Origin of the sequence: Candidatus Palauibacter scopulicola (genome assembly GCF_947581915.1) — a bacterium.
Lineage (GTDB): Bacteria > Gemmatimonadota > Gemmatimonadetes > Palauibacterales > Palauibacteraceae > Palauibacter > Palauibacter scopulicola.
The window spans coordinates 1-56,764 of record NZ_CANPWG010000046.1 but is presented as its reverse complement, the minus strand read 5'-3'; the positions used below and the strand labels follow the sequence as shown (position 1 = coordinate 56,764).

Genomic DNA, 56,764 nt, shown 5'->3' with positions numbered 1-56,764 from the left:
GTTCGGCTCCGGCGTCGTCGTCCCGGGGACGGGGTTCGTGCTGCAAAACCGGGGGGCCGGGTTCACGCTGGAGGACGGACACCCGAACCAGGTCGCGCCCGGCAAGCGGCCCTTCCACACGCTCATCCCCGGGTTCGTGACGCGGGACGGCGAGCCGCTGATGGCGTTCGGCGTCATGGGCGGGTCGATGCAGCCGCAGGGACACACGCAGGTCGTGCTCAACATGATCGAGTTCGGGATGGACCCGCAGCAGGCGATCGACGCGGCCCGCTTCCGCCACATGGGCGGGCTCCGGGTGGCGGTCGAGCGGCTGACCGACGGACTCGAAGCCGGCATGAGCGCACTCGGCCACGAACTCGTGGACTGGGAGGGCGCCTCGTTCGGCGGCGGTCAGCTCGTCATGAAGCTGGAGCGCGGCTGGGCCGGCGCGTCGGACCCCCGCAAGGACGGCCTCGCCATCGGCCACTGACGACGCGCAATCGTGACGTTGGGCTATCCGGCCGCGCGGGGCATTTCCGCTGGTAGGGGGAGGTCCCTCGCCATGTCCAGATCGTAACCTGTCTGGAGATTGAGCCAGAATCGCGCCGATGTTCCAAAGTAGTGGGACAACCGCAGGGCGGTGTTGGCGGTGACCGCACGCCTTCCATGCACAATCTGGTTGATTCGGCCCGGAGCCACGTCGATGTCCTTTGCCAGACGGTACTGACTGATTCCCATCGGCTCCAGAAACTCTTCCAGCAGCACCTCGCCGGGATGAACCGGCGCGAGCGTTTTTTCAGGCATTGCACTCACCTAATGGTAGTCGACGATCTCGACGTCGTACGCGTTTCCGGAGCGCCAGAGGAAACAGATCCGCCACTGCTTGTTGATGCGAATGCTGTACTGATCGGCCCGATCGCCCTTCAGTTTCTTCAACCGATTGCCCGGCGGCACCCGGAGATCCGCAAGATCAACGGCCGCGTCGAGCATCCTGAGCTTTCGGAGCGCGCTTCGCTGAACGTCCGGCGCCAGTCGCGGAACGGTACGGCGCTGGAAGAGGCGCTCGGCATCACGGTCGCGGAATCTCTTGATCACCTGGAATAGTAACGCGACGCGTTATTGACGTCCAGCGTTATTAGTTGCGAGCAGACCCAGGTAGCGGCTGGGCCGGCGCGTCGGACCCCCGCAAGGACGGCCTCGCCATCGGCCACTGACGACCGACGGCGAGGCCCCGGCGGCCAGCCGGGGAGGCAGCTAGCCGGGGAGGCGGCGGCCGGGGGTCCAGGGTGCGCCGGCGGCTTCGAGCGCGCTTTCGGCGTTGGCGAAGGCGCCGTCCATGAAGTTCCGGAACTCCGACATCCACACGCCGAAGTCCGTCTCGGCGATCTCCAGGTTGCGGCGGTGGGTGGCCGTCGGCGTCTGGCGCGTGTCCCAGTGGCCGCCGATCACCCGTCCCACGCGGTTCGAGATCGAGGGCACGGTGGGCTCGTTGAGGCGCTGCCGGGCGGGGTCGCCGAAGAGACGGATCGAGAAGTCCTGCAGGCCGGCGCCCAGCGCATCGAGGTCTCCGAACAGTTCCAGCGGTGCGGCGGGCGCCTCGAGGAGCGCGGCCCGCATGTGGCGGAGCCGGTCGCGGGCGCGGCCGACCTCTTCGCCCGCCGAGGCGATGCGGCGGCTCAACTCCGACGTTTCGTGCTGGAAGGCGACGACGGCGACGAAGTCCGTGCCGGGCTCGGCCGTGGGCACCGGCTTCACCTCAAACGTCTGCGCCTGACCGACTTCCCGCGCGCCCTCGGTCGTGACGACGACGAGTTGCGCGGAGTATTCGCCCGGGGCGACGAGGGGTCCCTGGGGCGGTCCCACCCACGGCGGCGTGAAGCCGGGGACCGTGAGGTCGATGGGATCGGGCGCGGGAGCCCGCAGGTCCCAGCTCACGCGGTGCAGCCCCTGGCTGGCGGGGCCGGTCACCCAGCGCACGGTTCGACCGTCCCCATCGGCGATCGCGATTAGCGCCCGGGGGCCGCTCTCCGTCGCCTCCTCGTTCAGCACGTCGTAGCCGGGGAACGCCACGTCTCCCCCGGCCGCTCGCACCTCCGCTTCGGCGGCGCGGCGCGCCGCCGCCATCGTCGTCGATGTCTCGGGCAGGTAGTAGGAGATCACGGCGCCGAAGTCCGGGTTCGGCGCCGTGTAGTCATCCGACCCCAGCGTCGGCTTGCCGCGCGCCTGCATCGGGACCGAGGGGATGTACCACCACGCGTCGCGAACCGGGAACAGCGCCCCGCCGTCCGCGGCGGCCACGGCGGCGTTCTCCCCGCCCGCCAGTTCGCGCAGCGGCGTGTAGTCGTCCAGCACCTGGAAGCCGCGGCCGAAGGTCGACCCGACCACGTCGTTGTCGCGGCGCTGGACCTCGATATCCCGGTGCGGGATCGTGGGCCCGGGGAGCATGTGCCAGTTCTCGCCGCCGTTCACGCTCGCGTACATCCCGAACTCGGCCCCGAGGAAGAGAAGGTTCGGGTTCAGGTGGTCCTGCTCGATCGCCCACAGGATGGTCCCGTTCGGCAGATCTCCCGCGATCGAGCGCCACGTCCGGCCCCCGTCGTTGCTCTCGAACACGAGCGGCCGGAAGTCGCCCTCCTTGTGGTTGTCCGCCACGGCAAAGACCGTCGCCGCGTCGAACTGCGACGCTTCCACGTCGTTGATGAACGCCCGTTCGGGCACCCCGGGGAGGGCGTTCGCGAGCCGCCAGTTCGCCCCGCCGTCCTCCGTCGCGTGAATGAGTCCGTCGTCGCTGCCCGTGTAGATGACGCCCGCCGTCACCGGCGACTCGGAGATCCCGGTGAGGGTCGCGTACTTGGACATGGCGCCGTTGTCGATGAGGTCGTCGACGCTCCATACGCGGCCCATGAACTCCAGCTCGTAGCGGTTCACGTCCGTCGTCAGATCGCCGCTGATCGCCGTCCAGGAGTTGCCGCGGTCGTCGCTCGCCCACACGCGCTGCGAGCCGTGGTAGATGCGGTCGGCGTTGTGCGGGCTGATGAGGACCGGCGCGTCCCAGTTCCAGCGTTCGGGCGGGTCGCCGGGCGCGGGCTGCGCCTGGATGTCGAGCGCTTCCTCGCTCTCCCGGTCGTAGCGGTAGAGGTTCCCCTGCTGCGTTTGCAGGTAGAGGATGTCGGGGTCCCTCGGATCGATCTGGACCGCGTAGCCGTCCGCCCCCATGGGCACGTACCAGTCCCGGTTCCGCACGCCCTCGATGTTCGTGGTGCGGGCGGGGCCCCACAGGGTGCCGAGGTCCTGCGCGCCGCCGAGCACGTTGTAGAACGGCTCCGCGTTGTCGAGCGTCAGCTTGTAGAACTGCGAGATGGGCATGTTCGGGAAGTGCCGGAAGGTGCGGCCGTCGTCGAAGCTCTCGTACAGCCCGGCGTCCGTGCCGACGATCAGGTGCTGCGCGTCCTCCGGGTCGATCCAGAGCGCGTGGTTGTCGCTGTGCTTGTCGCGCGCCGTCTCGAGGTTGCCGAAGGTCGCGCCCCCGTCCCGCGTGACCTGGATGAAGACGTCCATCTGGTACACGACGTCCGCGTCGTGCGGCGAGGCCTCGATCTCCTGGTAGTAGTGGGGGCCGGTGCCGCCGGAGATGTAGGAGTTCCGCCGCTCCCAGCTCTCCCCCTTGTCGAGGGACCGGTAGAAGCCGCGCTCCTCGTCGTTCGCCTCCATGGTCGCGTACACGACCTCGGGGTTCGCCGGCGTGACGGCGAGTCCGATCTTGCCCACGTCGCCGCTCGGGAGCCCGGCCGTGATCCGGCGCCAGCTCTCGCCGCCGTCGGTGGATTTGTAGATGCCCGAGTTCGGACCGCCGGCGAGGTGTCCCCAGATCTTGCGGCGCCGCTCATACGCCGCTGCGTAGACCATGTCCGGGTTGCCGGGCGCGAACTCGATGTCGGTGACGCCCGTGTTCTCGTCGATCTCCAGCACGAGCCGCCACGAGTCGCCGCCGTCGGTGGACTTGTACACGCCCCGGTCGCCGCCCGCGGCCCAGAGGGAGCCCTCGGCCGCCACCAGGATCACGTCGGTGTCGCGCGGATCGATGAGGATCTTCCCGATGTGCTGCGAGTCCCGGAGGCCGACGTTCTCCCACGTCTCCCCGCCGTTGCGGCTGCGGTAGAGGCCGTCCCCCCAGCCGACGTGGCGCCCGCTCACGTTCTCCCCGGTCCCCACCCACATCACGTCGGGGTTGTCGGGATCGATCGCGACGTCGCCGATCGAGTACACGGACTGGTCCTCGAAGATCGCGTCCCACGTCACGCCCGCGTTCGTCGTCTTCCACACCCCGCCGGAGCCGACCGCGATGTACCAGGTGCTGCTCCGGTGCGGGTGCACGGCGATGTCCGCGATCCGGCCGCCCATCAGCGCGGGACCGATCTCGCGCAGGGGGAGGCCGGCGACGACTTCCGCCACCAGCGCCTGATCGACCTCCTGCGCCCGAACTTCCGGCGCCCGGGAGAGTGAGGCTCCGGTAAGCCCCATCAGGACGCCCAAACCGACCATCAACCGCACGCGCAACGCCTGCCGCCTCGACGAATCCGTCATCTCGCTGCTCTCCTTGTTGTCACGGCTACCGGGGCGACCGGGAACGCCAGGCCGCGGCCAGCGCCCGGTCGAACGTCATGAGGTCGTCGGGCTCCCGCCGGATGCAGGAGGAAAGATGAACGAGGTCTCGCGCCCCAAGTTCCGGGTGCTGGACCAACAGATTGCGGGCTAGCTCGACATCTGCTCTCTCGACCGGCCACACGTCGGCCAGACAGCTCTGCGCCAAGGTGAACGCGTCCGCGAGGTTGGGCTCTGTCTTCCCAGAGCGCATGTAGACGTGGATCAACTCCTGGAGCACCTCCGCGGAGGTCACGAGCCTCTGGGAACGCTGCAACGATCGAGCGACGAGCTCCCGCGCCTCGTCGCGCAGTGGGTGCTCGCCTCCGACGTGATACATGAAGACGTTCGTGTCTACGAAGATCACTCGATCTCCTGCCGACAAGACCGGGTCTCCGCGAGCATTTGCTTGATCTCGGGCCAATCCAGTTCCCGCGCGCCCGGCGGGTGCCGCGCATCGCACGCCGCTTCGAACTCCTGCAGTTCCTCGACGGTGAAGCGACCTCGGCCGATCATGTCACTTCCAATCCATCGACCTTGGACTCCTCGATGAGGCGCTTGTATTCGGGCCAGTCGAGTTCCTTCCGACCGGCTTGGCGTACGTCGCACGCGGCGTTGAACTCACGCAGTTCCTCCAGAGTGAAGAGGCGTGGGCGTGCGGCGTGCAGCCTCTCGTCGGCCGCGTCGCGCAGCCACTGCCCGAGGGACTTGCCCTCGCGCTCCGCTTGGGCCTGGTAGCGGATCTTCGCGGTCTCCTTAACGACGAAGTGAATGCGTGACATGACAAACTCCTTCCTCATGCACAACTCGATTGCACAATCACATTGTGCAGGTGCAACACATCGATGTCAACGATCGAGGGGCGGGGCGGGGGGCGGCGGGCGGCGGTGGTTTGTCGCCTGCTCGTAGGCGTAGCCGAAGCCGAGGAGCATCGCCTCCGTGAAGGGGCGGCCGAGAAACTCGAGACCCACCGGGAGGCCGTCGTCCGTGAATCCGGCGGGCACCGTGAGCGCCGGGAAGCCGGTCAGCGGGCTCAGCGAGCGGTTGTCGCCGAGGGCGTAGCGGTCGTTCGGGGCGGGATTCGTCTCCACATCGTCGGCGATCGGGGCCGGCGGATGGTCGAAGGTGGCGTAGACGAAGGCGTCGAGATCGTGCTCCGCCATCGTCGCGATGACATCCTCCCGGACCTGGTCACGCGCGAGCAGGTATTCGAGATAACCGGGGTCGCGGGTCGTCTTCCCCAGGAGATCGGCCATGCCGGCGGCCCGCCACGGGTTGACGCGCCCGGAGAGGAGAATCGAGGCCAGCGTGCGGTACGGCGGGTCGCGGAGTTCGGCGAGGTAGGCGTCCGTCACCTCCTCGGTCTCGTAGGAGTTGGCGCCGAAGATGGTGCTTACCCGCTCGATCCCGGGGATGGCGACGTCGAATACTTCGGCCCCCAGGTCGCGGAGAGCGCCGATCGCCACCTCCATCCGGGCGCGCACCTGCCGGAACCCTTCCGATGATGTGTCCACGGAGCGGTCCATCGGCTCGCGGATGACGCCGATCCGGGCGTCCGCCAGCGCCCCCGCGTCGAGTCCGGCCGCGTAGGAGTCCGGGACCTGTCCCACGGAGTACGCGGTCACCGGGTCGTTGGGGTCGTAGCCGGCGATGACGTCGAGGAGGATGGCCGCGTCCATCACGGTGCGGGTCATCGGACCCATCGTGTCGGTCGTGGGGTTGGCGGGCATCATCCCGAACCGGCTCACGAGCGGAAGCGTGGGACGGAGGCCGACGAGCGAGGCGACGGCCGCCGGACCCCGGATGGAGCCTCCCGTGTCTTCGCCGATGCCGATGAGGCCGAGATTCGCCGCCACGCCGGAGCCGGTGCCGCCGGAGGAACCGCTCGGGTTCCGCCCCGTGTCGTACGCGTTGCGGATGATCCCGAACCCGGACCCCACGTAGCGCGAGGCGAACTCCCCCATGTTCGTCTTCGCGATGATGAGGGCGCCCGCCTCCTTCATCCGCGTGACGATGGTGCCGTCCCGCTCCGACATGTAGCCCGCGAAGAGCGCCGACCCGTAGGTCGTCGGCATGTCGGTCGTCTCGACCTGATCCTTGAGGAGGACGGGGATGCAGTGCAGCGGCCCGGTGAGGCCGCCGGAGGCGAAGGCGGCGTCGAGGGTCCGGGCTTCCTCGACGGCTCGCGGGTTGACGACGGCGATCGCGTTGAGCCGCGGCCCCTGTTTGTCGTAGGCCTCGATGCGCGCCAGGTAGCTCGCAACCAGGCCCTCGCACGTGAGATCGCCCGATTGGAAGGCCGCGTGGACCTCCGCGACCGTGGTCTCTTCGACCGCGAATGCCTGCGCGTGGAGCGGGAGGGGGGCCGCCGCGAACGCGAGGGCGAACGCGAGGGCGAATGAGAGGGCCAACCGGATTGCGATCGACGTTCGAGCAGACATGGCAGCACCTGTCCTCGGGGGAAACTCGATGAGTCGCCGTTGATATGGATCCGTAGCCTCAACTTTAGCGAGACGTGATCCGACCGGAAGGCGTATCTGGTTTCTTGATCCCAACCGTGGTGCATGCATATCTTGACAGCGAATGCAGTCATATGATGCCATCAACGGAGATGACCGGTGAAGACGTTGACGGTGCGAGGCGTGCCAGCCGAGTTGGGGCAGGCGCTGAACGATGAGAAGCGGCGGCGCGGGACATCCCTCAACCAGACCGTGCTGGACCTTCTCAAGCAGAGTCTGGGTGTCGGAACGCCTCGATCGAACGGACTGCGACGCTTCTCCGGGGGTTGGACCGACGCGGAATTCCGCGAGTTCGAGACTGCCACCCGCGATTTCGGAAAGATCGACCCGGAAATGTGGGAATGAGCCGCTACTGCCTGGACACCTCGGCCTACAGCCGCCTGCGGAGGGGTAACGAGCGAATCGCGCATCTCCTGGATGCGGCCATCTGGGTGGGCGTGCCGACCGTAACGCTCGGGGAACTCCGGTTCGGTTTCCTGGGTGGCGCTCACAGGACGCGCAACGAGACCGAGTTGTCGGAGTTTCTCGGGGCGCCACCGGTCGAGGTGGTGGCGGTCGACGACGCGGTAGCCCGTTGTTACGCCGAGATCGTGGCCGACCTGAAGCGGGCGGGGACACCGATCCCGACCAACGACGCGTGGATCGCGGCCTGCGCGGCCCACACGGGGTCCACCGTATTGACCAGCGATGGACACTTCGAGCAGATCGCCAGGATCGGCACGTTGCTCGTGGCCTGAGAGTACGAGGCCGCGTCAGCCCGCTCCGGTCCGGCAGAAGCGGATGGCGGTGACGGCGAGGATGCGGGCGAGTTCGACGAGGTCGGCGGCGCGGATGCTCTCGTCGGGGCGGTGGGCCTCGCGGACATCGCCGGGGCCGAAGAGCACGGTGGGCACTTGGCCGTGGTTGACGAGGAGCCGCATGTCCGCGCCGTAACGCACGCCCCCGACGCGAGGCGCCGGGCCGCCGAACGCCCGCGCGGCGCCGGCCAGCGTGCTCACGACAGGGTCGCGCGCGTCCGTCCGGGCGGGGGCGAACTGCGCCCCGACCCACTCGACAGTGGGCGGGTGGTCGCGCAGCCAGGCGTCACCGGACGCGGCCTCGGCCACGGCGTCCTCCAGCGCGCGGCGCGCCCTGGCCAGGTCCTCCCCGGGCGCGACGCCGTAGCGCCCCTCCACGACGAGGCTCTCGGCCACGGTCGAGGGCCAGATGCCCGCCCGGAGCCGTCCCATGGTGAGGGCGTACGGCAGCGCTTCCCCGCGGAACAGCGGCTCGGCCACGTCGCGGTTCCGATCCGCTTCGAGGGCCCGGAGCCGCTGGAAGATCGGGATGAACTTCTCGACCGGGTCCACACCCTCTTCCCGCAACGCCCCGTGCGCCGCGAGCCCGGGGACGGTGAGCCGGAAGCTGAGCGCGCCGGCCTGCGCGGGCGCGATGACGAACTCCGTCGGCTCGACGACGATCGCTCCGTCGCCGCTGTGCCCGCGCTCGATCGTCGCCAGCGTCCCGGCGCCCCCGTCCTCCTCGCCGATCACGCTCTGGATCTGCAGGGCGCCGTCCAGTTCGATGTCGGCGTCGCGCAGCGCCCGCGCCGCCGCCAGCGCGCCGCAAAGCTGCCCCTTCATGTCCACGACCCCGCGCCCGAACAGGCGCCCGTCGCGCTTCGTGAGTTCGAAGGGCGGGTGCGTCCAGCGCTCGAGCTCGCCGGCGGGGACGACATCGACGTGGCCGTTCAGGATCAGCGTGCGGCCCTCGCCGCGTCCCATGGTCCCGACCACGCCAAGGCCTTCGTGCCGCTGCACGTCGGCGGTATAGGCGGGGTGCCGGCGCAGGCGCTCGAAGTCGATCTCCCACACGTCCGTCTCGAGACCGATGGCACGCATCTCGGCGGCGACCCGCTCCTGGGCAGGCGTCTCGCAGTTCGCGACGCTCTCGATCGCGATCAGGTCGGCAAGGAGCGCGAAGAGCCGGCCCGCGTCCACCGCCTCCGCGGCGCGGCGTTCCTCGCGCTTCAGCACGCCGCCGTCAGCGCGCACCGCGTTCCCGCGGGAACGTCCTGTCGCCTGCCCTTTCCGATCACCCGGCATCGTCTCCCTCTCGCCTGCGTGGATCGCGGAGTATGTCACCGATCCGGCCCTGCGGGCGACCCGGCCCGGGTGGTCTCGTCCCCGCGTTCCGCAACGGCTACCGTACCGGCTGGAGCGGGACCCAGCTCAAACGAACCACGGAGTATGATCGATGCGCGTCCGGACACGACATTCGTTCACGAGACTTGCCGCGACGACGTTGGCCATCGGGATTCTGGCCACCGTCCCGCTCGCGGCGCAGTCCGTCACGCCCGAGGGGGACCCAGGCCTCGGCCGTCTCCTGGCGGAGATCGAACGCCTGGCGCCGAGCAGCGGTGGCACGGTGGGCGTGGGCGCCGTCCACATCGAGACGGGCCGCGCGGTGTGGTTCAACGAGGACGAGCGCTTCCCCATGGCCTCGACCTACAAGGTCCCGATTGCGGTGCAACTCCTGTCCCGGGTCGACCGCGGCGAGATCTCGCTGGCGGACATGGTCGAACTCGAACCCGCGGACATCCATCCGGGCAGCGGCACGATCTCGAACCTGTTCGACGACCCCGGCGTGGCGCTCTCGCTCCGGAACCTGATGGAACTGATGCTCCTCATCTCCGACAACAGCGCGACGGACCTCACCCTCACGGCAGCCGGCGGACCCGACGCGGTGAACGCGCGCATGGCGGAACTGCAGGTCGACGGGCTGAGCGTGGACCGGCCGACCTCGTCGCTGATCGGAGACTATTCCGGCGTCGACACGCCCGCGGACGGCCGCATCTCGATGTCGGAGTTCCGGGGACGGGCCGCCGACGTGTCGGCAGCCGAGCGCGCGGCGGCGCGGGAGGCCTTCTCGACCGATGCGCGCGACACGTCCACGCCCCGCGCGATGGCACACTTGCTGGCCATGACCTGGGCGGGGAAGGCGCTGGGCTCGAAGAACACGGAGGTCTTCAAAGACGTCATGCTGCGGGTCCAGACGGGCACCGGCCGCATCAAGGGCGTGCTGCCGCCCGGCACGCCGGTCGGCCATAAGACGGGGACGATCGGCGGGACCACCAACGACGTCGGGTACATCTACCTTCCGGACGGGGCCGGGCACGTCATCACGGTCGTGTTCGTCAAGGACTCGGAGCGTTCGGTCCCGGCGCGCGAGGCGACGATCGCCCAGATCTCGCGCGCGATCTACGACTACTTCCTGTTCAACCCGGGGACCCCGGCGGATCCGGCCGCGGACCGCGCCAACCCCCGCTACGGCGTGTGGAAGCTGCGCTCCAACGCGCCGGCCCCGGCGATCAACGTCATGACGTACGAGCCGTGGGGAGACGGGGGGATGAAGATCACCGTGGAGTCGACGAACGCCCGCGGCGGCGAAGCGAAGTGGAGCTACGATACCATGTTCGATGGCGAATTCCGGCCCGTGACGGGACGGGACGGGGTCGAGACGGCGGTGGAGGTCGTCGACCGTTACACGAACCGGATCACGAGCCGGCGGGACGGCCAGGTCACGCAGGTCATCATCAACGTCCTGTCCGAGGACGGGAACCGGATCGACAACGAGTACCGGAGCACGGACGCGGACGGGAACGAGCGCGTCTCGCACGCGGTGTACGAGCGCATCGGCGGCTGAGACGGGTGGGAACGGCAATGTCCAGGGACTACGACGCGATCATCATCGGCGCCGGCGTCATCGGCGTCTGCACGGGGTTCGAGCTGGCCAAGCGCGGGTTCCGGACGCTCAACGTCGACAAGCTCCCCGCCGCCGGGTACGGCTCGACCTCGAACACCTGCGCCATCATCCGGCTCCACTATTCGACGCCAGACGGCGTCGCCATGGCGCGCGAGTCCTACTTCTACTGGCTCGACTGGGGGAAATACGTCGGCGTGCCGGACCCCTCCGGGCTCGCGCGCTACGTAAACACCGGCTGCCTCGTCACGAAGACGGAGAAGAACCACTACCTGCAGCGGGTGAAGGAGAGTCTCGGCGAACTCCACGTCGCTTACGAGGACCTGGACGCGGAGGGGATGCGCGAGAAGCTCTCTGTCCTCGACACGCGGCAGTTCGGCCCTCCCGTGACGGAGGAGGACCCGGCGTTCGGCCGGCCGACGGGCGGGAACGTGGCCGGGGCCGTCTACATCCCGGAATCCGGCTACATCAACGACCCGCAACTCTGCTGCCACAACGTTCAACTCGGGTGCGAGGCGCACGGAGGCGAGTTCCGCTTCAACACGGAGGTGACTGAGATCCTCCGGGAGAACGGGAGGGTCGCGGGCGTCCGCCTGAAGGACGGGTCCGAGGTGCGGGCGCCGGTCGTGGTGAACGTGGGCGGGCCTCACTCCTTCGTCATCAACCGCATGGCGGGGGTCGAGGAGGGGATGAACATCAAGACGCGCGCCCTGAAGCAGGAGGTCTGTCACGTACCCGCGCCGGAGGGCGTCGACTATAACGTCGTCGGGATGCTGATCTCGGACAGCGATATCGGGTGCTATTCGCGGCCGGAAGTGGGGAACCACATCCTGATCGGTTCGGAGGACCCGCCCTGCGACGATCTGGAGTGGGTGGAAGACCCGGACGACTATGACAATACGTTCAGTTATCAGTGGAGGACGCAGGTCCTGCGCGAGGCCCAGCGGGTGAAGGGACTCCCCGTGCCGGAGGCGCGGCAGGGGCTCGTCGACCTCTATGATGTTTCCGATGACTGGATCCCGATTTATGACAAGTCGGACCTGCCCGGCTTCTACATGGCGGTGGGGACGTCGGGGAACCAGTTCAAGAACGCGCCGGTCGCGGGGCAGCTCATGGCGGAACTCATCGAGCAGGTCGAGGGCGGGCGCGACCACGACGCCGATCCGGTCCGGTTTCATATGAAGTATACGAGACGGGACTGTGACCTCGGGTTCTTCAGCCGGCTGCGGACGATGAACCCGGATTCGTCCTACTCGGTCATCGGCTGACCCTCCACGCGTCGACCCGCGTGCCGTGAGCCCTGGAGCGCTGGGGAGGCTGGGGAGACTGAAGTCCGCGCTCGGGGAGGGCGTGTTCCGGCCGGGCCGCCTGTGGGAGGAGAGGCCGCTCCGCCGCCGTTACGACGTGGTGATCATCGGGGGCGGCATCCACGGGCTCGCCACGGCCTACTACCTCGCGAAAGACCACGGCGTCCGGGATATCGCCGTGCTCGAGAGCCAGTACATCGGCTTCGGGGGCTCCGGGCGGAACACCGCGATCGTGCGGGCGAACCAGCGCACGCAGGAGAACGTCCCGCTCTATGACGAGGGGCTGAAGCTGTGGCCCATCCTCACGGACGAACTCGACTTCAACCTCATGTTCCACAACTGCGGCAACCTCAACCTCGCGCACAGCGAGGCGGCGGTGGCCGCGTTCCGGCTCTCCATCAACACGGCGAACTTCTGCGGCGTGCGCTCGGAACTGCTCGATCCGCCGCAGTGCAAGGAACTGGTCCCGGCGCTGGACGTGTCGGACCGGCCCGCGCACCCGATCCAGGCCGGCATGTACCACCCGCCCGGGGGCGTCGTGCGCCACGACGCGGTGGTGTGGGGACTCGCCCGGGGCGCCAGCCTGCACGGAGCCTCGATCCACCAGGGCGTGGAGGTTCAGGGGATCGACACGGAGGGCGGGCGCGTGACGGGCGTGCGGACGAGCGCGGGGCCGATCGGCTGCCGGAAGCTGGGGATCATGGCCGGCGGGTACGGACCGGCGGTCGCGGCCATGCTCGACATCGAACTGCCGGTGAACCCGCTCACGATCCAGGCGATGGTCACGCAGCCGCTGAAGCCCTTCCTGCACCACGTCGTGAGTTCGGGGGCGTACCACGTCTACGCGAATCAGACGCTGAAGGGGGAGATCGCGACGGGCGCGCACATGGACCCGCAGGTGAACTACACGACGGACGTCACGGCGGGCTACTTCAAGCACCAGGCCGAGGCGCTGACGGACTTCATGCCGTGTCTGAAGGGGGTGCGCTTTCTGCGCGTGTGGGCGGGGCTGGCGGACATGACGCCGGACATGGCACCCATCCTCGACGGCAACTTCGCCCATGAGGGGCTCTACCTCGACGTGGGATGGGGATACTTCGGCTTCAAGTCCGGCCCGGTGGCGGGGAAGTACATGGCCGAGTTCATGGCGCGCGAGGAGGCGCCTGAGATCCTGCGCCCGTTCGCGCTGCGCCGCTTCCTCGAGAACCGGCACATGGGGGAGACGGCCACGACCATGAAGTACGGACAGTGGGACTGACGACGCCGTGACGTTCCGGTTGATGTGCCCGGTGTGCGGGAAGCGCGACGTGTACGAGTTCACGTACGGAGGGCCGGAGCGGGGACCGAGGCCAGCCGAGGCAGATGCCGCCGAGGCGCACTTCCGCTGGGCGCAGTTCCGCATGAACCGCCCGGAGCCGCAGGAGGAGTGGTGGCACCACGCGGCAGGCTGCGGCGTCTGGTTCTCGACGTGGCGCGACCCGGCCACGAACCGGGAGACGCGGCCCGGCGGCGGGGCGGGCGAGGATGAGGCGAGCCTGGGAGACTCGTCGTGAGCCGGCTGCCGCCGTCCCCAACGGAGCGGATCGACCGCTCCCGGCCGCTCGGCTTCCGCTGGTGCGGGCGCACGCTCGAAGGATTCGAGGGAGATACGGTGGCGTCGGCGCTCTGGGGCGCGGGGGTCCGCACCTTCGGCCGGAGCTTCGAGTATCACCGGCCCCGGGGGCTGTACGACCTGGAGGGGGAAGGGTCGAGCCAGCTCGTCTCGATCGACGGTGTGCCGAACCAGTCGGCGGGGACGACGCCGCTGCGCGCGGGGATGGAGGTCGGCGCGCAGAACGTGCGCGGCGACCCGCGGTTCGACGCCTTCGGCCTTCTCGACCGGCTCGACCGGTTCATGCCGGCGGGCTTCTACTACCGGGTCTTCCACCGCCCCGCGTGGGCGGCCCGGTTCTTTCAGGAGCGGATGCGGACGCTGGCCGGCCTGGGCGTGCTGCGGCTTGACGCCGTGGAGCGGGCGGACGGGGGAGTGCGGGCGGGCGCGATCAAGCGTGTGGAGCGCTACCTGCACGCGGACGTGGCGGTGGTCGGCGGCGGCCCGGCGGGGCTGTCGGCGGCGTTCGAGGCCGGACGGCGCGGCCTGCGGGTGTGCCTGTTCGAGCGCCGGCCGTGGCTGGGCGGACATCTCGACTGGCGGGTGCGGCAGGGTCGCCCGCTCGCCGATGACGTGTCGGCCCTCGTCGAGCAGGTCGAAGGGATGGGCTCGATCCGCGTGTTCCGGCACGCCCCGGTCACGGGCATCTGGGGCGAGAACCTGCTCACGGGCTTCCAGCTTGCCGGATCGGACGCGTCCGAAGGGGGGCGGGGGGAATCGCACTGGGAGTGCCGCGCGCGAGCGATCGTGGTCGCGACGGGCTCGATCGAGCGGCCGCTCGTGTTCGAGCACAACGACCGTCCGGGCGTGATGCAGGTCGACACGGCGATCCGGCTCGCGCGGACTTACGGCGTCCGGCCGGGCGCGGCCGCCGCCTTTAGCGTGGGCGACGACCTCGGGCTCGAGGCGGCGGCGGATCTGGTCGCGCTCGGCATGGACGTGCGCGTCGTCGCCGACGCCCGGCGCGGGGGGCACGACCCGGAGCTGGTGGACGCCCTGTCGGCCGCGGGGATCGACTTCCGGCCGGGATGGGCCGCGGCGCGCGTGCGCGGGCGGGGCCGGGTGCGGGGCGTCGAGGTGGCGGCCCGGGCGGGGAGCGGCTCGGCGGATAGCGGCGCGGGCGACTCGCTGCGCGTGGCGTGCGACGTGCTGGTGGCGAGCGCGGGGCGGCAGCCGGACATCGGGGTCCTCTCGTGCGCCGGGGCGCGGTTCCGCCACGGCGAGCGCACCCGGACCTTCGAGCTCGAGCGCCTCCCGCCCGACGTGTTCGCCGCGGGCGGCATCCTTCGGCTCACCGATCTCGAGGCGCTCACCTGTTCAGGGCGGATCGCGGGGCTCGAGGCCGCCGCGGCGTGCGGCGCGAGCGTCGCGGGGGTGCTGACCCGGGAGCGCGCGCGCCTGGCCGACCTGCCGGGGCCCGCCCGGGGCTCATCGATCGTCCGCGGACCCGCCGCCGGACCGCGTCTCGCCCCCGGCCGCAAGGCGTTCTTGGACTTCGACGAGGATGGCACGTGGAAGAACGCGGCCCAATGCGCCGCCCAAGGCTTCGACGTGCCGGAACTCGCGAAGCGCTTCGGCAACTTCGGCCTCGGGCCGGGACAGTACCGGGTGCCGGGCCAGAACCTCGCCATGGCGATGGCCGAGATCGCGGGGCGGCCGGTCGGCAGCTTCGCCGCCACCACGGTGCGTCCACCCGTCATCCCCCCTTCCCTCGCGACGCTCGCGGGCCCGGCCCACGACGTTCACAAGCGGACCCCGCTCCACGACGACCAGGCCGCGCGGGGCGCCGTGTTCCGCCGCGCGGGGCCGTGGCTGAGAGCGCGCTACTTCAGCGAGGACCGGGAGTGCCTGGAGGAGATCCGCAACGTGCGCGAGAACGTCGGCCTCCTCGACAGCTCGCCGCTGGGGAAGTTCCGGATCTGGGGGCCCGACGCCCTGCGCGCCCTGCAGCGCGTCTACGTCTCCGACATGACGCGGGCCCGGCCCGGACGCTGCACGTATTCGGCGATGTGCAACGACACCGGCAACATCATCGATGACGGCGTCGTCGTGCGGACGGGTGAGGACGAGTTCTACTTCACGACGAGTTCGAACCGGGCGGGAACCACGGTCGAGTGGCTCCGTTTCCACACGCGGTACGACGGGTGGGACTACAACCTCGTCAACCTCACCGACGCCCTCGCCTCCATCAACGTGGCCGGGCCGAACGCGCGGCGGGTGCTGGGGAAGATCACGGGCGCGGATCTGTCGGACGAGGCGTTCCCGTACCTCGGCTGCCGGGAGATCGAGGTCGGGGACGGCGTGGCGGCGCGGTGCCTGCGCCTCGGGTTCGTGGGCGAGCTGTCCTACGAACTGCACGTGGGTGCGAGTTACGCCCGGTACGTGTGGGACCTGTTATGGGAGGCCGGGGCCGAGTTCGGCATTCGCCCGTTCGGGCTCGAAGCGCAGAACTGCCTGCGGGCCGAGAAGGGACACGTGATCATCGGGACGGAGTCCGAGCAGCGCGTCACCCTCCTCGACATCGGCATGGGCTGGCTCTGGGACCGCGAGGACACGGCCTCCGGCAAGGTGGGCGCCGCCGCGCTGCGCCACTGCGAGGCGCAGTCCGGGCGGCTGAAGCTCGTCGGACTGCGGATCGACGACGACGTCGTCGCCCACCGGCCCGAGGACGGGGCGCTCGTCGTGGACGGGGAGCGGATCGCCGGCTTCGTCTGCACGACGCGGCACAGCGAGACGCTGGGCTGGCAGTACGGACTCGCCCTCGTCGAGGACCGGCTGGCGGAGCGGGGCCGTTCGCTCGACCTGTACGAGTCGCCGGGCCGGCGGGCCATGCGTTCGGCCGCGACCGTGGTGCCTCCCCATTTCTACGATCCGAAGGGGCAGCGCCTGCGAATCGCCCCCGAAGGGCGCCCGCCCCGGTCCGTCGAGGTGCCATCGCAGCCGGCGCCCGCAGCCCATCGCCGGTCTCCGGTCCGCTTCGACGCCGCGCCCGCCCGCACCGAGCGCCGGGCCGGCTGGAACGTGGTGCTCAACTACGAATCCGACCGCGCCCCCACCGAGGCCCTGCGCCAGGCCTGCCTCATCGACCTCAGCCACCGCGCGCGCTGGGACGTCCAGCACCGGGACATCGCGACCGTGCAGCCGTTCGGCCTCGACGTACCGCGCACGCCGGGAGAAGTCGCGATCCGAAACGGGTTGATGATCAACCGGATGAACGGCACGCAGGCCTCGATCTGGCACGTCGGACCCGGCGCGGCGCCCGCCAGGCCGGACGGCCCGCACTACACGGACACCACCGACTCCCACTGCTGGCTCGCCTTGCTGGGCGACGCCGTCCCGGAAGTGCTGGAGAGCGTCACGAGCCTCGACCTCTTCGACCCGGCGCGGGCCCGACCGTTCCTGACCCAGGGGCCCGTCCTCCACGTCCCCTGCCAGGTCGTGACGTGGCGCGACGACGCCGTCCTCCTCACATGCAGCCGCGGTTATGCACAGACTTTCGTCGAGGCCGTCCTCGAATCGGGTCGCCACGCGGGACTCCGCCCGGCGGGCGAGCGGATCTTCACCGACTGGTTTCGCGCGCTGAAGAGCTGAGACGTTCCCGCGGGAACGTCTTGGGCGGCCGAGAGGCACAGCCGAGCCCGCGGGCGGGGAACTCAGGCGGAGGCGGCGAGGGCCCGGTCCAGGTCTTCCTTCAGGTCGTCGGGGTGTTCGAGGCCGACGGACATGCGGAGCAGGTTCTCCGGGGCCCGCGTCGTCGGTCCTTCGACGGACGCCCGGTGCTCGATGAGGGAGTGCGTCCCGCCGAGACTCGTGGCGCGGGCGATGACCTTCACGTGGGCCGCGACCGCGAACGCCTCGTCCCGGCCGCCCGCGACGTCGAAGGACAGCATGCCGCCGAAGCCGGACATCTGGCGCGCGGCGAGGGCGTGTCCGGGATCGTCCTCCAGGCCGGGATAGTAGACCCGCTCGACGCGCGGGTGGGCGGCGAGGAAGCGGGCGATCTCCATGGCGTTGGCGCAGTGCATGGCAATGCGCGCGGCGAGGGATTCGAGGCCGCGCCGCGTGAGCCAGGCGTCGAAGGGCGAGGGCACGAGGCCGCCGTCCTTCTGGATCTTCCGCAGCGCTTCGAGGGTCCCGCCCGGCTCGCGCACGATCACCGCGCCGCCGGTCACGTCGCTGTGGCCGCCGAAGTACTTGGTGGTGGAGTGCATGACGAGATCCACGCCGAGATCGATCGGCCGCTGCAGGAGCGGCGTCGCCCACGTGTTGTCGCAGCACGAGACCGCCCCGCCCTCTCGCGCGATGCCGGCGAGCGCCTCGATGTCGGAGATGCGGATGAGCGGGTTCGACGGCGTCTCCATCCACACGAGGCGGGTGTTCGGCCGCATCGCGGCCCGGACGGCGTCCAGGTCGGTCATGTCGACGAAGCTCGCCTCGATGCCGCGCTCGGCGAACGAATCCCGCAGGAGGACGCCGGTCCCGTAGTACGCGTCGTCCGCCGCGACGACGTGATCCCCCGGCGAGAGCGAGAAGATGACGGCGAACGTGGCCGCCATCCCGGAGGGGAACGCGACGGCTTCCGGCCCGCCCTCCAGCGCGGCCAGTGCCGCCTCCAGCGCTCGCCGGTTGGGGTTTCCGGAGCGGGAGTAGTCGAATCCCCCGGGGTACGATCCGTCCTCCCCGCGCTCGAAGGTGGTCGAGAGCGTGATTGGGGGCGCGATCGCCCGGCTCCCCCCATCCGGCTCCATGCCCGTCTTCACCGCCAGCGTTTCGATTCGCATTTCCGACCTTTCAGGGGGTCCGGGTTAGCGGCGACGCGACCGGAGCGCGCCGCCGATGAGGACGCCGGCGGGGCCGATGACGAGCATCGCGATGGGGTACCCTGCGGGGCCGTACGGGTCGCCGGAGGCCGAGAGGCCGGCGAGGGAGGCAAGGCTGAAGAAGACGAGGATCGCCGCCAGGACGCCGGCATGGAGCCGGGGCGCGCGCGGAGCCGTGAGGGCCGCGAGGAAGCCTGCCAGGACGGTGACGGCGAGGCGCACGCCGAGGCTGGTGAAGATGAACTCGGCTCCGGGGGCCGCCCCCGGGTCGACCCCGAACAGCGACAGCAGCAGCCGGCCGGTGAGCACCGAGCCCAGCGTCAGCACGACGAACCCCAGGATGACGGCGGCGACGCTGCGCAGGATCGAGGCGTCGTTCATGCGCGACCACGTTTCGACCGCTTCGTCGAGATCGGGACGAGAGCCCCCGGGCGGCGATCCGGATTGGGTCATCCGCCTCTCTCCGTGACAGGCAGCATGACGGGCAGGACGATGTGCGATGCCCGATCGCCGGCGTGGTGAATCACGTTCTCCGCGGCCTCCCACTCCGTCTCGTCATAGTTGTTGCCGCCCGTGTTCAGGTTGCGGTCGAAGCGGGGGAAGTTGGAACTCGAGACCTCGACCCGCACGCGGTGGCCGGGCGCGAACCAGTGCGCCACGGAATGTAGGTCCACCCGGACGGGATAGACCTGGCCCTCCTCCATCATCGCGGGTTCCTCGTATCCGTCCCGGTAGCGCGCCCGCATGATGCCCTCGACGATGTTGATGGCCCGTCCGTCGGGATGCACGTCGAGGAGCTTCACGGTGAAGTCGGTGTCCGGGGCGCTTGAACTCACGTAGAGCCGCGCCTCGAGCGGGCCCGCGATCTCGAGTCCGCCGTCGCCGACCGGATCGCCGGTGTACACGAGGACGTCCTCGCGTTCCTCGATATCGGACTGGTCGAACGCGCCGGGCTGGTCGTCCGGATTCCCGGTGCAGCAGACGGATCCGCCGCGGGAGGGGACGGGGTCGGCCGGATCGTATGTGAACCGGTCCGGAGGTTCCTCGCCGGGGGCCTCGGCGGAGAGGACGCCATCGCCGAGCCTCGTGTTCGCGTTGCCCCCGCTGCGGAGATAGAGGCGGGTCATCTCGGCCCCGGCGGGCGGCCACGTGTCGGCGGACGCCCATTCGTTCCGGCCCATCACATAGTAGTGGACGCGGGGGATGTCCGTGATCCCGTTGTCCGCGCCCTTCAGCCAGTGGTCGAACCAGGCGAGGTAGAGGGCACGGTACGGGAGGCGGGCGTCGCCGAAGTCGACCTCCCCGACCATCGTGTTTTCCGTCGCGCGCTCGGACATGCAGTGGCTGGTGGGAGAGAGGATGACGTACTGGTGCGCGCCGCCCCGGTCGCTCAGCGCGTTTTCCTGCATCATCCGCCACTGCTGGAGGGTCTCGTTGGCGCCGAGGTCGTACCACGAGTTCACGTGGAGCGCCGGCGTGTCGAACCGGTCGGCGTCGCTCAGGTATCCGAGTCCGTCCCACCATTCGTCGGCGAGCGGCGTGCTCATGACCTCTTCCCAGTCCGTGTCCCGGTCGGGCGGACCATACTTCCGCATGAGGTCGATGGTGGGAAGCTCGCGGAGCGCGGCGAACATCTCGACCGGAGGCGGCGGCTCGCCCCCCGGCCGCTTGCGGCCGTTGCCGCGGAACCAGCCGAAACTCGCGGAGAGCCCGAAGGCGCCCCCCTCGAAGATGCCGAAGTAGCCGTACCGTCCGCCGGCCGATCCGACCGCCCCGCCGGCCGCCAGGGGGATCGCGGCGGCGTGCGCCGGATGGCGTTGCGCCATGAGTTGCGTCTGGTTCTCCCCCAGGTAGGAGCAGCCGAACGTCCCGACCTTCCCGTTCGACCAGGACTGCGTCGAGGCCCACTCGACCGCGTCGTAGCCGTCCTCCCGGTCCGCGGCGGACAGGAGATAACGGCCTTCCGATGCGTACTTGCCGCGCACGTCCTGGACGACGACGGCGTATCCGTGTCCCGCGAAGAACTGCGCCGGAGAGATCGCGCCGGCCCGATAGGATGCCTTGTCGTACGGCAGCCGGATCATGACGACGGGAAGGCGGTCGCCCCGGTCGGCCGGCTCGGCCGGCAGGTAGAGGTCCGTCGCGAGGCGAACCCCGTCACGCATCGGCACCATGAGATCGGTCTCGACCCGCACCTCGTGCTCCGGCTCGGGGACCTCCCAGGGATTGGCCGGGTCCGGCGCGAACCGATGGAGGGCGGCCCCGGCGCCCGCCGCGCTCTGGCCGTCGGCGACCGGCCCCGGGGGCGCGCCTCCATCGTCTGAGCAGGCGGCGAAACCGGCTGCCAGGGCGACCACCATCGTCGCCCCCGGTCGGACACGCAGAATCCGATGATGTCCCGTTTCGTTCATGGCTGTTCGCAACTCCTCCTGTTCGACTTCCAACGGATTCAACGGCTCGCCATCCACGGACGCAAGCGCGCGCCCGCAGGGAGAGGGTGGGTGTCACATCCGCGCGCGTCAGATCGTCTTATCTCCAGACCCCGGCTCTCTGCCGGGCTACCGTTCACCGAACGATGAGCAGCGACAATGACCGAGGCGAGAACATCCGCATCCGGCTGCCCCCGCGCCCGATCCGGCGCGCGCCGCCTCCGGTTCATTGGCCTGCGGACCGTTCTCGTGCTCGCGGCCGCGGGATGCGGGGAATCCTTCACGGGTCCGCCAGGGGGCGTGGACGAGATCACCCGGCTTCCGCGTGACTTGAGCCCGGCGGAAGTCGAGGTCATCGGGGCGGGGAACCGGTTCGCCCTCCGCCTCCTCGCGCAGGCCAACCACCCCGGCGAAAACCTGTTCCTGTCGCCTTTCTCGGCGTCCATGGCGCTCGGGATGACCATGAACGGGGCTGCCGGGGAGACCTGGAGCCAGATGCGCGACGTGCTGGGGTTCGGGGACCTCGCCGAGGATGAGATCAACGCCGCCTACGCGTCACTGCTCGAACTCCTCGTCGGTCTCGACCCGGCCGTCGAGACGGCCGTCGGGAACTCGGTGTGGACCCGGCGGGGCTTCCCGGTGCATGCGGACTTCCTGGCCGCCGTGCGCGGGAGCTTCAAGGCCGAGGTGGCGGAACTCGACTTCGCGGATCCCTCGGCGTCCGTCCGGATCAACGAGTGGGTGAGAGCCGCGACGAACGGCCGAATCGAAGACATCGTTCCCGCGGCGATTCCCGGCAATGTCGTCATGTACCTGATCAACGCGATCTACTTCAAGGCTCCGTGGACGTTCCAGTTCGATCCGTCCGACACGCGAAGCGAGCGTTTCCACCTGGATGACGGATCCACGCGGGCCGTGCCGCTCATGACCCTGCGGAGAGACCTCCCCTATCAGGAGAACGCCCGATTCCAGGCCGTGGACCTGCCGTACGGGGGCAGCGCGTTCTCGATGACGGTCCTCCTTCCAGCGCCGGACGTGAGCGTGGACGAACTCGCTGCGTCTCTCGACGCGGCGCAATGGGAGGAGATCGCCGACAGCTTCCGCGAGACCGATGTTTCGCTCTTCCTCCCGCGCTTTCGCATGGCCCGCGAACGTACCTTGAACGACGATCTGAGGGCGCTCGGCATGGTCGACGCGTTCGATCACCGGGCGGATCTCTCAAGACTCTCGCCGGCCGGAGGCCTCTGGATTTCCAGCGTGAAGCAGAAGTCCTGGGTCGAGGTCAACGAAGAGGGCACCGAGGCGGCCGCCGCAACCGGGGTCATTGTGGTGACGAGCGCCGGTCCCGTCGTTCGGGCCGACCGTCCGTTCCTGTTCTTCATCCGGGAACGCCTCTCGGGCACGATCCTCTTCGCCGGGAAGTTCGCGAGCCCGCCCGCAGGCTGACCGCGGTCGGCGAACCCCGGCGCGGGGGCCCGCCACGGACTGCCGGATTTGTCCGCTGGCTCCTTCTCCCCAAGATTCACGGCCATGGCTTCGGACCTCCACGAGCGCATCTGCAACGTCGTCGCCCGGATTCCCGCCGGTCGGGTCGCCACCTACGGGCAGGTCGCGCAACTCGCCGGACTCGGCGGACAGGCCCGGCTCGTGGGTTACGCGCTCTATGCCTCCGACCGGCCGCTCCCCTGGCACCGCGTGATCAACGCGCGCGGCGAGATCAGCCCCCGCGGCGACTCGTACTCCGAGATGATCCAGTACCAGTTGCTGGCCAACGAGGGGGTGGAGTTCGACAAGTGGGGACGCATCTCGCTCAAGCGCTTCCGCTGGAACGGGGAGATGCCGCCCCCGGCCAGCTCCTCGCCTCCTTCCTGACTGCGGAGCATCGCATGCATCGTGACTTCCCCACTCATCCGTCCCGCGCGCTGTCCCGTACATTCTCCCGCGTCCTGCTGGCCACCCTGGCCGCTGGCGGCTTCGTGGCGCCGCTGCACGCGCAGGACACCCGCGTCGAGACCGCCAGCGGGAACGTCAACGGCGTCCTCGTTGACGGCATCCGCTCCTACAAGGGGATTCCGTTCGCCGCTCCGCCGGTGGGGGACCGGCGCTGGAAGCCGCCGCAGCCGGTCGAAGCGTGGGGACAGCGGACGCTGCGCGCGCACAGCTTCGGCCCGGAGTGCATGCAGACCCCCTACGGCGCGGGCTCGTTCTTCGGAGGTCCTCCCGCCCCAACGGCCGAGGACTGCCTGTACCTGAACGTCTGGACCGGGGCCGCCGACGCCTCGGAACGGCGGCCGGTCATGGTCTGGATCCACGGCGGCGCGCTCACGCGGGGGTCCGGCTCCACCGGCATCTACGACGGGACGGCGCTGGCGGAGAAGGGCGCCGTCGTCGTCACGATCAACTACCGGCTCGGAGCGTTCGGTTACCTCGCGCACCCTCTCCTAACGGCCGAGTCGGAGCACGGCTCGTCCGGCAACTACGGCGTCCTCGACCAGGTCGCCGCGCTCGAATGGGTGCGCGACAACATCGCGGCCTTCGGCGGGGACCCGGAGCGCGTGACGATCTTCGGCGAGTCGGCCGGCTCGTGGAGCGTGAACACGCTGATGGCGACGCCGCTGGCGGCGGGACTCTTCCATCGCGCCATCGGACAGAGCGGGGGACGGTTCGGTCCCATGATGCGCCTTTCGGAGCCGCCGGAGGGCGGACGCTCCGCCGAGGAGATCGGAGCGGCGTTCCTCGGGGCGCTCGGGGCGGAGACCCTGGAGGAGATGCGGAGACTCTCCGCCGCAAGCGTGCTGGCGGGGCTCGAGTCGCCGGCCGGCCGGGGCTTCAGGACGGCGGAGAACGTGGACGGCTGGGTGCTGCCGACGGACGTGACGACGGCGTTCGCCGAGGGAGCGCACAACCACGTCGCGGTGCTCGTCGGGTTCAACGCGGATGAGATGACCTCGCTCTCGTCTCCCAGATCCGTGCCGGAGACGCTCGACGCGTGGCGCGAGTGGGTGACGGGCCGCGTGGGCGACGATGCGGAGAGCTTCAACGACGCCTATCCCGTGAAGGAGGAGGACGAGATCTTCGACGCCTTCATGCGAAGCCGCGGCGACGCCCTGTTCGGGATCCAGATGCGGACGTGGGCGCGGGCGTCGGAAACCGCCGGCGCGGATGCCTGGCTCTACTACTTCACGCACGAGCCTCCGGGACCCGCGAAGGAGTATCTCAAGTCGTACCACGCGGCCGAGATCGTGTACGCTTTCGGCAACGTCGGGCCCGGCGAACGGGAGGCGGTGGACCGACAGTTGGCGCAGACGATGTCCTCCTACTGGGTGAACTTCGCCGCGAACGGGGACCCGAACGGCCCCGGACTCCCGCCGTGGCCGGCCTACACGCGCGATTCCGAGGCCCATCTCGTGCTGGGGCCGATGGTCGAGGCGGGGAGCAAACTCCGCACGGCCCAACTCGACTTCTGGGAACGGCGCCTGCGCGCCGGGATGCCGTGAGCGGGCCGCTCAACCGGCGACTCGCCGGGATCCGTGCCGAGAAGGAGGCCGTGCGCCCCGCCGCCGCGACCGCGGTCATGGCCGCAGGGACGGAGGCGCTGCGGAGTTCCGGGATCCTCGACCGAATCCCGGGAGTGGGCGACCGGGCGCCGCTGTTCGCGCGGCCGAGCGTGGCCGGCCCCACGGTCCGGCTCGCGACGCTCCTCAAGCGGGGGCCGGTGGTGCTCAGCTTCTTCCGGGGCCGGTGGTGACCGTACTGTCGCGAAGAGCAGGCTGCTCTTCAATCGGTTCTTCCCGAGATCACGGCCAAGGGGGCTCGCCTCGTCACGCTTTCTCCCCAGCTTCCAGAATTCGCCCGCGGGTGGATCGAGGAGGACGGCATCGAGTTCGATGTCCTGCTCGACTTCGGGCTGGGCGTGGCGCGCGACTACGGCCTGACGTTCACCGTCGACGGCGACCTGCGAACGCTCTACCGCGACGGACTCGGCATCGACCTCGCGCGCTTCAACGGCGACGAGTCCTGGGAACTCCCGCTGACGGCCACCTTCGTCATCGACCGCGCCGGAACGATCGTCTACGTCTCCGCCGACCCCGACTACACCGTCCGAGGCGAACCGGCCGAGGTCGTCGCCGCCATCCCCCCATCCGACTCGTAGACGCCTACGAAGCCGGTCGTCCGTTCTCCAGCAAGAGTGTTCTGCATCGGTGATAGCATTGATCGTCCTGGATCCCTGGGCCGACACCTGAGGGCAACTTGCCCAGCAAGCACGGCGGAGTCCCGGATTCGGCTCTGAGCGCGCATCCTGGACGTCAGAGCGAGGCTCGAAGGGCCTCCTCGTAGTCGGGGGCGTGGAGCAGGAAGGCATCGTGGCCGGCGTCGGAGTTCAGAATCCGCAGGTACGAAGGCGCGCCGATCCGGCTTGCGGTCTCCCGTAGCAGCCAGGGCGGAACCAGCGTGTCCTCCTCCCACCCGATGAGCCAGGCGGGGACGCCGAGTTCTTCCGGGCGCAGGTCGCACAGGTCGACCGAAGCCGACAGCGTCAGATAGGTCTCCGGCGCGAACCGTTCCGCAAACTCCCGTCCCTGCTTCTCCAGGTAACGGCCGACGGCGTAGACCGGGGCACCGTTCTCCCACTCCCAGTCGTGCGGGAAGCGGGCGTCGAGCCCGGCCGCCGACTTGTAGGTCGTGAATGCCAGCGCCCTGGCGAGCGCCACGCCTTCGCTCCCCCGACCGTGCCGATCCGCGAACTCGACGATCCAGCGCTGCACGGCGTGGATCCCGATGGCCTGGGGATGGCCGCGGTGTGCCGCGCCGATCAGGACGACGCCGTCGAGATGGGCGGGATGGCGGATCCCCATCGCCAGCGCGACCATGCCGCCGTACGAGGCGCCCAGCATGCGGTGGGCGCGTTCGACGCCGAGGTGGCGCAGCGCGACGGTGACGGCGTCCGCCTGGTCTGCGGGCGTGAGATGAATCCGATCCGGTGAGGAGCCCATGGAAGGGTCGGAGGACCCTGTGGGCTCGAACGTCTCCCTGGACTCGAACGTTCCCGGAGATCCGAGGAAGTCGACCGCGAGCAGCCGCCAGCGGTTCGTATCGATGGCGAGGCCCGGGCCCGCCAGCTTCCTCCACCAGCCGGGCGCGGGATCCAGGGCGTTGGCGCAGACGTGACGGTCGGCGGAGATCCCGCCCATCGCGACGAGCAGCGGGGCGCCCTCGGGTCCGGCGAGTTCGTAGCGCACTCGGAAGCGGGCGTCGATCCCGGCCTCCAGTTCCGGGCTCCACTCCGCCGGCATCGCGACGGTCCCCCTCCGGCCTTCCGGCAGTACGGCGTTCAATCGAGGCGCCCAGCATGCGGTGGGCGCGTTCGACGCCGAGGTGGCGCAGCGCGACGGTGACGGCGTCCGCCTGGTCTGCGGGCGTGAGATGAATCCGATCCGGTGAGGAGCCCATGGAAGGGTCGGAGGACCCTGTGGGCTCGAACGTCTCCCTGGACTCGAACGTTCCCGGAGATCCGAGGAAGTCGACCGCGAGCAGCCGCCAGCGGTTCGTATCGATGGCGAGGCCCGGGCCCGCCAGCTTCCTCCACCAGCCGGGCGCGGGATCCAGGGCGTTGGCGCAGACGTGACGGTCGGCGGAGATCCCGCCCATCGCGACGAGCAGCGGGGCGCCCTCGGGTCCGGCGAGTTCGTAGCGCACTCGGAAGCGGGCGTCGATCCCGGCCTCCAGTTCCGGGCTCCACTCCGCCGGCATCGCGACGGTCCCCCTCCGGCCTTCCGGCAGTACGGCGTTCAATCGGTTCCTCCGTCCTGGCTCGCGTCTGTGGTTCGCGACGCCAACTCCGGAGCAGCCGACCGACCCGTGGGGAGTCCGACGCTCATCTCTCGGACCCGTGTTCGGGGATCCGCAGGAGTTGGCACCGCTGGGCATGCGCGTGACCGCGCGTGCCCCGGTTGCCCCGGCTTCAAAGGGCCCGTCCCTCAGCCGGTCTCGATGAGTAGCGGCCGAACCTGCCGGCTTCGGCCACACGCGTCAACAAACGCGCGCGGCCGCTTCTCGCCGGTTTCTCTCGCAAAACTTGACGCGCTGCCCACGACCCTGTAGCCTCCGCGCCTCAACGCTCATCGAGACCGGTCGAGGGACAGGCCCGACGACACCGGGGCAACCTGTGGAAGGTGGCTCTTCCACTGATGTGCCAACTCCTGCGACGGATGTAATCCGTTGGTAGATGAGTCGCCCGCCGCGCTTCTTGCACGGCAGCTGCAGTTCCCAGGGCGTCGCTTCTCCGGAGTCCGCTGAGTGTGCACCGAGACTCGGGGGGAGGCGTTTCATTGCGCGAAGTTCGCCGCGTTCACGTACTCAAGTTCGGTTCGTCCGTGCTGGCGCGTCCGGCCGCATATCGCTTGGCGGTCGAGGAGATCCGGGCCGATGTCGCCGGGGGCGCGAAGGTCGTGGCCGTCGTGTCCGCCATGGGGGACACCACCGACGATCTTCTTTCCGCGGCACGGGAAGTTGCGCCTTCGCTCCCGGACGATCTCATCGGGTCGCTCCTGGCGACCGGAGAGGAAGCGTCCGTCGCGCTGCTGCACCTCGCCCTGGTGACGGGGCGCGTGCGCGCGGTGGGAATGTCGTTCTCGCGCCTGCCGATCCGCACGCGGGGACCGCTCGGGGCCGCCGAGCCGGTGGACGTGGACGCTCGGGCGATCGAGACAGCCTTGGCCACGCACGACGTGATCGTCCTGCCCGGATTCGTGGGCGTGGACGCCACGGGCATCACGTCGCTGCTCGGGCGAGGAGGCTCCGACCTTACGGCGCTTTTCCTGGCCCACGCGCTCGGCGCGGCGGAGGTCCGTCTCGTGAAGGATGTGGATGGGATCTTCCCGGCCGACCCGAAACGGTTCCCGCACGTCAAGCCGATCCGCCGGACATCGTGGAGCGAGGCCCGGCGAACCGGCGCCGGAGTCGTCCAGGACCGGGCGCTGAGCTTCGCGGAGCGCCACCGGGTCGCCTTCAGGGTGGCGGCTCCCGGCGGGACGGGCACCTGGGTCGGCAGGAGCGACCCGCCGCCCGACACCGTCCGCGGCGGGGAGGAGCGCGCCCGATGCGCGTAACCCAGCCGTCGAATGAACGCCTGCCGGTGGCCGTGCTGGGCGCGACCGGGATCGTCGGGCAGCGGCTCGTCCGGATGCTGGACGGGCACCCCTCCCTGCGGCTCGCCTCCGTCGCGGCGTCCGGGAGGCGCGCGGGCGACAGGTACGGCGACGCGGTCCGCTGGAGCCTGGGCGGAGATCCTCCCGCGGAGGCCGCCGACCTGCCGCTCCGCGTCGCCACGGAACCGCCGGAGTACCGCATCGTGCTCTCCGCGCTTCCCTCGGGCGTGGCGCGCGAACTCGAGCCGGCGCTCGCGGAAGCCGGACACATCGTGAGCACGAACGCCTCGGCTCACCGGCTGAGGGACGACGTGCCGCTGCTGGTGCCGGAGGTCAACCCGCAGGCGCTGGCCCTCGCCGCGAGACAGCCCTGGTCGGAAGGGGGAGGTCGCCTCGTCGCCAACCCGAACTGCGTGGTGGCGGGGCTGGCGCTCGCCCTGGCGCCTTTGCAGGAGGCCTTCGGGATCGAGGCCGCCACGGTCGTGACCCTGCAGGCGGTGTCAGGCGCCGGCCTCGAGGGCGTCGGTTCCGTTCAGATCGAGGGGAACGCCATCCCCTGGATTCCCGGTGAAGAGGAGAAGATCGAGCCGGAACTCAACAAGATCCTGGGGACGGATATTCCCGTGGCGGCGAGCGTCAACCGCGTGCCGGTGCTCGACGGCCATACCGCGAACGTCTTTCTGAAACTCGCATCCCCCGCGAGTCCCGGAGACGCCGCACGGGTGCTCGGCGAGTTCAGAGCCCCGCCATCTCTGCCGGACCTGCCTTCGCTTCCCGAACAACCGCTCATCGTCCGGTCGGAACCCGACCGTCCGCAGCCGCGCCTGGACATCGGCGCGGCCGGCGGGATGGCGGCGAGCGTGGGCAGAATCCGCGCCGCGCCGCCCCACGACCTCGCGATAACCGTGGTCGCCCACAACGGCATCCGGGGCGCCGCCGGCGCCTGTTTGCTCAATGCCGAGTTGTGTCTCGCGCGAGAGGCCCGCTGGCGCGCGAGGCACTCCGATCCGCGTGCCGCACCGGCAGGAATCGGCCAGGTACACGGAAGTTCACGGCCCGGCGTTCGGGCCTGATTCAGTCGCAATCGATCTCACGAAAGGGTTGAGACCAATGAGAGACGAAACTGTAGCGATTCACCTCGGATACGAGTCCGAGCCCACCACGCACGCGGTCGCGGTGCCGCTGTACCAGACCGTGGCGTACGAGTTCGATGACGCGCAACACGGCGCGGACCTCTTCAACCTCGAGGTCGAGGGCAACATCTACTCCCGCATCATGAACCCCACGCAGGCCGTGCTGGAGGAGCGGATTGCCCAGCTCGAGCGCGGGCTGGCGGCGCTGGCGCTGTCCTCCGGCAGCGCGGCCGTCAACTATTCGGTCCTCAACCTCGCCGCCGCGGGGGACAACATCGTCTCGGTGCCCCAGTTGTACGGCGGCACCTACACGCTCTTCGCCCACATGCTGCCGCAGCAGGGGATCGAGGTGCGCTTCGCCGAAGGCGACGGCCCGGACGATCTGGCCAGGCTGATCGATGACCGCACGAAGGCGGTGTTCGTCGAAAGCATCGGCAACCCGGCGGGCAACATCGTGGACCTTGCGGCGGTGGCCGACGTGGCGCACGCCCACGGCGTCGCCACCATCGTGGACAACACGGTCGCCACGCCCGCGCTCCTCAAGCCGATCGAGCACGGGTTCGACATCGTGGTGCACTCGCTGACGAAGTACATCGGCGGCCACGGCAACTCGCTCGGTGGCGCCATCGTCGACTCCGGGAAGTTCGACTGGACGGAGCACGCGAGCCGCTATCCGCAGTTCACCACGCCGGAGCCGAGCTACCACGGGGTCGTCTACACGGAGGCGCTCGGGCCGGCCGCCTACATCGGGCGGGCGCGCACGGTGCCGCTGCGGAACACAGGATCGGCGATCTCGCCCTTCAACGCGTTCCAGATCATCCAGGGGATCCAGACGCTGAACCTCCGCATCGAGCGCCACTCCGAGAACGCGCTGGCCGTGGCGCAGCACCTGAACGACCACCCGGCGGTGGAGTGGGTGAGCTACGCCGGTCTGCCGGGCGACCCCTACCACGAGCTGGCGCTGAAGTACCTCGGCGGCCGGGCGTCGGGGATCCTGACGTTCGGGGTGAAGGGCGGCTTCGAGGCGGGCGTGAAGTTCTACGACGCGCTCGAGCTGTTCAAGCGGCTCGTGAACATCGGGGATGCGAAGTCGCTGGCGTGCCACCCGGCGTCCACGACGCACCGGCAGCTCACCGAGGAAGAGCAGCTCAGCGTGGGGGTGCGCCCGGAGACGATCCGGCTCTCCGTGGGCATCGAGCACATCGAGGACATCATCGAGGACCTCGACCGCGCGCTGGCCGTGGCGTCGTCGGCCCGGCCGGCCGCCGCATAGCGCTCCGCAGCAAGCCCGCCACCGGCCCTCGGCGGATCCACACGTCCGCGGAGGGCCGGCCGGCGGGTCAATCCGGGGGGCAGTCTGGATCGGCCCTCGGTCGCCGTGATACACTTGGTCGCTGCGGCGCCGGGGCGGACGGCCGGCTCTACCGGCTGTCGTGAACGTGACTTGGGACGCGCCGACAACCCGCCGGGAGTCACATGAACGAACCGTCAAGCCGCGACCATCTGGCGTACTGGCGCCGCAACCTCCGCTATGTGGGGACGCTCCTCGCGATCTGGGCGCTGGTGTCCTACGGCGCCGGGATCGTGTTTGCCGGCGCGCTCGACACGATCCGGATTCCGGGGACCGGCTTCCCGCTCGGGTTCTGGTTCGCGCAGCAGGGCGCGATCTACGTCTTCGTCGTCCTCATCTTCGTCTACGTCGTCCTCATGAACCGGCTCGACCGCGCGTTCGACGTGGATGAGCGTGACGACGTAGCCGGAGAGGAGGGCGCGGCATGACGGTCCTCCAGTGGACGGCGACGCTCGTCGGGCTTTCGTTCGCGCTCTATATCGGCATCGCGATCTGGTCGCGGGCCCATTCCACGAGCGAGTTCTACGTGGCGGGCAAGGGGGTCCATCCCCTCGCCAACGGGATGGCGACCGCGGCGGACTGGATGTCGGCCGCCTCCTTCATCTCGATGGCCGGGATCATCTCCTTCCTCGGCTACGATGGCTCGGTCTACCTCATGGGCTGGACGGGGGGCTACGTGCTCCTGGCGCTGCTTCTCGCACCGTATCTGCGGAAGTTCGGCGCGTTCACCGTCCCCGACTTCGTGGGAGAGCGCTACTACTCCCAGACGGCGCGGGTCGTGGCCGTGATCTGCGCGATCTTCGTCTCGTTCACCTACGTCGCGGGCCAGATGCGCGGCGTGGGGATCGTGTTCAGCCGCTTCCTGGAGATCGACATCGTCTGGGGCGTGATCATCGGGATGGGGATCGTCTTCTTCTACGCGGTGCTCGGCGGGATGAAGGGGATCACCTACACGCAGGTGGCGCAGTACTGCGTGCTGATCTTCGCGTACATGGTGCCCGCGATCTTCCTCTCGATGATGGTCACGGGAATCCCGATTCCGCAGATCGGGCTCGGCGCGGCGGACCAGGAGACGGGGACGTTCCTGCTCGACCGCCTGAACGGACTGCACCAGGAACTGGGCTTCACCGCCTACACGGACGGGACGAAATCGACGCTCGACGTGCTCGCGATCACGGCCGCGCTCATGGTGGGGACGGCGGGGCTGCCGCACGTCATCATCCGCTTCTACACGGTGCCGAAGGTGCGGGACGCGCGGATCAGCGTGGGCTGGGCGCTCGTGTTCATCGCGCTCCTGTACACGGCGGCGCCGGCGGTGGCGGTGTTCGCGCGGACGAACCTGCTCAACACGGTGACGGACCAGCCGTACGCGGAGATGCCGGAGTGGTTCACGAAGTGGGAGACGACGGGGTTGATCTCGTACGAGGACCACAACGGGGACGGACTCATCCAGTACGTGGGGGCGGACGCGGTGGACGCGGCGGGGGCGCCCGTGCAGAACGAACTCACGATCGACCGCGACATCATGGTGCTCGCGAACCCGGAGATCGCGCGGCTGCCGAACTGGGTGGTGGGACTCGTGGCGGCGGGCGGGCTGGCGGCGGCGCTCTCGACGGCGGCCGGACTCCTGCTCGTGCTCTCGGCGGCGATCAGCCACGACCTGCTCAAGCGCAACTGGCGTCCGGACATCAGCGAGCGGGGCGAACTCCTCGCGGCGCGGTTCAGCGCCGGGGCGGCCGTCCTCGTGGCCGGGTATCTGGGGATCAATCCGCCGGGCTTCGTGGCGGAGGTCGTCGCGTTCGCGTTCGGGCTCGCGGCATCGTCCTTCTTCCCCGTCATCATCCTCGGCATCTTCTCGAAGCGGCTCAACCGCGAGGGGGCGATCGCGGGCATGCTGTGCGGCATCACGCTCACGGCGGCCTACATCGTCTACTTCAAGTTCGTGAACCCGGCCGCGAACGTGGCGGAAAACTGGTGGTTCGGGATCTCACCCGAGGGGATCGGGGCCCTGGGAATGGCGGTGAACTTCGCGGTGGCGACCGTCGTGTCCCGCTTCACGCCCGCGCCCCCGGCCGAGGCGCAGCGGCTGGTGGAGCGGATCCGCCTGCCGCGGGGCGCCGGCGAGGCACACGAAATCAGCGGCTGACGCGTCGGCGGGTCGGGCGACGGCCTCGGGGCCGCAGAGCGATCAGCGGTCGAGATGGCGCACGAGGACGAGGCGTCGCAGAGCGAGCCGCTGGTCGAAGCCGTAGCGGCATGGGCTTGGGAGCCCGGCCGGCCCGCAGACGCCGGCGTTGACGCCGAGCCGGTTCTCCGCCTGGTGGACGGTCTCGCCGAAATCGTTGTAGAGGCCTTCGAGTCGGAGGGTCCAGGCACTCGCCACCGGCATTTCGATGCCGACCCCGGCGACCCATCCGACCCGCGTCGGCCGCTCGTCAGCGGAACAGCTGGGGCCGCAGGAACTCACGCTTCCCCAAGGCGGGCTGACGGACGCTCCACCTCTTATGGCGACTGCACCAGCGCAGGCCGCACGGCGTTGGGATCGTGCTTGATGATGCGCAGAAGCGCCGCAGCCGGGCCGCTGACGCGTCGTCTCCCCTGCTCCCACTTCCGGTAGCCGGAGAGGCTCATTCCCATCAGGGCCGCCATTTGAGCCTGTGTCAGCTTCGCCTCCATACGAACTTCGCGCGGGGAGATCGGGGCGTGAACGATGGCGGGGCCCTCCCCCTTCGCATGGTCCAAGGCCTCGTTCAAGGACTGGATCAGGTCTTCTCCAAACGTGCTCATTTCCCCTGCTTTCCGTGAAGCTTGATGGCGGCGACGAGCGCAGCCACCGCTCGGCGCTCGCCGCGGGTCAGGTCGGTCTTGTCGGACTTCGAGTAGGCTAGAAGCGCGTAGATCGGCACTCCCTCACCCCCGAAAAATAGGGGAACTATAAAGGAAACTAGACCACGGCCGTTGGTGGCCAGGAGGTCAGTCGCTGGCGCGGCTTCGTGATGCCGTTTCGAGACGGGGTAGCCCAGAAGCAAGTTCGTCCACGGAGACAAGGTATCGGCCAAACTCCTCCTGACGGATGGCGACGGGGCTCCCCCCCTGCTCTCACTGGCCTCAACCATCTACCGCACCGCCCTGATGGCTTATCTCGAAGGGCACTGGCCCGCGCGAGTGCCTTCGGCCCGAGATTCGACTTCGTTGGCTGAACTGCTTTGGCAGCACGTCCAAGACAACCATGTTGACTACGAGGATCACCTTCTCAATGCAATCGGCAAGAGCTATTGGGACCGATCACGCCCGGCCAGCCCGTCGGCCGACTGTGCCTCCACGGCCTGACGGAACAGTTACCAGCGGACGGTAACCGGGTCGACCAAGTCGGGGGGATCGATGTCCGGCGGCTCCGGCCTTGATGGCGACGTAGTGACCGACTTCGCGTCTCCCCACCACCTCTACGGGGACGGAGTCACGGACGGTTGCTTCCTCCTGTGGAACGAAGAGCCTCGAAATCACGCTCAAGACCTTGGTCGAGCCCGTCTTCGCACATCTCCAAAAAATCAGACATCTGATCAGGATCCTCGCCAGCGGTAAGGACAGTCACGCGGCATACGGTGTTCCTCAGGCGAGCGAATCGAGCGACGTTCCATGTTTGCTCCACAACAAGCTGGTCGGCCAGAAGCAACTGGGTCGCGGTTAACGCCGTCACCTGTTCTTCCAGCTTCTCGACTCGCTCCTCCAGTGACGAGACACCACTGGTCGAAGGCAGATACTGGCCCGGGATCGGCAGATCCGGCTGTTCGACCGCCCAGTAGATCGTGACGACGTACCAGCGATCATCGTCGTGCATCAGCTGGATGGAGTTGATGCCGCGCGCGAACCGCTCGGGGTCGTCCGCGTTGCGCTTGGGATCGTAGGTCGAGAACGCGTGCACCACGGGGCCGAAGCGCTCCTCAGTGCGCGCGACCTCCCGCGCGAAGAACCCGTTCTGCTCGAGGAAGTCGCCCTCCTGCTCGGCATATTCCCCCGGGCTCCACGCTTGGTAACGGTGCTCTCCCTCCAGAGACCGGCCCGTGGGAATGAGGCGGGCTTCGGGGATGAACAGCGAGCAGAAACGGTCCCAGTCGCGCGCCTGCCCGGCCGGGCCCGAGATCACGTCGTAGAGGGCGGTCAGGATGCTGTCGACCGACTCCACGTCACTAGGATCGGCCTCCGGCCAGCTCTCCGCCATGGCCACGTTCGTGCGACTCTGGGCAAGGGAGGGGGCGGGCGTCGCGAGCGCCAGGGGTCCGGTGGTCAGCGCGCCGAGGAGGAAGAGTGTACGCAGTCGCCGCATCGTTCAGCTCCGGGTGAGGTGGTTGGCGTCCCCGAACCTAGCGTCGCGTCTCGGAAATCCGAAAGCTGCGGAGAGCGCCGAGGCGCGGGCTCTCGCGCGGCTTTTCGACGAGCAACAGCGGGTCTGGGAGGGAGGGCCAAAACAGCGGCAACGCGTGCAACGACCGCACGCGGTCCGCTCTTCCAGGAGCCGCGCGAACCACGCTGCCGGCTACAAGCACCAGCAGGCCCAGGGCGACCAGCGCGACCGATTCGCCGTCGCCCTCGAGCGCTGCGTCCTCGTCGCATTCGTCGGCGGGCACGAATCGCAGCAAGAATCTTCACAAGGGATCGTCCGTTACCGAGCGTGTCCGGGCTCCGGGGCTTCCGGATCCCCTTCTTGAAGACCTGATACGGCGTCCACCCCTCCATGCCGCGGCCGCAGTGGGTCGGTTGCGGTTGTAGGTTTCGAGGTAGGCGTCCAGATCAGCGTGCATCTCCTCGACGGACTCGTACCATGTCGTCAGGCCCTTTACCCCTGAGGTGCTCGTCCAGGAGCGTGCGGTGGAAGCGTTCGATGAGCCCGTTCGACCGCGGCCGGCCCACCTTCGTGTTCCGGTGCTCGATCTCCTCGAGCTGGAGGAACAGCTCGTAGGGGTGCTCGTCCTCGAGGCCGCAGAACTCGTGTCCGTGTCGCTCAGGACTCACAACTAGTTGAGACGCGCTTGACGGCGTGTACCATATAAGGTACATGCATCCGGTAAGCGACCATGTCAGCGGCTAAACGCCTCCCCGCCGCGTTCTATGCTACCGCCGGCGGCAACGAGCCCGTGCGGGAGTGGCTTCTCGAGCTTGACGCCGAGAGCCGGCGTGCGATCGGGATTGACATCGCGACCGTCGAGTTCGGATGGCCGATTGGCATGCCGCTCACCCGATCACTTGGCCGTGGTCTCCACGAGATACGATCACGGATCAGCGGTCGTCGGATCGCTCGCGTGATCTTCGTGATCCACGACAACCGGTTGGTGTTGCTGCACGGATTCGTAAAGAAGACGAAGAAGGTGCCGAAGTCCGATATCGACATCGCACGGAGGCGGGCAAGGGAGTTCGTTCATGGTTGAGGAAAGAGGGGGCGTCGGTTCTTCCTTCGAGGACTACCTGCGCGAGCAAGGGACGCTGGAGGAGGCGACGGCGGCGGCCGTCAAGCGTGTCATCGCGTGGCAATTGAAGGAGGCCATGGCGACGGAACGCCTGAGCAAGAATGCGATGGCGAGGAAGATGAACACGAGCCGCAGCCAGTTGGACCGGATACTGGACCCCAACAACGATCGGATACAGCTCGTCACGCTGATCGGAGCCGCCGAGGCGCTGGGGCGGCGGCTCCGAATCGAGCTCGTGTAGGGTCACGAAAGTCTCGGGGACGTTCCCGCGGGAACGTCTCTCTTGTGACGGGTTTCGTACTTCGCGTTGAATCAGCGGATGGTGGGGCCGCCGGTTCGGTTGTCGGGGACGAAGCGGTCGCGGGCGGGCATGCGCGTGTCGACGACCACTGCGGAGTCGACGACGGCGTCCGCCGGCAGGAGGTCGTTGAAGTAGAGCATGGCCGCGACCACGGCGTAGACCTCCTCGTCCGTCATCGTGCCCGGCAGGTCGAAGGGCATGGCGCGGCGGGTGTAGTCGAACAGCGTGGTCGCGTAGGGCCAGTAGTTGCCGACGGTGGAGCGCAGGCTGCGGTCGTTCGCGAACGGGAACTCGTCTCCGGGGATGCGGCCCGTGAGGAGGTCGTTCGGGCCCTCACGCCCGGTGGGGCCGTGGCAGAGAATGCAGCGGTGGCGCTCCCACACCTCCAGTCCCTCCGCGACGGTGCCCTGTCCGGGCGGCAGGCCCGCGCCGTCGGGACCGATGTCGATGTCCCACGCCGCGATCTGCGATGCCGTGGCGGGCGTCCCGAAGCCGTACACGGGTTCGGCCGCGCCCGCCCGTCGGGTCATCCCGTCGCCCGGATCGCTCGTCGCAACCGCGGTCGCGCCGGGTGCGGCGCTGCCGGCCTCCGGACCACCTTCGGAATCGCCCGCGCCGCAGGCCGCCAGCGCCGGCACGAGGGCCGCCAGCGTCAGCAGCCGCGAGACCACGTTGGCGCGGCTCATACCGGCGCGAACTCGATGGAGCCGTCGGCGGCGATGCGCCAACCCCGGATCGCGTTGGAGTGGTAGCGCGTGCCGGGTCCGCGCGCGTCGAGGACCTGCTGGCGGACCGGCTGCGTGTAGCCCGTCTCGTCCGTCGCGCGGCTCAGCAGGTGCGCCGGGTCGCCGTCCCATTCCCAGCCGTGGCGGAACCGCGTCGTGCACTTCGGCAGCACGGGTTCCTGCAGCACGGCGTCGTGCCAGGAGTCGCCGCCGTCCGTGCTCACCTCCACGCGCTCGATCAGGCCCCGGCCGGTCCATGCGTAGCCGGAGATCTCGACGAATCCCGGCCCCGGCAGACGCCGCGGGTAGGTTGGGTACGTGATGATCGACTTCGCATCCATCACGAAGGAAAACTGCCGCGCCGTCCCGTCCGGGAGCGGGTCCGTGTACTTGGACGTCTCGTCGCGGTACATCCCGGGCCGGTCGGAGAGTTCGATGCGCCGGACCCACTTCACGCTCGCGTTGCCCTCCCACCCGGGCAGGAACACCCGCGCGGGGTAGCCCTGCTCGGGCCGGATCGCCTCCCCGTTCTGGGCGTAGGCGATCATCGCGTCGTCCCACGCCTTCTCCATCGGGATGCTGCGGCCCATGACCGCCGCGTCCGATCCCTCGGCGAGAAACCACGTCGCGTCCGCGTGCGCGCCCACCTCCTCGAACAGCGTGGAGAGCGCGACGCCGGACCACTCGCTCGTGCTCAGCAGGCCGTCGACCGACTGGGGCGTGTGCTGCGGGCTGGGCGACGGGGCGTAGGCGCCACCGCCGTTCCCGGAACACTCGATGAAGAGCAGCTTCGACACCTGCGGGAAGCGCTTCAGGTCCTCGAGCGTGAACAGCGTCGGCCGGTCGACCATGCCGTGGATGAGGAGGCGGTAGGTCGCGGGATCGATGTAGGGGATCCCGTGGTGGTGCCGCTCGAAGTGGAGGTCGGCCGGGGTCATGATCCCGTGCAGGTCCTGGAGCGGCGTGCGCGAGGAGCCGCCCATCGATCCGGACAGCAGCTTCTCCGGCGTCTCGTGCGGCGAACGGGACCCGACCGTGACGGGACGCGCGCCCGGCACCTTCGTCGGATCTTGCGCCTCCTGGACCAGTCCGCGCGTTGCGCTGGCGGTGATCGCACCTCCGGCGGCCACCGCGGCTCCGGCGATCAGGGCTCGCCGCGTGAGGCCCGAACCTTCTTCCCGGTCGTTCACGTCGCCTCCGTTTCCGTCGGTCTCCTGCCCCACGTTCCGCCCTTCCAGTTCACCACTCTGCACCGTCCTGCGTGCGAACGCCGACCACAGTTGCCGCCGTCACGAGGGCCGGCAAGGGCGACCCCCGCGGCGGCCCGCCGTCAGCGCGACGCGTGCCACTCGCGCAGGATCTCCGCCTCCCGCTCCGCGGGGAGCCTCGGCCGCATCGCCGCCTGGCGCTCGGGCGTACGGGAGAAGTGGAAGTCCAGCGTCGCCTGCGTGGTATCCGCCAGCGAGCGGAACGTCATCCCGTGCGCGACTTCGTTGGAGAGGTCGAAGCGCGCGAACCCCTCCGACCCCGGCGTCGGCGGCCGCCACACCGGCATCTCGGCGTAGGGCCGCACGCCGCGCTCGGCGAGGAACTCGCGCGGGACCCACGTGAACGTCGTCTCGGCGGTCGTCACGGCGCGGATGCCGTACAGGAGTTCGGACATCGGCCGCGGCGTGGCGGGACCCACGAGGTTGAAGATGCCCGTGTGCCCGCGGTCCGAGGACAGCGCCATGAAGTCGCCCAGATCGCGCACGTCGATGATCTGCACCGGGTCCGTCCCGTCGCCGGGAGACAGCACCTCGCCGCCGCGGTGGATCCGCACCGGCCAGTACGTGAAGCGGTCTGTAGGATCGTCGGGTCCGATGATGAGGCCGGGCCTGAAGATCCCGTAGCGGTCGGGGAAGATCCGCATCGCCTCGCGCTCGGACTCCGCCTTCGCGAGGCCGTAGGGAAGGCGCGTGATGTCGGCGGTCGCGCGGTCCACGCCGGCCGTCTCGTACGTGTACGACGGCACGGCGGACGTCATCGGTACGGTGGAGTGGCTCGCGTACGCGGATCGAGAGGAGACGTAGTAAAAGTACCCGACCGAGTCGCGCAGGAACTCCCCGATGCTCGTCACCCAGTCGGGACGGGCCGTCGAGTTGTCGATCACGACATCCCACGTCCGTCCGCGCAGCGACTCGAAGTCCCCGTTCCGGTCGCCGACGAGTTCCTCCACGCCCTCGAACATGCCGGGGCGGCTGCCGCGGTTGAAGATCGTCACTTCCAGCCCCTGAGCGAGCGCCGATCGCACCTGGTAGGGGCCGATGAAGCCGGTCCCGCCCAGGATGAGCAGCGTCCGGGCCTGGCCCGCGGGCGCCGGCTTCGCGGCCGGCCGAGGCGAGAGGGCGCGGGCCGCACCGGGGACGCCGAGCCCGAAGGCGGCGCCCGCCGCCGCCGTGACCTTCAGAAAATCGCGACGGTTTGAATCTGTGGACATCGTGAACTCCCTTTCTGGTTCCGTCCTTATGGTTGGGTCCTCATGGTTCCGTCTTCATGGTTCCGTCCGCGCGGCCCCGTCTCAGTTCACGGTGCCGTCGAGCAGCTCGAAGATCCGCAGCACCGCCACCGGGTTCGCGCCCGGGCTGGCGATCCCGCCGAAGTTGTCGGCGTGGGCGGTAAGGTCGATGCGCGCCGCCGCGTCCTCGGCGCTCACTCCCTGACCGTGGAGCGCGACGGACTGGTCCCACAGGTCCCGCATGTAGGCCTGCAGGTGGTCGATCCGCTCCCGGTCCCGGTACGGCTCGCCGTGGCCGGGGATGATCCAGTCGAAGTCGAGCGCCTTCAGCCGGTCGAGCGTCTCGACCCACTCGTTCACGTACCCGTCGCCCATGTAGGGGAGACCGGCCGTGAGCATGTCTCCGGTGATGATCACGCGGTCATCCGGGAGGTAAACGATGACGTCGCCTTCCGTGTGGGCGCGGCCGAAGAAGTGGAACTGGATCTCGCGTCCGCCGCGATGGAGCGTGAGCCGCTCCGAGAGCGTCGTGTTGGGAGGCGTGGGGACGACCTCCTGCAACTGCGCGTAGTAGGTCCGCTGCGCTTCGAGCGTCGCCTCCAGCTCCGCGCGCGCCGCCGCGTCCGTCATCGTGTCGAGCGTCGCCTCCAACTGGTCGATCCGCCTGGGGATCGATCCCACGAAGAGTTCGTACGAGCGGCCCGAATTCGAGCGTCCCGCCGCGATCGCCGCCCGGGTCGCCTCGTGGCTGATGATCTCGACCTCGGGCGGATACACCTGGTTGCCGTGCGCGTGGTCGAAGTGCCAGTGCGTGTTCGCGGCGTAGCGCACGGGGTTGTCGGTGATCGAGCGGAGATCCTCGATGAGGGCGCTCGCCGCCGCGGGGGAAATGTGGGAATCGACGAGGAGCACGTCCGCCTCGTTCACCACCACGCCGGCGTTCGATCCCACGACGAGGTCGCTCGCCCCGCGCGCGTGGTAGACCCCCGGCACGACCTCCGTGAACGCGAAGTGGACCGCCTCCGTCGCCGCGGAGCCAACCCCCTCCGCTCCACGATCTTCGCCGCCGCTCCCGGGATCCGCCGGAGCGCACGCGCCACAGAGCCACGCCGTCGCGAGGATGCCGGCCGAAACGACGCTCCCGCTGCGCCCCCTCCGAGGAAGACCGCTCCGGGTCACACGCTTGCTCCGCACCGACCGCCTCCTGTTGATCGCACGTTGATGGTTCCCTTCGATCATACCACGGGGCCCGGTCGCCGCTCAACGAGATGAGCCCGGTTACCGTGACGCATGTTGACACCTATTACGTAACACGTTACAGTCTATGCGATGATCCATGGCTTTCGCCACCGAGGCTTGGAGGCCCTGACGTGCCGATGAAGAACCCGCCGCATCCGGGCTTGTCCGTGCGCCACGATTTCCTGGAGCCCCTGGGGCTCACCGTGACGGAGGCAGCGCGGAGGCTGGGTGTCAGCCGAAAGCAGCTTTCGGAACTCGTCAACGGCCGTTCGGGCATCTCTCCCGAAATGGCGATTCGTTTGGACAAGGCGTTTGGAGGCGGGGCAGAGACCTGGTATCGCCTTCAGTCGGCCTACGACCTTGCGCAGGCCATGAAGAGGGCCGACCGGATCCACGTCGAGCGGATACCGGCCCCCGCTTGAAGCCCTAGGCTCGACCGGGTAACCGCAGCCGGGCGGGAAGCCCCGCGACGTACGCCCGGACTTCGCGTTCGACAGCGCTCGCTTCGACGTCGCTCCCCGCTGCCACAGCCTTTCGAAGCTCGGTGTAGAGTTCGATCGCGGCCTCGAGTGCGGCCACGCACGCCGCGGCGTCGACGCCTCCGACGGTCCGTTCGAGATCGGTCGCGAAGGCGGGGAGCCGGTCCTCGATCCGACGCACGCCGGTCGCCTCGACGCCGGCTCCGAGGAACGCCAGCGGTCCCAGCACGGCGGCCCGAAGCAACGTGAGTCCGTCCAGCGCCTCGAAGATCTCTCCGCGCTCGATCTTGTCGGCGAGGTAGTGCGCCCAGATCCAGAACCGCGCCTCGATCCAGTCCGGGTTCGCGGCCGGGTAACGGGGGGCGGCGCGGGCGAACGCGGCGCTCAGGCAGCCGTCGGCCTCCCACAGGATGACCGGGTCCTCGATCCGTTCGTGCACGTCGTCGAGCGACACGAACTTCAGGTCCACGTGCAGGAGGGGAGGGCCGTAGAGGCACACGAGCAGGCGCGGCTCTCCCACGTGCTCCCCCGTGAAGCCCGCCAGAAACGAGGGATCGATCTGGGCGGCGACCGCCTGCTGCCGGGCGAGGATCTCCGGCCACGCCTCGGGTTCCACCGCCAGCACGAGGTCGAGATCCGAGAACTCGTCCATCTCGCCCGCGATGAACGACCCGCCCGCCGCCAGCCCGACAAGGCCGTCGATCGCGGGAACCGCAGCCAACGCGCGCTCGAGGAACGCACGATGGCGGGCCGGCATGCGGCTGTAAGTGCGAACCACGATTAGAGTTCGGCGGTGAGGTGGGTGCGGTATTCCTGGAGTTCGGCGCGTTCGTCGTCGGGGAGCGCGGGGTGGGTGAGGTCGAGGGTGGCGAGCTGGTCGCGCACCAGCCGGGCGACGAGGAGGCGCATCCAGGGCTTCGAGTCGGCGGGGATCGCGTACCACGGCGCCCACGGGCGGGCGGTCGCGTTGATCGCGTCCTCGTAGGCGGCCATGTAGTCGTCCCAGTGCTGCCGTTCCTCGATGTCGGCGCGGCTGAACTTCCAGTTCTTGTCGGGACGGTCGATGCGGCGCAGGAAGCGGCGGGCCTGCTCTTCCTTCGAGATGTTGAGCCAGAACTTCATGATCACGGTCCCGTTCCGCGCCTGGTGCAACTCGTGATCGCGGATCGACTCGTAGCGCTCCCGGCACCGCTCCATGATCGGCAGCTTCCGCGGGAGCTTCTGCCGGTCGAGGAACTCGGGATGGACCCGCACGATGAGGACTTCCTCGTAGTAGCTCCGGTTGAAGATCCCGATGCGGCCCTTCTCCGGCAGCCGGCGGTTCGTGCGCCACAGGAAGTCGTGCCGGGCTTCCTCGTTGGAGGGCGCCTCGAAGGCGTTGATCCGGAAGCCGGCGGGGTTCACGCCCGTCATCACGGCCCGCAGCGTCGAGTCCTTCCCGGCCGCGTCCATCGCCTGGAAGATCAGCAGCAGCGCGTGGTGACGGTACGCGTGGAGACGCCGCTGGAGCCGCGAGATCTCGCGCACCGTGCGCTTCAGTTCCTTTCTCATCTCGCGCACGGGGGGCGCGTCGGGCGGTGGCGCCGTCACCGCCCGGGAGATGTCGAAGTCGCCATCGTAGCTGACCCGATACGGACTCTCGGGCGGCGAGAAGTCGATCATCGGACCGTGGCCCGGCACGCCGGACCTCAGAATCGCGACGAGCGCAGCCAGGTGTCGGCGCGGACCCAGTAGCGGTCGAACTCCCGCCGCGCCTCCTGCGCCTGGGCCGTCTTCTTCTGCGCATGGAGCGCCTGCATGAGCCCGAAGTACGCCCAGCCCTGATGGGGCAGATCCTCGAGCGCGTCGCGGTACACCTGCTCCGCCTCGGCCGCCCGGTCGTTTTCGAGCAGGATCGCGCCGAGCGTATGGCGGACGGGCATGTGCCACGCCCGCGGCTCGGAGTAGATGAGTCCGTCCTCCTTCTCGATCCCGCGCTTCAGCTCCGCGACGGCCTCGTCCGCCTTCTCCTGCGCGTTCAGGATCTCTCCGGCGAGGATCGAGCGCGGCAGCGCGACGACGTCCGCGAGCGGGCTGTAGCGGAAGGTGGCGGAGGGATCGGCGTCCTCGAGCGCTTTGTCGATCTCATCCAAGTGGTCCTGCGCGACGTCGACATGCCCCATCCGCAGGTAGGCCAGGCCGCGCGAGAAGCTCCACGCGACGAGTTCCATGGGCTCGTCCGACGTCGGCCCGTCACCCGCCAGGATCTCGCTCCAGCGGCCGAACGCGGCGTAGGTGAGCGGGATGTAGGCTCCCCACGGGCCGCGATGCCCGGAAAGATCCTTCGCCGCCTGAATCGCGACGGCGCTCTGGCCGTCCATCACGGCGGCGTTGAGCAGCATGTGCAGGTTGTGCGAGGGATAGACGCCGGGAGGGCCGCCGTGCGCGGCCTTCTGGTCCGCGTGCCACGCCTGCTGGTTGCCGCGCACCGCGTCGCCCCAGCGGCCGATGTTCATGTAGATGTGCGTCGGCATGTGGTGGATGTGGCTCACCGCGATCTGGTCTCCGAGGTGGTCCGAGCACGCCTCGGCGAGGCCGGGATCCTCGGAGGCCTCCACGAGGTGGATGTAGAGGTGGCAGGCGCCGGGGTGGCGGATGTCCCGCGCCAGGACGGTCTCGAGGATGGGGCGGATCTTCTTCACGTCCTTCGCCTCGAGATCCACATCCCCGCGCCGGGGGCGCAGCAGCATCCAGGCCTCGGCCTGCAGCGTGAGCACATCCAGGTCATCGGGGTAGCGCGCCGCGACCTTGTCCATCTCGCGCGCGTACAGCGTGTCGAGCATGCGGCGCCGGGAGCGCTCCGGGTCGGCCTCGAAGCGCACGGCGAAGGCGTCGATCAGCGCCCGCTCGACCTCGGTCGCGCTCGCCTTGTGCTCCTGCGCCTTCTGCATGGCGGCGTGGGCCGAGCGTTCGTTGCCGGGGGACATGCCGCCGTTCAGGTACGGCGCCAGCGACCACGCCTCGCCCCAGTAGCACGAGGCGCACTCCGGGTCCTCCGCCTGCGAGGCGCGGAACGACTCCTCGGCGATCGAGGTGCCGAAGGCGTACATGAAGAGCAAACCCTCGTCGAAGTAGGCCTGCGCCTTCTCCGACTGCGTGGTGATCGGCCGGTTGTGCGGCCCCAGATTTCCGTACAGCGGAGTCGAGTTCCCGTCGCCGTTGCCCGCCGCGGCCGCGGCGCCCATGCCCCCCATGGCGGCGCCCGCCATCCGAGGCGCGTCGCGCTGTCCGCTCGTACACCCGGCCACCATCGCCGCCAGACCCACCGCCAACATCAGATTGCGTCGCCGCATCGGGCTTCCTCCTCTAGATCACGGGGCCCGCCGCACACACCTCCGGCGGACAGTCGTCCTCGTATTCCCTGAAGTTCTCCCTGAAGAGCCGAGCCAGGTGCGCGGCCTTCTCATCGTACGCCGCGGGATCCGGCCACGTCGCGCGCGGCCGCAGGATCTCGCCGGGCACGCCCGGCACCTCCGTCACGACGTGGACCCCGAACACCGCGTCCGGCTCCGTCGGCGCGTTGCCGAGTTCGCCCGCGTGGATCGCGTCCACCATCCGGCGCGTGTGCGGCAGATCGATGCGCGCGCCGATGCCGAACGGCCCGCCGCTCCAGCCCGTGTTCACGAGCCACACCTTCACGCCGTGCTCGTCCATCCGGTCCGCGAGCAGGCGCGCGTACTTCGCCGGGTGCCACACCAGGAACGGACCCCCGAAGCAGGGCGAGAACGTCGCCACCGGGTCGGTCACGCCGACCTCCGTGCCCGCGACCTTCGCCGTATACCCGCTGATGAAGTGGTACATGGCCTGCTCGGGCGTCAACCGGCTCACCGGCGGCAGCACGCCGAACGCGTCCGCCGTCAGGAAGATCACGTCCGTCGGGTGGCCCGCCACGCACGGCACCTGCGCGTTGTCGATGAACTCGATCGGGTAGCTTCCGCGCGTGTTCTGCGTGATCGACGAATCCGACCAGTCCACGCTTCCATCGTCCCGCAGCACGACGTTCTCCAGCACCGCGCCGTAGCGCAGCGCCCGGTAGATGTCGGGCTCCTTCTCCTCGGAGAGGTCGATCGTCTTCGCGTAGCAGCCGCCCTCGATGTTGAAGATCCCCGAATCGGTCCAGCAGTGCTCGTCGTCGCCGATGAGCCGCCGGTTCGGGTCCGCCGAGAGCGTCGTCTTCCCCGTCCCCGAGAGGCCGAAGAGGAGCGACGAAGCCCCGGTCGCCGGGTCGGTCGTCGCCGAGCAGTGCATCGAGAGCACGTCCCGCTTCGGCATGAGGTAGTTCATGATCGTGAACACGCCCTTCTTCATCTCCCCCGCGTACTCGGTCCCGAGGATGCAGGCCTCGTTGTCCGCGAAGGAGAGATCGACGCTCGTCGGCGAGGTGACGCCCTCCACCGACGGGTCCGCCGCCTCCTGGCCCGCGTTGTAGACGACGAAATCGGGCTCGCCGAACTCCGCCAGCTCCGCGGGCGTGGGGCGGATGAGCATGTTGTGCATGAAGAGGGCGTGATACGGGCGGTTGCAGATGATCCGGACGTTGAGGCGGTACTCCGGGTCCCAGCCCGCGAAGCCGTCGATCACGTAGAGGAGATCCTGCGCGTTCAGGAAAGCCCGGGCGCGTTCACGATTCCGGCGGAAGCTCTCGCGCTCGAGGAGGAAGTTGACCGGACCCCACCAGACGTCCCGCTCGGTCTCCGGATCGCTCACCACGTGCTTGTCGTTCGGCGAACGACCGGTCTTGGCGCCGGAGAACGCCACGAGGGCTCCGTTCGCCGCCTGGACCGCGCCGGGTTCGCGTCCGCTCAAGGCGTCGGCGTAGATGTCCCCCACGGGGGGATTACGTTTTATGCGGGTGACGGTGATCCCGTGCGCGCTGAGGTCCATGGTGCCGATCTCGGCCGTCGTAGTCGTCATGTGTCATCGTCGCCATAATCAGGGGAGGGCCGACACCACGGCGACGAGCCCACGAATCGGGGACAGATCTCAGCGCCGAACGGAATCGGCGCCGACCGTCCGATTCACGAGCAATCTGTTAAAATAAGCCTTCGGACTTGAGATGACTACTGAAACGGGGGAACCCTCATGACCGGCCCGACACGATCTTCGATCTCTCGCGGACTCGCAGCCGTCCTTTGCGGCGCGACGGCGGCGGTGGCGATTCCGGCGGCGGCGGCTGTAGCGCTTCCAGCCACGGCCCACGCAGTCCAGGAGGCGGACGACCCGCCGTGGCGCTGGTCCGAGGCGCGCGTGTTCGAGGCCGTCAACCGGGTGCGCGCCGGGCGCGACCTCAACCCCGATTCGTGGCCGGACGGTGGCCGGGTGGCCGTGCTGCTCTCGTTCGACGTCGACAACGAGACGGTCTGGCTGCGGAACGGCGACACCAACGTGGGCGGCCTCTCGCAGGGAGAATACGGCTCGCGCGTCGCCCTCGGCCGCATCATCGACCTGCTCGACGAGTACGGGATCGCCGCCTCGTTCTTCGGGCCCGCCCTCAGCTTCAGCCTGGCGCCGCACCAGGTCGACATGATCCAGGCGTCGGGCCGCCACGAGATCGGCGTCCACGGCTGGATCCACGAGCGCAACGCCACGCTCCCGCGCGATGAGGAGGAGCGCCTGCTGCGCATGGCCATCGATCGCCTGACGGAACTCACGGGCGAACGCCCGGTCGGCTACCGCGCGCCGTCGTGGAACTTCAGCGACTCGACGCTCGACCTCCTGCTGGAGATGGACTTCCTGTACGACTCCTCGCTCATGGCGGACGACCGTCCCTACGAGATCAACCAGAACGGCGAGCCCACGGGACTCGTCGAACTCCCCGTGGACTGGATCCTGGACGACGCACCGCTCTTCAACCCCCTCGGCGACCGCTACTCCAACCCGCGCGAGGTGCTGGAGGTGTACAAGGACGAGTTCGACGTGGCCTGGGAGGAAGGGACGATGTTCCTCCTCACCATGCACCCGCACTACATCGGCCACCGCTCACGGATCGTGATCCTGCGCGAACTCATCGAGCACATGCGCTCGAAGCCGGGCGTCTGGTTCGGTACCCACCGCGAAGCCGTCGAGTGGGTCCGCGCCCAGGCCGCCATGCCCTAGCGCGGGGCGGTCTCTTCGAGCAGGTCGAGGATGAAGGCGAACTCGAAGGCGAGTTCCTCGTAGGCCCGGTCCCGGCCCGAGCCGCCGCCGTGGCCGGCGTCCATGTGCGTCTTGAGGAGCAGACGGTTCTCGTCCGTCTTCGTCGCGCGCAGCTTCGCCACCCACTTCGCCGGCTCCCAGTACTGCACCTGCGAGTCGTGGAGTCCCGTCGTGACGAGCAGGTTCGGGTAGTCCTTCGCCTCTACCTGGTCGTAGGGCGAGTAGGAGAGCATGTAGCGGTACGATTCGAGGTCCGCCGGGTTGCCCCACTCATCCCATTCGAAGGTCGTGAGCGGGATCGACTCGTCGAGCATCGTCGTCACGACATCGACGAACGGCACGTGCGCGACCACGCCCCGGAACAAATCCGGCCGCATGTTCACCACCGCCCCCATGAGCAGGCCCCCGGCGCTCCCGCCCCGGGCGAAGAGCATCTCGGGGCTCGTGTAGCCTTCCGCCACGAGGTAATCCGCCACGTCCACGTAGTCGGTGAAGGTGTTCTTCTTGTTGAACATCTTCCCGTCCTCGTACCACGCCCGGCCCAGTTCCTGTCCGCCGCGGATATGGGCGATCGCGTAGACGAACCCGCGGTCGAGGAGGCTGAGACGGGTGGAGGAGAAGGTGGGCTCCATGCTCGCCCCGTAGGAGCCGTAGGCGTAGAGGAGGAGGGGGTTGTCGCCGTCCTTCTCGAGACCCCGCCGGTAGACGACGGACACCGGCACTTCCACGGCGCCGTCGCGGGCGGGGGCGTGCAGCCGTTCCACCACGTAGTCCGCGCGGTCGTAGCCGCCGAGCACTTCGTCCTCCTTGAGCAGCGTGCGCTCGCGGGTGGACATGTCGTAGTCGTAGACGGAGCGCGGCGCGGAGAGCGACGTGTACCCGTAGCGAAGGATGTCCGTGTCCAGTTCGGGGTTGGCCGACAGCGAGGCCAGGTAGGCCGGCTCGTCGAACGCGATCTGGTGCTCGTCTCCCTCCCACGCGCGGACGCGCAGGCGGGTGAGCCCTCCCGCGCGCTCCGAGAGGACGAGGTAGTTCCGGAACAACTCGAACCCCTGCAGGAAGACGTCGCCCCGGTGCGGGATGACCGTCTCCCAGTTGTCCGTCGCCGTCCGGTCGACGGGGGTCCGCATGAGCTTGAAGTTCTCGGCCCCGTCGAGGTTCGTCCGGATGTAGAAGTGGTCCCCGAAGTGGTCGAAGCGGTGCTCGTGCCCGCGCTCGCGCGGAAGGAAGAGGGTGAACTCGCCCTCGGGGTTCGCCGCGTCCAGGAAGCGGTGCTCGTCCGCCAGGGTGTGGGAGGAGGAGATGACGAGGTACTGCTTCGACTTCGTCTTGCGAATGCCGCTGCTGAACTCCTCGTCGTCCTCCTGGTACACGAGCACGTCGTCCGCGGGGTCGGCGCCGACGCGGTGCCGGTAGACCTGGTACGAACGCAGCGTGCCGGGATCCCGGCGCGTATAGAAGAGCGTCCGGTTGTCCTCGGCCCACACCATGTTGCCGGAAGCGCCCTCGATCGCCTCCGGGTAGTCCTCTCCGGTGTCGAGGTTCCGGATCCGGATGGTGTAGATGCGGCGCCCGCGGGTGTCCTCGGCCCACGCCATCAGGTTCCCGTCGGAGCTGACCGTGGGGAAGGCGGAGTAGAAGTCGTGGCCCTCGGCGAGCGGGTTGACGTCGAGGATGACCTCCTCGTCCGCGTCCAGCGACCCGCGCTTCCGGGCATGGATCGGGTAGTCCCGCCCTTCTTCGGTGCGACTGTAGTAGAAGAAGTCGCCCCGTCGTACCGGCACGGAGAGGTCGGTCTGCTGGATCCGGCCCTTGATCTCCTCGAACAACTCCGCCTGGAGATCCTCGGTGTGCGCCATCAGCGCGTCGGTGTAGCCGTTCTCCGCCTCGAGGTACGCGATGACCTCGGGATTTTCGCGCTGGTTGAGCCAGTAGTAGTTGTCGACTCGTGTGTGCCCGTGCGTCTCCAGTTGTTCCGGGATCACGCGTGCGACGGGGGGCGCGACCCCGGCATCGGCCGGGGATTCGGAGGCGGGATCGGCACCCTCCCCGGTGCAGCCGGCGGCCTGAACGCTCACGGCGAGCAGCGCCGCGATGAGGGAAAAACGGTCATGGCATGCTGCCTTCGCTCGCGGCATCGACGACTCCTTCGCTTCACTCGAATGCTGATCGCCCGCGGTCGTATAGCTCTTCGCGCGTTGGGCGCTTTCCGCCCGGCCACTCGATCTTCCGGGGCTTGCGAGCAAGAAGGCGCTTCATCGCGGTCTCGTAGTCCTTGTCGGACTCCTTGCCGCGCCACTGGCGGCGGTGCTGGGCGCGTTTCACTGTTCTCTCTTCCAGTTCTCCAGTACTGAAATCGGGACATGATGATCGTGCGACATGAGGACCGCGTCAAAGGATGCGTCGCGTTGGCGGCGCTGGTTCTGGCCCTCGCAACGGGGTTCGGGTGCGCTCCGGCGCCGGTCGCGGACAGTGCGGCGGAGGCTGTCTATCCGGGCGCGTCGTGGGAGCGGATCACGGATCCGGCGGCGGCCGGGTTCTCGGCCGAGGCGCTGGACGCGGTCCATCTCTACGTCGAGGGGATCAACACGTCGGCGGTGATGGCCGTGGTCGGGGGACGGGTGGTGTTCGAGCACGGACCGGTGGATTCGCTGAGCTATCTCGCTTCCGTGCGGAAGAGCATCCTCGCCATGCTGTACGGGAACTACGTGGCGGACGGAACCATCGACCTCGAACTCACCCTCGAGGATCTCGGTATGGACGACGTGCAGGGCCTCCTCCCGATCGAGAAGCGCGCCCGCGTCCTCGATCTCGTCACCGCGCGCTCCGGCGTCTATCACCCCGCGTCGAACGCGGGGGACAACCTCGCGGACGCGCCGCCCCGCGGCTCGCAGGAACCCGGCACCTACTACCTGTACAGCAACTGGGACTTCAACGCGGCCGGGGCCGCCTTCGAGCAACTGACCGGCCGCAACATCTACGACGCGCTGGAAACGGACCTCGCCCTGCCGCTCGGGTTCGAGGACTGGGACCGGTCGATCCACCGCAAGTCGGGCGACGCCACGCGCTCCCGGAATCTCGCCTATCACATGGTCCTCTCCACGCGGGACATGGCCCGGATCGGATACGTGATGCTGCGGGACGGGATGTGGGATGGCGAGCGGATCCTGCCCGACGGGTGGGCCGAACGCATCGTCGGCATCGTCACGCCATCCGAGGAGATGAACCCCGAGGGGCTGCGCGGGGGCGAGTTCGGCTACGGGTACATGTGGTGGGTGTGGGACGGCCCCGCGGTGCCGGAGGGATTCGAGGGGGCGTACAGCGGCCGGGGCGCCTACGGCCAGTTCATCACGGTCATCCCCTCGGTGGGCATGGTCGTCGCGCACAAGACGGTGCCCGACGCTCAGACGCCGTGGAGCGACTACATGGGCATCCTCACCCGACTCGTCGCGGCCCACTGCGGCGCGGATTGCTGACGGACGCGAGCACCGCAACACGTTCCCGCGGGAACGTCCCGCGTTCGACCTAGCGGGAACTCGTTCCGGTCCATTCCACCCACACGGACTCGGGCTTGCGGAACTCGTAGCCATAGGGGGCCGCGGGACGGTCCGGGTCGAGGCGGAGGCCGGGGCAGCGGGCCCATAGCGTTTCGAGTACGACGCGGGTCTCGAGGCGGGCGAGCGGGGCGCCGAGGCAGAAGTGGCGACCCACCGCGAACGACAGGTGGTCGCCGGCGTTCCGGCGGGTCGCGTCGAAGCGGTCGGGGTGCTCGAAGTGCGCGGGATCCCGGTTCGCCGCGCCCAGCATGCAGTGGACCACCTCTCCCTCCGCGATGCGGACGCCGCGGATCTCGGTGTCGCGGGTCGCGTGGCGGGCGGCCGACTGCACCGCGGGCTCCCAGCGCAGCGTCTCCTCGATCGCCAGCTCCAGGGCGGCCTCGCCCGCCCGCGCCGCCGGGACTTGTTCGGGATGCGACAGCAGCGCCCACACGGCGTTGGCGATCATCGACTCGGTCGTCTCGATCCCGCCGAAGAGGATGATGAGCGCGTTGGAGCGGATCTCCTCCGCCGTGAGCGGGTCGACGTGGTCGCACGCGAGGTCGGAGAGGAGGCTGCCATCCGGGTCCCGTTCGAGTTCCTCGAGGATCGGTGCGAGCGCCCGGCCGAACGCGTCCGCCGCCCCCTTGCCCGCCGCCCGCAACTCCGGGTCGCCCGCGAAGTTCGCCAGCGCCCGGGCGAAGTGTTCGTACCATTCGTTCACGCGCTCCGTCTCGCTCAAGGGAATGCCGAGCACGGTCAGCACGGAATGCAGCGCGACCGGGCGCGCTACCCGCGTCCGCATCTCCCCGGCCTGCCATCGACCGGCCCGTCCGCCGTCAGCCGGTCTGGCCGCAGACCGCATCGCCTCCACTCGGCGCTCGACCTCCGCCACCAGGGGCGGAAGCGAAGCCGTCTTCATTCGGGAGGCGTGGAACGGGGGCAGACACTTCCGCTTGTAGCGGATCTGCGTCGGACCCTCCGTCGTCATCATGTGGACGCCGAACATGTCGCGGATCGTCGAAGGCGCATCCGTCGTGAAGAGGTCGGGGTCCCGGAGCACGGCGAGGATGTCGTCGCGCCGCGTGAGGAACCAGCGCTCGATCTCCGGGACCCAGGTGACGGGTTCCGCCTCCCGCAGTTCGGCGAAGGTCGGGTACGGGTCGACCGCGAGATCCGCGAGACGGACCCGCGCCCCGAGCGGGAAGCGATCGGCCCGCGGCTCGCTCATCACAACCCGGACCATACCAGTACGGCGAAACCGACGAAGAGCGCGTAGACACCGGCCACGCCGGCGACGATCCAGCGGCCCCGGCCGCGGTAGGCCCGGAAGAGGAAGACGGAGACGGCCAGCACGAGGAGCACTTCGCCGATGGCCGCGTATCCTCCGTAGTGGGCCGGGTCCCAGTACGACACGGGGCTGGTGAAGCGCCAGTCGCTGAACGGGAAGAAGTGGCGGTGCGCGTCCTCCCGGTGCAGCGGCAGGTCACCCAGCGCGTGGAGGATCATGCTCGCGACGAACAGGGCCCATGCGGTGAGCCTCGCCGATGGCGGCGTGGCGGCCACTCCGGCGGGCGCGATGGCCCCGGCGGTCGGGATGCCCCCGGCGGTCGAGCGCCGGCCGATGAGCATGAGGAGGATGCACAGGGCAAGTACGAGGAGGGGGATCGAACTCGGGATGTCGAACACGACCTGCCAGCCGGGGTCGAAGTAGCGCTCTGACCAGATCCGGCCCTCCGACACACCGCGCGCGAGCCGCTCCCAGAGGTAGAAGACGAGCATCGGGAGGTCCGGGGCGACAGCCCCGAGCGCGGCCGGCAGCGCGTTGCGTTCGGACCGGCCCAGCACGATCAGGCTGAGCGCCGCGTGCGCCGGCGTCGTCACCCGGCAGCCCGCGGCCGCGGCGGGGACCCGCGCCGCACGGACAGCCCAACGGCCTCCGTCAGACGCCCGCTCCGCGCTTCAGGCGCTGGAGATGCTGGCGGCGGAACTTCGCCACCTTCGGCGCGACGACCGCCTGGCAGTACGGCTGGGTCGGGTTCCGATTCAGGTAGTCGTCGTGGTACGCCTCCGCCGGGTAGAACGTCTCCAGTGGGGCAATCTCCGTCACGATCGGGTCCGGCCAGATCCCCGCCGCCGTGATCTCGGCGACCTTCCGCTCGGCCGCGTCCTTCTGTGCTTCGCTCTCGTGGAAGATCGCCGAGCGGTACTGCGTCCCCACGTCCGCGCCCTGCCGGTTCAGCGTGGTCGGATCGTGGATCGTGAAAAAGACATCCAGCAGATCGTCGAACGAGACCGTGTCCGGATCGAAGGTGACGAGCACGACTTCCGCGTGCCCGGTGCGGCCCGAGCACACCTGCTCGTAGGTGGGGTTCTCGACATGCCCGCCGGCGTACCCCGACTTCACGCGATGTACGCCATCCAGAAGCTGATACACGGCTTCGAGGCACCAGAAGCACCCCCCGCCCAGCGTCGCCGTCTCCCTTATCTCGCTCATCTCCCCCTTCTCTCACTCATCTGTCCGAGTCTCCGTAGTCGGTGGTGGTGGTCGTGGCGCGCTTCTGTTGCTCGACCATCTCGGCTACGTCGGCGAGGAGTTGCTTCGCGTCGTAGACGATGCCGTCCTTGATCGTGTACAGGATGCCGCCGACCGTCTCGACCTCGCCCGTCTCGTCGTTCAGGCGCCGCGCCCCGGTGCCGTACAGGACCTTCAGGTTCTGGATCGGGTTCTCGTCCACGATCACGAGGTCCGCCAGCAGGCCGCGCCGCACGACGCCGAACTCGATCGGACGGCCCGTCGGCTTGAACAGCGTCTCGGCCGCGTGCATGGTCGCGGCGCGGATCACCTCCAGCGGATGGAACCCGGCGTGCTGCAGAAGTTCCATCTCCTGGATCGTGGAGAAGCCCATGAGGTTGTAGATGTAGCCGGCGTCCGAACTCGCCGTGACGCGGCCGCCCATGTTCTTGTAGTCGTTGAGCAGGTCGTGCCACACCTCGAGGAAGTCGCGCCACGCCACTTCCTCCCACGTCGTCCAGTCGAAGTAGTACGAGCCGTGGTCCTCGCGGTTCGCCTCGTAGAACTCCCACAGCGTCGGCAGCGTGTAGGTCCCGTGCCAGGGCGCGTACATCTGGTCGTCGATGTCCCAGCTCGCCTGGTAGGCGGTCATGGTGGGGTCGAGGGTGACGTCGAGCGCGAGCATCTCCTCGAGGAGGGCGTTCCACTCCGGGCTCCCGGGCTCGTGGATGAGGTTCCACTGCATGGGCACCTGCCCGAAACGGTGCTGCTCGTCGTTGTAGTTCATCTCCGGCGGCCACGGCTGGACGTCGTGGTCCTTGTACAGCGCCTCGAACAGCCCGTAGAAGTGGGTGACGGTGCCGAGGCCGAGGCGCGCGGCGTCGAGCGCGTTCATCTGCGCGACGCCCATCTGGCCGAGATGGGCCGTGCTCCCGAGGCCGAGTTGGGCGGCCTCGTCCAGCAGCGCCTCCATGATGTCCGGGCGGAACGAGTTGAGCTTGAGCCCGTCGGCGCCCGACTCCTTCACGTACCGGGCCCAGTCCCGCGCGTCCTCCGGGGTGTCGATCAGGCGGCCGCTCCATCCCTCTCCGCCCGCGCCCGTGAAGGGATAGACCCACATGCGCGGCGCCACGATCTCGTTCGCCGCGCTCCGCGCCTTCTCCCGGATCGACCAGTCGTGGGGGCCGAAGGCGACGCCGCGGCCGGTCGTGATGCCGTGCGCCATCCACAGCTTGTAGGTGTACTCCGCCTCGGGCGCCTTGGGGACGCCGCCGGTGTGCAGGTGGAGGTCCACGAAGCCCGGCAGGACGTACATGCCGGTGGCGTCGATCTCGTGCACGACGGCGTCGGGATTGCCCTCGACGGTGAGGCCGGGGCGGCGCGCCTCGTCGATGGGGCGCTGCGGGACGCCGACGCCGACGACATCGACGATCCGGTTCCCCTCGATGACGATGTCCATCGGACCGATGGGCGGTGCGCCCGTGCCGTCGATCACGGTGGCGCCGCGGATGATGAGGCGGTCGTACGGTCCTTCGCCCTCGTCCGGGCCGCGGTCGGGAGCCCCGACCATCTGCATCGGCTGCAGGGCTTCCGCCGCGGTGGCCAGAAGGATCAGCGCCGAAATGGCGGTCAGAGCGCTTCGAATGACGCCGCCAGGTCTCTTCATGAGTCGTCCTCCATGTCGATGGTGCGTAGCCATCGTCACCCGCCGCGCGAACCGCGGCAACTGCGTACACGGCATTGCAACGGTACCGCGATCCGATTTGCAACGTTTCCGTGATCGGAATCGCAATTCTTTCGCCGCGATGGTAGTACGTACGGTTCGATCCCGGATCGGCGGCGCGCAAGCCGAAAAGCGGCCCGTGGAGGCCACCGAACTGTCGCAGCACGCCAATGCCGGACGTTTAGGACGTGAGACGTCGGAGGAACGGCGCACAGGAAGAAGCGATCATGCTGTTCGGTCAGAGCAGATTCGAACGTGGGAACTCGGCGGCCACCGCCATGCTGCTGGCGAGCGTTCTGGCGAGCGTCGGGTGCGACAGCTCGGAGTCGCCTTTCGCGCCGGATTTCGGGGTCGAAGAACCCTCCCGGCTCTCCGTCCCCGTCGAACGGACTCCCGTAGAACAGCCTCCGGCAGAACCGCTCGAGGCCGAACCGGCTCTCACCGAAGAGGTCCCCACACCGGCGACGGATACACCGCCCCTCGAGGACGGCAAGGAGTCGGCGGTCCGGTCGGCGCCGCCGGGGGATCCACCGGGAGAGGCCGAGTCGATCGTGCTGCGCGGGCCCACCTCGATCAGTACGGAATGTCGCTCGGTCCCGCCGCTGATCATCATTGACGGGGTCAAGCAGCCGGATGACTTCAAACTATCGGATGTCGAGGCCCTGGACATCGATCACGTGGAGGTCGTGAAGGGGCGCGCCGCGGTCCTGCTCTACGGGCCGCGCGCCCGGGGCGGCGCGATCGACATCCAGACGAAGCGCGGGACGCAGGCCACCGTTCTGAGCGGGCCGAAACCGAGGTGACCATGCGGGGGCCGGTCGTCTCCCGGCCCCCGCGTCAGGCCCGTCCCACCGTCAGTGGCGGACTTCGGTGTCTACCCCTTCCTCCCCTTCGGAGCGGGCGATGATCGCGGCGCCGCACGAGTCGCTGAACACGTTGACCGCGGTGCGGTACATGTCGAGCGGCCGGTCGATGGCGAGCATCGCGCCCACGATCGTGATCGCCTCCGGGTTGTCGCCGAGGCCGATCGCGTTGAGGACGATGAAAATCACGACCACGCCGGCCGAGGGCACCGCGGCCGCGCCGATCGAGGCGAGAAGCGCCGTGAGGACGACGATCGCCTGCTGACCGATGGTGAGGTCGACCCCGAGCACCTGCGCGATGAAGAGGGCGCCGGCGCACTCGAAGATCGCCGTGCCGTCCATGTTCACGGTGGCGCCCATCGGGAGCACGAACGACGAGACCTTGTTCGAGACACCCACCTTCTCCCGCAGCGTCTTGATCGTGACCGGGAGCGTCGCGCCCGACGAACTCGTCGAGAACGCGGTCAGGAGCGGCTCGCGCAGGTTCGCGAAGTGTACCAGCGGCTTGATGCGGCCCAGCACGATGAGCAG

General features: G+C 69.1%; 54 protein-coding genes, 2 pseudogenes and 2 riboswitches (1 of these 58 cut by a window edge). Of the genes and pseudogenes, 24 read left to right on the top strand and 32 right to left on the bottom strand.

All coding sequences use genetic code 11. The annotated features are described in order from the left end of the window. Positions 1–469 carry the 3' end of a gamma-glutamyltransferase gene (gene ggt, locus RN743_RS08720; protein ID WP_310778994.1) on the top strand. It extends 1,244 nt beyond the left edge of the window, so 469 of the gene's 1,713 nt are visible here — the last part of the coding sequence; the start codon falls outside the window, past its left edge; the stop codon is at positions 467–469. A 23-nt stretch (positions 470–492) separates the two neighbouring features. Here ggt and RN743_RS08715 read toward each other — a convergent pair whose 3' ends face one another. From RN743_RS08715 to RN743_RS08685, 7 genes are all read right to left on the bottom strand, one after another. Further along, on the bottom strand, positions 493–783 hold the full coding sequence (locus RN743_RS08715) for a HigA family addiction module antitoxin (RefSeq protein WP_310778992.1): 291 nt from the start codon (positions 781–783) through the stop codon (positions 493–495). A 9-nt stretch (positions 784–792) separates the two neighbouring features. Beyond that, positions 793–1,074 carry a type II toxin-antitoxin system RelE/ParE family toxin gene (locus RN743_RS16025; RefSeq protein WP_343219009.1) on the bottom strand — a complete coding sequence of 94 codons (282 nt, stop codon included), beginning with the start codon at positions 1,072–1,074 and terminating at the stop codon, positions 793–795. A gap of 159 nt (positions 1,075–1,233) precedes the next feature. Beyond that, complete coding sequence (locus RN743_RS08705) at positions 1,234–4,563, bottom strand: hypothetical protein (RefSeq protein WP_310778986.1); 3,330 nt, start codon at positions 4,561–4,563, stop codon at positions 1,234–1,236. 25 nt (positions 4,564–4,588) lie between these two features. Continuing rightward, entirely contained in the window at positions 4,589–4,987 is a 399-nt protein-coding gene (locus tag RN743_RS08700) for a type II toxin-antitoxin system VapC family toxin (protein ID WP_310778984.1), read from the bottom strand. Then, positions 4,984–5,136 carry a hypothetical protein gene (locus RN743_RS08695; protein ID WP_310778981.1) on the bottom strand — a complete coding sequence of 51 codons (153 nt, stop codon included), beginning with the start codon at positions 5,134–5,136 and terminating at the stop codon, positions 4,984–4,986. The genes RN743_RS08700 and RN743_RS08695 overlap by 4 nt, the downstream gene beginning before the upstream one ends. Then, a complete protein-coding gene (locus RN743_RS08690; protein ID WP_310778978.1) occupies positions 5,133–5,402 on the bottom strand; it encodes a hypothetical protein in 270 nt (89 codons plus the stop codon). The genes RN743_RS08695 and RN743_RS08690 overlap by 4 nt, the downstream gene beginning before the upstream one ends. Positions 5,403–5,468: 66 nt before the next feature. Further along, positions 5,469–7,061, bottom strand: a complete 1,593-nt coding sequence (locus RN743_RS08685; RefSeq protein WP_310778975.1) for an amidase — start codon at positions 7,059–7,061, stop codon at positions 5,469–5,471. A gap of 177 nt (positions 7,062–7,238) precedes the next feature. Here RN743_RS08685 and RN743_RS08680 point away from each other — a divergent pair, with 177 nt between their 5' ends. Continuing rightward, positions 7,239–7,484, top strand: coding sequence for a hypothetical protein (locus tag RN743_RS08680; protein ID WP_310778972.1), 246 nt, complete (start codon positions 7,239–7,241; stop codon positions 7,482–7,484). Next, entirely contained in the window at positions 7,481–7,876 is a 396-nt protein-coding gene (locus RN743_RS08675) for a PIN domain-containing protein (RefSeq protein WP_310778970.1), read from the top strand. Before RN743_RS08680 ends, RN743_RS08675 begins: the two co-directional genes overlap by 4 nt. A 15-nt stretch (positions 7,877–7,891) precedes the next feature. Here RN743_RS08675 and RN743_RS08670 read toward each other — a convergent pair whose 3' ends face one another. Beyond that, complete coding sequence (locus RN743_RS08670) at positions 7,892–9,172, bottom strand: ArgE/DapE family deacylase (protein WP_310778969.1); 1,281 nt, start codon at positions 9,170–9,172, stop codon at positions 7,892–7,894. A gap of 202 nt (positions 9,173–9,374) precedes the next feature. On the opposite strand from RN743_RS08670, the gene bla reads away from it, so the two are divergent. From bla to RN743_RS08645, 5 genes are read left to right on the top strand one after another with little or no spacing between them, the layout of a single operon-like run. Further along, complete coding sequence (gene bla, locus RN743_RS08665) at positions 9,375–10,823, top strand: class A beta-lactamase (RefSeq protein ID WP_310778966.1); 1,449 nt, start codon at positions 9,375–9,377, stop codon at positions 10,821–10,823. A gap of 17 nt (positions 10,824–10,840) precedes the next feature. Further along, positions 10,841–12,148: an FAD-dependent oxidoreductase gene (locus RN743_RS08660; RefSeq protein ID WP_310778963.1), complete on the top strand. Its 1,308-nt coding sequence runs from the start codon at positions 10,841–10,843 to the stop codon at positions 12,146–12,148. Positions 12,149–12,173: 25 nt separating this feature from the next. Then, on the top strand, positions 12,174–13,445 hold the full coding sequence (locus tag RN743_RS08655; RefSeq protein ID WP_310778960.1) for an FAD-dependent oxidoreductase: 1,272 nt from the start codon (positions 12,174–12,176) through the stop codon (positions 13,443–13,445). Between the two features lie 7 nt (positions 13,446–13,452). Continuing rightward, positions 13,453–13,740, top strand: coding sequence for a sarcosine oxidase subunit delta (locus RN743_RS08650; RefSeq protein WP_310778957.1), 288 nt, complete (start codon positions 13,453–13,455; stop codon positions 13,738–13,740). Next, positions 13,737–17,429 (top strand): FAD-dependent oxidoreductase, encoded by a 3,693-nt coding sequence (locus tag RN743_RS08645; RefSeq protein ID WP_310778954.1) that lies wholly within the window; start codon positions 13,737–13,739, stop codon positions 17,427–17,429. The genes RN743_RS08650 and RN743_RS08645 overlap by 4 nt, the downstream gene beginning before the upstream one ends. A gap of 62 nt (positions 17,430–17,491) precedes the next feature. Here RN743_RS08645 and RN743_RS08640 read toward each other — a convergent pair whose 3' ends face one another. The 3 genes from RN743_RS08640 to RN743_RS08630 are packed head-to-tail and all read right to left on the bottom strand — an operon-like array spanning position 17,492 to position 21,069. Next, positions 17,492–18,619: a PLP-dependent transferase gene (locus RN743_RS08640; protein ID WP_310778952.1), complete on the bottom strand. Its 1,128-nt coding sequence runs from the start codon at positions 18,617–18,619 to the stop codon at positions 17,492–17,494. 24 nt (positions 18,620–18,643) lie between these two features. Then, positions 18,644–19,111: a hypothetical protein gene (locus RN743_RS08635; protein WP_310778950.1), complete on the bottom strand. Its 468-nt coding sequence runs from the start codon at positions 19,109–19,111 to the stop codon at positions 18,644–18,646. Next, positions 19,108–21,069, bottom strand: a complete 1,962-nt coding sequence (locus tag RN743_RS08630) for a CocE/NonD family hydrolase (RefSeq protein ID WP_310778947.1) — start codon at positions 21,067–21,069, stop codon at positions 19,108–19,110. Before RN743_RS08630 ends, RN743_RS08635 begins: the two co-directional genes overlap by 4 nt. Positions 21,070–21,246: 177 nt before the next feature. Here RN743_RS08630 and RN743_RS08625 point away from each other — a divergent pair, with 177 nt between their 5' ends. The 5 genes and pseudogenes from RN743_RS08625 to RN743_RS08605 form a co-directional block, all read left to right on the top strand. Further along, positions 21,247–22,533 carry a serpin family protein gene (locus RN743_RS08625; RefSeq protein ID WP_310778945.1) on the top strand — a complete coding sequence of 429 codons (1,287 nt, stop codon included), beginning with the start codon at positions 21,247–21,249 and terminating at the stop codon, positions 22,531–22,533. A gap of 84 nt (positions 22,534–22,617) precedes the next feature. Continuing rightward, positions 22,618–22,959, top strand: a complete 342-nt coding sequence (locus RN743_RS08620; protein WP_310778942.1) for an MGMT family protein — start codon at positions 22,618–22,620, stop codon at positions 22,957–22,959. 14 nt (positions 22,960–22,973) lie between these two features. After that, positions 22,974–24,584, top strand: a complete 1,611-nt coding sequence (locus tag RN743_RS08615) for a carboxylesterase family protein (protein ID WP_310778939.1) — start codon at positions 22,974–22,976, stop codon at positions 24,582–24,584. Next, positions 24,581–24,835 carry a hypothetical protein gene (locus tag RN743_RS08610; protein WP_310778936.1) on the top strand — a complete coding sequence of 85 codons (255 nt, stop codon included), beginning with the start codon at positions 24,581–24,583 and terminating at the stop codon, positions 24,833–24,835. The genes RN743_RS08615 and RN743_RS08610 overlap by 4 nt, the downstream gene beginning before the upstream one ends. A 12-nt stretch (positions 24,836–24,847) precedes the next feature. Next, positions 24,848–25,240, top strand: a pseudogene (locus RN743_RS08605) (redoxin domain-containing protein); the annotation flags it as partial. A gap of 154 nt (positions 25,241–25,394) precedes the next feature. Here the strand turns inward: RN743_RS08605 and RN743_RS08600 are convergent. Further along, positions 25,395–26,423: an alpha/beta fold hydrolase gene (locus RN743_RS08600; protein WP_310778933.1), complete on the bottom strand. Its 1,029-nt coding sequence runs from the start codon at positions 26,421–26,423 to the stop codon at positions 25,395–25,397. A gap of 536 nt (positions 26,424–26,959) precedes the next feature. After that, positions 26,960–27,085: riboswitch (SAM riboswitch) on the bottom strand. Positions 27,086–27,203: 118 nt separating this feature from the next. Then, a riboswitch (SAM riboswitch) is annotated at positions 27,204–27,320 on the top strand. 96 nt (positions 27,321–27,416) lie between these two features. Between RN743_RS08600 and RN743_RS08595 the strand changes: the two genes are divergently transcribed. The 5 genes from RN743_RS08595 to RN743_RS08575 all read left to right on the top strand — a co-directional run bounded on the left by RN743_RS08595 (position 27,417) and on the right by RN743_RS08575 (position 32,865). After that, entirely contained in the window at positions 27,417–28,196 is a 780-nt protein-coding gene (locus tag RN743_RS08595) for a hypothetical protein (protein WP_310778931.1), read from the top strand. Further along, positions 28,187–29,308, top strand: a complete 1,122-nt coding sequence (gene asd / locus RN743_RS08590) for an aspartate-semialdehyde dehydrogenase (RefSeq protein WP_310778928.1) — start codon at positions 28,187–28,189, stop codon at positions 29,306–29,308. Before RN743_RS08595 ends, asd begins: the two co-directional genes overlap by 10 nt. A gap of 37 nt (positions 29,309–29,345) precedes the next feature. Next, entirely contained in the window at positions 29,346–30,641 is a 1,296-nt protein-coding gene (locus tag RN743_RS08585) for an O-acetylhomoserine aminocarboxypropyltransferase/cysteine synthase family protein (protein WP_310778925.1), read from the top strand. A gap of 203 nt (positions 30,642–30,844) precedes the next feature. Then, positions 30,845–31,147 carry a DUF4212 domain-containing protein gene (locus tag RN743_RS08580; protein WP_310778922.1) on the top strand — a complete coding sequence of 101 codons (303 nt, stop codon included), beginning with the start codon at positions 30,845–30,847 and terminating at the stop codon, positions 31,145–31,147. Further along, positions 31,144–32,865 carry a sodium:solute symporter family protein gene (locus tag RN743_RS08575; protein WP_310778919.1) on the top strand — a complete coding sequence of 574 codons (1,722 nt, stop codon included), beginning with the start codon at positions 31,144–31,146 and terminating at the stop codon, positions 32,863–32,865. The genes RN743_RS08580 and RN743_RS08575 overlap by 4 nt, the downstream gene beginning before the upstream one ends. Before the next feature lie 42 nt (positions 32,866–32,907). On the opposite strand, the gene RN743_RS08570 is transcribed toward RN743_RS08575, so the two are convergent. The 6 genes and pseudogenes from RN743_RS08570 to RN743_RS08545 all read right to left on the bottom strand — a co-directional run. Then, complete coding sequence (locus tag RN743_RS08570; RefSeq protein WP_310778917.1) at positions 32,908–33,102, bottom strand: hypothetical protein; 195 nt, start codon at positions 33,100–33,102, stop codon at positions 32,908–32,910. Between the two features lie 119 nt (positions 33,103–33,221). After that, on the bottom strand, positions 33,222–33,506 hold the full coding sequence (locus RN743_RS08565) for a helix-turn-helix domain-containing protein (RefSeq protein WP_310778915.1): 285 nt from the start codon (positions 33,504–33,506) through the stop codon (positions 33,222–33,224). Beyond that, the gene (locus tag RN743_RS08560) at positions 33,503–33,625 is read right to left on the bottom strand and encodes a hypothetical protein (protein ID WP_310778912.1); all 123 of its coding nucleotides are present in this window, start codon (positions 33,623–33,625) and stop codon (positions 33,503–33,505) included. Before RN743_RS08560 ends, RN743_RS08565 begins: the two co-directional genes overlap by 4 nt. A gap of 551 nt (positions 33,626–34,176) precedes the next feature. Beyond that, positions 34,177–35,043 (bottom strand): hypothetical protein, encoded by an 867-nt coding sequence (locus RN743_RS08555; RefSeq protein WP_310778909.1) that lies wholly within the window; start codon positions 35,041–35,043, stop codon positions 34,177–34,179. A 37-nt stretch (positions 35,044–35,080) separates the two neighbouring features. After that, positions 35,081–35,356: a hypothetical protein gene (locus tag RN743_RS08550; protein WP_310778907.1), complete on the bottom strand. Its 276-nt coding sequence runs from the start codon at positions 35,354–35,356 to the stop codon at positions 35,081–35,083. 52 nt (positions 35,357–35,408) lie between these two features. Next, a pseudogene (locus RN743_RS08545) lies at positions 35,409–35,732 on the bottom strand (integrase core domain-containing protein); the annotation flags it as partial. 59 nt (positions 35,733–35,791) lie between these two features. Here RN743_RS08545 and RN743_RS08540 point away from each other — a divergent pair. Both RN743_RS08540 and RN743_RS08535 read left to right on the top strand, forming a co-directional pair. Further along, on the top strand, positions 35,792–36,142 hold the full coding sequence (locus RN743_RS08540) for a type II toxin-antitoxin system RelE/ParE family toxin (protein ID WP_310778901.1): 351 nt from the start codon (positions 35,792–35,794) through the stop codon (positions 36,140–36,142). After that, positions 36,135–36,422, top strand: coding sequence for a hypothetical protein (locus RN743_RS08535; RefSeq protein ID WP_310778898.1), 288 nt, complete (start codon positions 36,135–36,137; stop codon positions 36,420–36,422). Before RN743_RS08540 ends, RN743_RS08535 begins: the two co-directional genes overlap by 8 nt. 71 nt (positions 36,423–36,493) lie before the next feature. Here the strand turns inward: RN743_RS08535 and RN743_RS08530 are convergent, their stop codons facing one another. The 4 genes from RN743_RS08530 to RN743_RS08515 all read right to left on the bottom strand — a co-directional run bounded on the left by RN743_RS08530 (position 36,494) and on the right by RN743_RS08515 (position 40,898). Then, positions 36,494–37,168 carry a hypothetical protein gene (locus tag RN743_RS08530; RefSeq protein WP_310778895.1) on the bottom strand — a complete coding sequence of 225 codons (675 nt, stop codon included), beginning with the start codon at positions 37,166–37,168 and terminating at the stop codon, positions 36,494–36,496. Beyond that, positions 37,165–38,460, bottom strand: coding sequence for a sulfite dehydrogenase (soxC, locus tag RN743_RS08525; RefSeq protein WP_310778892.1), 1,296 nt, complete (start codon positions 38,458–38,460; stop codon positions 37,165–37,167). Before soxC ends, RN743_RS08530 begins: the two co-directional genes overlap by 4 nt. Positions 38,461–38,537: 77 nt before the next feature. Beyond that, positions 38,538–39,686 (bottom strand): NAD-dependent epimerase/dehydratase family protein, encoded by a 1,149-nt coding sequence (locus RN743_RS08520; protein ID WP_310778890.1) that lies wholly within the window; start codon positions 39,684–39,686, stop codon positions 38,538–38,540. An 81-nt stretch (positions 39,687–39,767) separates the two neighbouring features. Further along, a complete protein-coding gene (locus RN743_RS08515) occupies positions 39,768–40,898 on the bottom strand; it encodes an MBL fold metallo-hydrolase (RefSeq protein ID WP_310778888.1) in 1,131 nt (376 codons plus the stop codon). Positions 40,899–41,074: 176 nt separating this feature from the next. Between RN743_RS08515 and RN743_RS08510 the strand changes: the two genes are divergently transcribed. Then, positions 41,075–41,365 (top strand): HigA family addiction module antitoxin, encoded by a 291-nt coding sequence (locus tag RN743_RS08510; protein ID WP_343219008.1) that lies wholly within the window; start codon positions 41,075–41,077, stop codon positions 41,363–41,365. Between the two features lie 4 nt (positions 41,366–41,369). On the opposite strand, the gene RN743_RS08505 is transcribed toward RN743_RS08510, so the two are convergent. The 4 genes from RN743_RS08505 to pckA are packed head-to-tail and all read right to left on the bottom strand — an operon-like array spanning position 41,370 to position 46,375. Continuing rightward, positions 41,370–42,143 carry a hypothetical protein gene (locus RN743_RS08505; protein ID WP_310778884.1) on the bottom strand — a complete coding sequence of 258 codons (774 nt, stop codon included), beginning with the start codon at positions 42,141–42,143 and terminating at the stop codon, positions 41,370–41,372. A 59-nt stretch (positions 42,144–42,202) separates the two neighbouring features. After that, positions 42,203–43,102 (bottom strand): PPK2 family polyphosphate kinase, encoded by a 900-nt coding sequence (locus RN743_RS08500; protein ID WP_310778881.1) that lies wholly within the window; start codon positions 43,100–43,102, stop codon positions 42,203–42,205. Between the two features lie 8 nt (positions 43,103–43,110). Further along, positions 43,111–44,754, bottom strand: coding sequence for a hypothetical protein (locus RN743_RS08495; protein WP_310778878.1), 1,644 nt, complete (start codon positions 44,752–44,754; stop codon positions 43,111–43,113). Positions 44,755–44,767: 13 nt separating this feature from the next. After that, complete coding sequence (pckA, locus tag RN743_RS08490) at positions 44,768–46,375, bottom strand: phosphoenolpyruvate carboxykinase (ATP) (protein ID WP_310778875.1); 1,608 nt, start codon at positions 46,373–46,375, stop codon at positions 44,768–44,770. A gap of 168 nt (positions 46,376–46,543) precedes the next feature. Here pckA and RN743_RS08485 point away from each other — a divergent pair, with 168 nt between their 5' ends. Beyond that, the gene (locus RN743_RS08485) at positions 46,544–47,557 is read left to right on the top strand and encodes a polysaccharide deacetylase (protein ID WP_310778872.1); all 1,014 of its coding nucleotides are present in this window, start codon (positions 46,544–46,546) and stop codon (positions 47,555–47,557) included. Here RN743_RS08485 and RN743_RS08480 read toward each other — a convergent pair. Then, complete coding sequence (locus tag RN743_RS08480; RefSeq protein ID WP_310778868.1) at positions 47,554–49,734, bottom strand: S9 family peptidase; 2,181 nt, start codon at positions 49,732–49,734, stop codon at positions 47,554–47,556. The genes RN743_RS08485 and RN743_RS08480 overlap by 4 nt on opposite strands. 225 nt (positions 49,735–49,959) lie before the next feature. On the opposite strand from RN743_RS08480, the gene RN743_RS08475 reads away from it, so the two are divergent. After that, complete coding sequence (locus tag RN743_RS08475; protein WP_310778865.1) at positions 49,960–51,072, top strand: serine hydrolase; 1,113 nt, start codon at positions 49,960–49,962, stop codon at positions 51,070–51,072. 49 nt (positions 51,073–51,121) lie between these two features. Here the strand turns inward: RN743_RS08475 and RN743_RS08470 are convergent, their stop codons facing one another. Genes RN743_RS08470 through RN743_RS08455 form a run of 4 tightly spaced genes read right to left on the bottom strand, consistent with a single transcriptional unit; the run spans position 51,122 to position 55,313 of the window. Next, positions 51,122–52,363, bottom strand: coding sequence for a cytochrome P450 (locus RN743_RS08470; protein WP_310778862.1), 1,242 nt, complete (start codon positions 52,361–52,363; stop codon positions 51,122–51,124). Then, positions 52,363–53,016: a hypothetical protein gene (locus RN743_RS08465; protein ID WP_310778859.1), complete on the bottom strand. Its 654-nt coding sequence runs from the start codon at positions 53,014–53,016 to the stop codon at positions 52,363–52,365. Before RN743_RS08465 ends, RN743_RS08470 begins: the two co-directional genes overlap by 1 nt. A 58-nt stretch (positions 53,017–53,074) precedes the next feature. Then, positions 53,075–53,629, bottom strand: coding sequence for a peptide-methionine (S)-S-oxide reductase MsrA (gene msrA, locus RN743_RS08460; RefSeq protein ID WP_310778855.1), 555 nt, complete (start codon positions 53,627–53,629; stop codon positions 53,075–53,077). A 16-nt stretch (positions 53,630–53,645) separates the two neighbouring features. Further along, positions 53,646–55,313, bottom strand: a complete 1,668-nt coding sequence (locus RN743_RS08455) for an amidohydrolase family protein (RefSeq protein ID WP_310778853.1) — start codon at positions 55,311–55,313, stop codon at positions 53,646–53,648. 245 nt (positions 55,314–55,558) lie between these two features. Here RN743_RS08455 and RN743_RS08450 point away from each other — a divergent pair, with 245 nt between their 5' ends. After that, positions 55,559–56,173, top strand: a complete 615-nt coding sequence (locus RN743_RS08450; protein WP_310778850.1) for a TonB-dependent receptor plug domain-containing protein — start codon at positions 55,559–55,561, stop codon at positions 56,171–56,173. Between the two features lie 51 nt (positions 56,174–56,224). On the opposite strand, the gene RN743_RS08445 is transcribed toward RN743_RS08450, so the two are convergent. Continuing rightward, the coding region (locus RN743_RS08445; protein ID WP_310778846.1) for a cation:dicarboxylase symporter family transporter at positions 56,225–56,764 on the bottom strand (540 nt) is incomplete at its 5' end.

Excerpts from the sequence above, each read along its gene's own strand:
- bla (WP_310778966.1), top strand. The coding sequence starts at position 9,375 with ATGCGCGTCCGGACACGACATTCGTTCACGAGACTTGCCGCGACGACG.
- RN743_RS08640 (WP_310778952.1), bottom strand. The coding sequence starts at position 18,619 with ATGCGAATCGAAACGCTGGCGGTGAAGACGGGCATGGAGCCGGATGGG.
- RN743_RS08575 (WP_310778919.1), top strand. The coding sequence starts at position 31,144 with ATGACGGTCCTCCAGTGGACGGCGACGCTCGTCGGGCTTTCGTTCGCG.
- RN743_RS08630 (WP_310778947.1), bottom strand. The coding sequence starts at position 21,069 with ATGAACGAAACGGGACATCATCGGATTCTGCGTGTCCGACCGGGGGCG.
- RN743_RS08455 (WP_310778853.1), bottom strand. The coding sequence starts at position 55,313 with ATGAAGAGACCTGGCGGCGTCATTCGAAGCGCTCTGACCGCCATTTCG.
- RN743_RS08555 (WP_310778909.1), bottom strand. The coding sequence starts at position 35,043 with ATGCGGCGACTGCGTACACTCTTCCTCCTCGGCGCGCTGACCACCGGA.
- RN743_RS08615 (WP_310778939.1), top strand. The coding sequence starts at position 22,974 with ATGCATCGTGACTTCCCCACTCATCCGTCCCGCGCGCTGTCCCGTACA.
- RN743_RS08520 (WP_310778890.1), bottom strand. The coding sequence starts at position 39,686 with ATGTCCACAGATTCAAACCGTCGCGATTTTCTGAAGGTCACGGCGGCG.
- RN743_RS08675 (WP_310778970.1), top strand. The coding sequence starts at position 7,481 with ATGAGCCGCTACTGCCTGGACACCTCGGCCTACAGCCGCCTGCGGAGG.
- asd (WP_310778928.1), top strand. The coding sequence starts at position 28,187 with ATGCGCGTAACCCAGCCGTCGAATGAACGCCTGCCGGTGGCCGTGCTG.
- RN743_RS08695 (WP_310778981.1), bottom strand. The coding sequence starts at position 5,136 with ATGATCGGCCGAGGTCGCTTCACCGTCGAGGAACTGCAGGAGTTCGAA.
- RN743_RS08480 (WP_310778868.1), bottom strand. The coding sequence starts at position 49,734 with ATGCCGCGAGCGAAGGCAGCATGCCATGACCGTTTTTCCCTCATCGCG.
- pckA (WP_310778875.1), bottom strand. The coding sequence starts at position 46,375 with ATGACGACTACGACGGCCGAGATCGGCACCATGGACCTCAGCGCGCAC.
- RN743_RS08690 (WP_310778978.1), bottom strand. The coding sequence starts at position 5,402 with ATGTCACGCATTCACTTCGTCGTTAAGGAGACCGCGAAGATCCGCTAC.
- RN743_RS08530 (WP_310778895.1), bottom strand. The coding sequence starts at position 37,168 with ATGAGCCGCGCCAACGTGGTCTCGCGGCTGCTGACGCTGGCGGCCCTC.
- RN743_RS08580 (WP_310778922.1), top strand. The coding sequence starts at position 30,845 with ATGAACGAACCGTCAAGCCGCGACCATCTGGCGTACTGGCGCCGCAAC.
- RN743_RS08620 (WP_310778942.1), top strand. The coding sequence starts at position 22,618 with ATGGCTTCGGACCTCCACGAGCGCATCTGCAACGTCGTCGCCCGGATT.
- msrA (WP_310778855.1), bottom strand. The coding sequence starts at position 53,629 with ATGAGCGAGATAAGGGAGACGGCGACGCTGGGCGGGGGGTGCTTCTGG.
- RN743_RS08685 (WP_310778975.1), bottom strand. The coding sequence starts at position 7,061 with ATGTCTGCTCGAACGTCGATCGCAATCCGGTTGGCCCTCTCATTCGCC.
- RN743_RS08535 (WP_310778898.1), top strand. The coding sequence starts at position 36,135 with ATGGTTGAGGAAAGAGGGGGCGTCGGTTCTTCCTTCGAGGACTACCTG.
- RN743_RS08660 (WP_310778963.1), top strand. The coding sequence starts at position 10,841 with ATGTCCAGGGACTACGACGCGATCATCATCGGCGCCGGCGTCATCGGC.
- RN743_RS08705 (WP_310778986.1), bottom strand. The coding sequence starts at position 4,563 with ATGACGGATTCGTCGAGGCGGCAGGCGTTGCGCGTGCGGTTGATGGTC.
- RN743_RS08470 (WP_310778862.1), bottom strand. The coding sequence starts at position 52,363 with ATGAGCGAGCCGCGGGCCGATCGCTTCCCGCTCGGGGCGCGGGTCCGT.
- RN743_RS08495 (WP_310778878.1), bottom strand. The coding sequence starts at position 44,754 with ATGCGGCGACGCAATCTGATGTTGGCGGTGGGTCTGGCGGCGATGGTG.
- RN743_RS08475 (WP_310778865.1), top strand. The coding sequence starts at position 49,960 with ATGATGATCGTGCGACATGAGGACCGCGTCAAAGGATGCGTCGCGTTG.
- RN743_RS08485 (WP_310778872.1), top strand. The coding sequence starts at position 46,544 with ATGACCGGCCCGACACGATCTTCGATCTCTCGCGGACTCGCAGCCGTC.
- RN743_RS08715 (WP_310778992.1), bottom strand. The coding sequence starts at position 783 with ATGCCTGAAAAAACGCTCGCGCCGGTTCATCCCGGCGAGGTGCTGCTG.
- RN743_RS08585 (WP_310778925.1), top strand. The coding sequence starts at position 29,346 with ATGAGAGACGAAACTGTAGCGATTCACCTCGGATACGAGTCCGAGCCC.
- RN743_RS08625 (WP_310778945.1), top strand. The coding sequence starts at position 21,247 with ATGACCGAGGCGAGAACATCCGCATCCGGCTGCCCCCGCGCCCGATCC.
- RN743_RS08565 (WP_310778915.1), bottom strand. The coding sequence starts at position 33,506 with ATGAGCACGTTTGGAGAAGACCTGATCCAGTCCTTGAACGAGGCCTTG.
- RN743_RS08635 (WP_310778950.1), bottom strand. The coding sequence starts at position 19,111 with ATGACCCAATCCGGATCGCCGCCCGGGGGCTCTCGTCCCGATCTCGAC.
- RN743_RS08540 (WP_310778901.1), top strand. The coding sequence starts at position 35,792 with ATGTCAGCGGCTAAACGCCTCCCCGCCGCGTTCTATGCTACCGCCGGC.